The following is a 55329-nucleotide window of genomic DNA, read 5'->3' as shown; positions in this document are numbered from 1 at the left end:
CCAGGGCCGGGACGTGCGCCATGTGGCGGTGCAGGGCGAGCTGCTGGTGGAGGACGGCCTGCCCACCAAAGTGGACATGGACACCGTCTGCGCCGAGGCCGAGGCGGCATCGCGCGCGCTCTGGGGCGCGCAGGGGCGCGACTACTGGCGCTGAGGTTCCTGCGGCGCAGGGCCGCCGTCCAGGAAGTCCGCCACCTTCGACAGCAGCCGCACCTGGCTGCGGTCGATCATGGCGTTCATGGAGGCATTGCTGGCAAAGCGCACGCCGTTGGGTGCCCACAGCGTGGAGGCCAGGTGGTCGTCGTGCCCAACCAGGGGCGGAAACAGCGTGCAGCAGCGCAGGCCCAGCGCTTCGAGGTAGCGGTCGATGGTGTTCTTCATCACGTCCTCGCCCTCGAAGCGGTAGTCGGCCAGGGCCCGCAGCGCCCGCGGTCCGTAGAGGCCGAAGACCATGCCGATCACCGAGTCGAGCCGGATGAGCAGGTCGCTGCCGTAGGGCTGCACGTCCAGCACCCGCGCCTGGGGCGAGAGGTCGGTGAGCAGGCCCGAGAACAGGTCCCAGCGCTCGGGGTGCGCATCCAGCTGTGCCAGCAGCGCGGGCAGGCGGGTGTCGAAGTCCGTCGGCAGCCGGGCGTCGTCCTCCCACACCAGCAGCCTGTCGCGCCCGGCCTGCAGCGTGCGGCGCGCCAGGTCGCGGTAGCTGAGCGCCGTGCCCTTCCAGCCGTCCACATGGCGAAGTCCCGGAAAGAGCACGGCGCCGTGGCGCAGGCTTTCGCGCGCATGGGCGAAGCGCTCCGGCGCCTCGGGCAGGCAGAGCACCACGGCCTCGCCGTCCAGGCGGGTGCCGGCGGTGGCGGCCTCGAAGGCGGCGTCGTCCAGCACGCCACAGCCATGCAGTGCCCGGGCCAGCAGGTGCGGCAGGCCGAAGGGCGTGCGGTCGTCCAGCGCGGCCGGGGCCGCGTCGGCCGGTGGCAGCGGCACATGGAAGATCTGGTGCTGCACCAGCCCGTCGGCCAGCAGCCTGGCAATGCGCGGCTGCACGGCCTCGAACACCGCGAGCGACTCCTGCAGCCGGGCCTGCAGCGGGTCGGCGTCGCCGGCCACGCCTTGCTCGTCCGGCACCTGCCACAGGATGCGCCGGTCGGCCGGAGGCAGCACCGTGAAGGCGCGCGGGTCCAGGACCAGGTACAGGTCGTCGGTGAAATCGGCCGGCATGGCGGCGTGCACCGTGCACTGCAGCGACAGGGCCTCCAGCAGGCCCGCCACGGCCGAGGCGATGTCCTGCCATAGGGCCGGGGCGACGAGCCTCACCGTGCGCACGGCCGCGAGCTGCCCCGAGGCGCGCAACGCCCGCATGCGGGTGCGGTAGTCCTGCACGGGCGCCGGCGCGGCCTGTTCGGTGGGCGGTGGAGGCGACTCCGCTGGCGTGGCGGCCGGCGCAGCGGCAGGAGCGACCGCCGCCGGGGCCGGGACCGCGTGGCGCAGCAGCCGGCGAAGGTCGCGCGCCAGCCGGCGCAGCACACGGCGGGCGAAGGGCTGCCGGGCGGCCGCCAGTGCGGCGGCATGGCGCAGCCCCGCAATCTCTGCGTCCCGTCGGGCCAGTTCCTCGTTCAGACGGGCCACCTCGGCCTGCCGGTCGGTCAGCGCGGCGTGGCGTTCGGCCAGTTCGGCCGCCCGCGCGTCGAGTTCGCGGCGGTGCAGGTCGAGTTGCGCTTCCTGCGCCTGCAGGCGGCTTTGCAGATGCTGCAGGGCCGCGCGCAGGGCCTGGGCGGGCCGTGCTGCCTCCTGCGTATCGCCCGGCCGGTGGGCTTCGTTCCGATCGGCCGAGGAGGTGTTCATGGCCACAGCACCGGCGCTTCCTGGGGGCCTGACCGTTCCGCGACCTCGGCGGGCCGGCCCGGCATCAGGCCGGTGGCGTCGAGCAGGGCGCGCGGCAGGCCGTCCGCCGGCGCGGCGCGGTACGCGCGGGCCCGGCCGCGCAGCTGGGCCAGGTAGGCATCGTCCATGCACAGGCGCTCGATCTCGCGGCGCCAGGCGGGCCCGTCGTCCGGGTCGAGCGCGGGCATCAGGCCGGCCGAGGCTTCCACGATGGCCGGATGGTCCGACAGCACCACCGGCGTGCCCGCCGCCAGGCTCTCGGCCACCGGCAGGCCGAAGCCTTCGGTGAAGGACGGGAAGACGGCGAAGCGGGCATGCCGGTACAGCCACTGCAGATGCTCGTCCCGCGGCGATTCCACCACCCGCACATCGGGCACCAGCCGCCAGTTGCGTTCCACCGCCAGCCGGGCGGCGTCCACGCCCCAGCCCCAGCGGCCGGCGAGCACCAGCATCGGCAGGCGCCCGGCCGGCAGCCGCTGCCGCAACTGCTCCCACACATGCAGCAGCAGGATGTGGTTCTTGCGGATCTCGAGGGTCGAGCAGTACAGGACGAAGGGCCGGTCCAGGTCCAGGCCCGGCGGTGGCGCGCCCGGCCGCGCGGGGCCGGTGTCCAGGCCGGCGGGGGCTGCCACGCGCAGGGGCGGCGCGGCGCGGCCCGCCTCCGCCATCGCGCGTTGTACCTGGCGGGCCGTGTGGCGCGAGACGGCCACCAGTTGGTCCGCCTCGGCGATGACGCCGAGCATGTCGGCCGTGTACTGGCGCGGATCGCGGCCGGCGGTCCACTGCGGCGTCTCCCACACCATCAGGTCGTGCACGGCCAGCACCACGCGCACGCCGCGCGCGCGCAGCGCCTGGAAGATCGGGACGCTCACATAGTCCCAGGGGTTGGAGACGCTCAGCAGCACATCGCCCGGGCCCGGCCCGAAAGGCCCGGCGCCGACGGGGGCGAGGCGCACGTTGGCGCTGGCGCGGCCATGCAGCCAGCGGCCGAGGCGGCTGTCCGCCAGCCGGCGCAGGCGCGCCCTGCCGCCCTGGAAAGCGCCCAGCGCGCGCAGGCTGCGCCCCACCGACTGCGGCACGCGCGGCGGCGGCAATGGCGTGTTGGCCAGTTCGGCGGCAGCCAGCCGGCCGATGCCGTCGGGCGTGTTGGCCAGGAACTCCAGCTCCTGCCCGGTGAGCCGCCGATAGCCGCCGTCGTCGGCTCCGCGACGCACCAGCTGCACGGGCACGGGCTGCGCGGCCAGCAGATCGCCGGTGTGGTGCTCCACCCGCGAGATGCCCACGGGCGAGTGCCAGCCCTTTTCGAGGCTGACGGAGACGTCGAACAGCAGCCCCGGGCCGGGCCGGCCGGCACCGGCCGGGGGCGCATGGGGGCGGGGGCACCAGGCGCCGTCCAGCACGGCCGTGAGCTGGGCCAGCACCCGGGGCGTGGCGAAGTCGCGCCGGGCCCGCTCGCGCCCGGCCTGCCCCAGCCGGTCGGCCAGGGCGGTGTCACGGTGCAGTCGCTCGATGGCGGCGGCCAGGCCCGTCACGTCGCCTTCGTCGACGAGCAGGCCATCGACCTCGTGCCGGATCAGCTGCGCCGGCGCGCCGCAGGCGAAGGCGATGACGGGCCGGCCCAGGGCCCAGGCCTCGATGATCGAGCGGCCGAAGGTCTCCGGTCCGCCATGGGCCGAGACCGAGGTGACGAGCACCGCCCGCGCCCCGCGCAGCAGCGTCGACGGATCGTCCACATGGTCGTGCAGGGCCAGGGTGGGCGCGGCGCCGGCCTCGGCCATCTGTGCCTGCAGTTCGCGGTACAGCTCGGGGATGGGCCGGTGGCCCACCGATGCGATGCGCAGGTCCGGGCAGCGAGGCCCCAGCAGTGCGGCGGCCTGCACCAGCAGGGCATGGCCCTTGAAGGGGTTGACCGTGGCCAGGTGCAGGAAGGGCGCGTCGGCCGCCAGTGCGGTCGCGGGCACCGGCGGAATGTCGACCGGGTTGGGCATGACCAGCGCCCGCATGGGGCCGTGCGGCCAGACATGGCGGGCGAGGTAGTCGGGTTTTTCGAGCACCGCGCGGTCGGGCACCAGCAGCGTGGCCCGGGGCACCTGGGGCAGCAGCTGCGCATGGTCGAACCACAGGAAGTCGTGCACGGCGACGCAGGCGATGACGTCCAGCCCGGGCAGCCAGCCGCCGGCCCGCGCCAGGATGCGCAGCGAGTCCATCGTGTTGCTCAGGATGGCCGAGTGCCGCAGCGCCAGGAAGCGCTGCACAAGCAGCCTGGCGGCGCTGTCGGCGAAGTCTTCGCGGCCGGCGTCCACCGCGTGGATCTCCAGCGCGGGATGCGCCAGGTGCCGCAGCCGCTGCAGGTGCAGCGGGTTGCAGGCGAAGACCGTCACCGGCCGTTCGGCCAGGAGCAAGGGCAGCAGGGTCTCGATGTTGCGCTCGGCACCGCCGTAGCCGGTGGCGACCGAGAGGATGAGCAGGGGCGGTCGGGCCGCGGTCGGGCGGGTGTCGGGCAAGGCGGCTTGCTGCGTCATTCGGGCGCAGGGCAGGAGAGGGAGGAAGGCGACGCGAGGCAGTACTCGGCATGCAGCAGGCGCCCGGCCTCGCGCGCGAGGCGCTCGGCCAGCACCGGATCGTTCAGCAGGGCGGCGCAGTGCCGTGCAAAGCGGTCCGCGCGGTCGGCCACGAGCAGGTGGCGGCCGGGCTCGACCGCCAGCCCGCGGGCGGCATGCGAGGTGGCCACCACGGGCCGTCCGTACTGCCAGGCCTCCAGCACCTTGAGCTTGGTGCCGCCGCCGCCGCGCACCGGGGCGATGACGGCCGTGGCCTGGGCGTAGAGCGGTCGCAGGTCGGCGGGCTCGTGCGCATAGGCGATGCCGTGCGCTGCCAGCTGCTGTCGCAGCGACGCCTCGGCCCGGCCGGCCGCGACGACCTGCACATCGGGCACCCTTCGGCGCAGGCGGGGCAGCACGGCGCGGGCGAACCACAGCAGCGCATCCTCGTTCGGCGGATAGAACAGCGCGCCCACGAAGAGCAGCGTGCGCCCGTCCTTCGGCGGTGGTGGCAGGTCGGGCCCCGGATCGGGCACCAGCCGGTTGGGGCTGGCGCGCACCTCGCGCATGCCCGGCAGGCGGGCCACACGGGCGGCGTCCTCGAAGGCCGAGAGGTGGACGGTGCGGTAGGCGGGCAGCAGTTGCCGCTCCAGCTGGGCATAGCGCCGCGCCTGCAGCAGACCCTGCGCCGCGGCACGCCAGCGCCCGTGGCGCAGGGCCAGGCCGGCCAGGCTGCGGCGCGTGGCCGACTCCCAGTCGTCGCAGTCCATCTCGGCGACGGCGCGCCACGCGGCAGGCAGATGGGCCGCCAGGTCGTGCATGTAGAAGCGGAAGACGAGCACGCGCCCCGGCGCCGGGCCGGGCAGGGCAGCCAGCGCCGCGGCGGCGCCCGCGTCCGGCTCGAACCAGTCCGCCAGCGCGCGCGGCGCCAGGGCGGGGCCGGTGCAGTGCACCACATGCAGCCGGCCGGGCAGCGGCGTGCGCGGCACGGGCGTCTCGGCATGGCGGGTCACCAGCACGATGTCGAGTGCATGCGTGGCCGCCAGCTCGCAGGCCCAGCGCCATCCCCGGCGCATCAGGCCCACGCCCTGCGGGTCGGGCAGCACATGGGTCAGCAGGATGGCCCGGCTGCGCGGGACCTGCGCGTCGCTCACGAGGCCCTCGACCCCCACAGCCGGCGCAACCACTGGCCCAGGGCCGACGGCGCGAGGCCGGGCGGCAGGTGCGGCCGTGCCAGGCGGGCGTAGGTGGTGCGCGCCTGCGCCACGTACTCGGGCGTGAGCTGCGTGTGGTCGAAGTCGGACATGTCGCGCCGGTCCACATCCCACCAGAGGTGCGCCCACAGGTGCAGGCTGGTGGCGTCCGGCGGCAGCGTGCGGTCCTGCTCGAACAGGCCGGCGATGCCGTCGCGCGTCCAGTCGAGCGAGAAGAAGCGGCTTTCCGGCTCGACGCGGATCCATTCCGGGAACTCGCGGCTGAGCCGGTACGGCAGGAAGGTGGAGTGGTTGCTCCAGCTGCCGTCGAAGGCGCCCGGCATGCGCTCGATCCAGGTCCGCACGAAGGGCGAGCCGGGCTCGGCCATGATCAGCGCATTGCACAGCGAGCCCTCGGGCGAGGAGGGCGCGCCCACGTCGACGCGCTCACGGCCCATCACGCAGGATTCGTCGAACAGGGCGGCCGGCGGCGGCGCCACGAACAGGGTGTCCATGTCCGCATAGATGCCGCCCTGCTCATGCAGTACGCGCAGGCGGATGAAGTCGGACACATGCGCGTAGGCGAAGCGCCGGATGTAGTCGTCCTGGTAGTCCAGGTCGATGCGCAGCTCGTGCTCGGGAATCTGCTGCACCTCGATGCGCGGGCGGATGCGCTCCCACAGCGGCCCGTGCGGCTGGTTGTGCAGGTGCACCACCACGCGGTCCGGCCGGTTGACCTGCAGGCACGAGGCCAGGCACAGGTAGTGCAGCAGGTGGAAGGGCTCGGTCTGCGGCCGCAGGCCGAAGACGAAGTGGTAGGTGTTGGGGATGCGCGCGGGGCGCGCCGGCGCGGGAGGCGAAGTGGCGGTCAAGGTGGCTGCGGTCGCGAAAGGGCGGCAGGCGGCCATGCACTCGGGGCGCACCACCCAGCTGCCGCTTGGGGAGCCCCTGAGTCGATTTGTTATGTTTCGTCAAATATACACGACGGTTTTTTGCAATGAGCCCCAGTCCTCCCACGCCCCGCCGGGCGCTGCGCTACATCGGCCTTGGCGATACCAGCGGCTATGCCGTCGCGGCCGCGGCGCTGGTGCGCGCGCTGCGGGACGCGGGCACCGCCATCGCGTGGGAACCCATGCTGCCTGGTGGCGCGCTGGGCCTGGGCTATGCGCCGGCCGCCTCGCCGGAGGCCGGGCCCCAGGACCTCTGGCCCCTGCGCGACGACGCGCGCGAGTGCGACATCGCCATCGTGCACTTCGTGCCCGAGTACTACCCGCACTTCATCGCCCGCGAGCGCGCCCGCGGCACCCGCTGCGTGGTCGGCCACACGGTATGGGAGACCGACCGGCTGCCGCGCCACTGGCCCGCGCTCATCAACCGGCTCGACGCCGTGATCGTGCCGACCGGGTGGAACCGCCAGGTGTTCCGCGACAGTGGCGTGACGATCCCGATCTGGGTGGTGCCGCACCTGCCCCGGCCCGCGCGCGCCGCAACGGCGGCGGACCGGGAGCGGCTCCTCCAGCGCCTGCCGCCGCTGCAGGGCCGGCGCATCTTCTACACGGTGTCGACCTGGCTGGAGCGCAAGTCCATCGGGCCGCTGGTCGAGGCCTTCGCCGAGGCCTTCCGCCATGACGACCCGGTCGCGCTGGTCATCAAGACCACCGCGCACGACCTGGAGCGGGTGCGCCGCGATCCGGGCCACGAGGGCGAAAGCGTGCCGGTGCTGCCCCAGTTCGAGGCCATGGTGGGCCGCGCCGTGCTGCGCCATGGCCGCCTGCCGCCGCCCATCTGCCTGATCACCGACGAACTGCCCGACGCCGAGCTGCATGCCCTGCACGAACTGGGTGACTGCTTCGTCTCGCTGTGCCGGGCCGAAGGCTGGGGCCTGGGCGCCTTCGAGGCGGCGCAGGCCGGGCGGCCGGTGATCATCACCGGCTGGGGCGGGCCCACGGCCTTCCTGCGGCCGGATGCGGCCTATTTCGTCGAGAGCCGGCGGGTGCCCGTGCAGCCCGGCGAGGCCAATGGCAGCTACACCCCCGACCAGCACTGGGCCGAGCCGGACATCGCCGCGGCCGTCGCCGCGCTGCGGGCCGTGGCGGCCGACCCCGCCGAGGCGGCGCGGCGCGGTGCCATGGCGGCCCAGCACATCCGGCACGCCATCGAACCGGCGGCGGTGGCCGACGCGCTGCTGGAAGAGCTGGCCCGCTGCGAAGCGCGGGTCGAACCCGCGCCGGCCCCGGCTCCGGCCGATGCGGCTGCCCCCGTGGAAGCGGCGGCGCCGGCCGTGGTGCCGCCGCCGCCAGCCAGCCTGCCCCGGCGTGCGCTGCGCCGGGCGCGGCGTGTTCTCCGGGGGCTGGTGGCGGGGCGGTGAGACCATCGACCTGCCGCCTTCCGCGCAGCACGATCAGGGCGCTGGCGCTCAGGGCCGCCGCTGCCGGATCAGCGTCAGCAGCGCCTGCGCCGCCGGCGACAGCGACCGGTCCCGCCGCCGCACCAGGTAGACCTGCCGGCTGAGCCCGGGCAAGGGCAGCGGCCGGGTGTGCAGCCCGGCCTGCTGGAAGTGGAACAGCGTCAGCGTCGGCACCACGCTGATGCCCAGGCCCGCGCGCACCATGCCCATCACGGTGGCCAGCTGCTCCACCTCCATCAGCGTGCGCAGCGGCTGCGGATGCAGGGCCGCCTCCAGGTACTGCCGCACGCTGCTCGTGCGCGCCAGGTGGATGAAGGGCCAGTCGCCCAGGTCGGCGGCCGTGAGCTTGCGGCGCCGCACCAGCGGATGGTCGTCGCGGCAGACCAGGTGGAAGTCGTCGCTGCAGAAGGGCTCGGCCTGCAAGAGCGGGGTGTCGGCGCGGATGGCGGCCAGCGCCAGGTCGGCCTGGCCGCCGGCCACGCGCTCGATGCAGGGCTCGGAGAGGACGTCCGCGATCTCCAGCACGATGCCAGGATGGGCCTCGCGGAATTCGGCCAGCACCTGCGGCAGCCAGCCCGCGGCCAGCGAGGGCAGCAGCGCCAGCGAGACGCGCCCGCGCCGCAGCTGGGCGCTGTCGCGCGCGGCATCGAGCGCCGCGTCGATCTCGGCGCGGATGCGCTCGGCCGCCGCCATGAAGTTGCGGCCCTCGTCGGTCAGCGCCACATGGCGCGTGCTGCGGTCGAACAGGCGCAGCCCCAGGCCTTCCTCCAGCGTGCGGATCAGCGCGCTGAAGGCCGGCTGCGACAGGTGGCACTGCTCGGCCGCGCGGGTGAAGTGGCGCTCGGTGGCCAGCGCCAGGAAGGCATCGAGCTGGCGGCTGCTCAGATTCATTGGTGATGCGGATGAATTGATCCTGACAATCTATTTCACAGAATAACGCTCCGCGCCTAGAGTGCCGTCGCAGGAGACACGCATGGCACTGAAGGAACGACTGCTGATCGGCTGCGCCGCCGGCTTCTCGGGCGACCGGGTGGACGCCGCCGCGCCCGTGGTGCGCGAGCTGATCGCCCGCGGCCAGAGCGCCGTGCTGATCTTCGAGACCCTGGCCGAGCGCACCCTGGCGCTGGCCCAGCTCGCCCGTCGCGACGATCCCGATGCCGGCTTCGAGCCGCTGCTGGACGAGCTGCTGAGGCCGGTGCTGGCCGACTGCCTCGCCCACGGCATCCGCATCGTGAGCAACTTCGGTGCGGCCAATCCGCACGGCGCGGCGCGCCGCATCCAGCAACTGGCGCGCGGCCTGGGCCTGCGCGCGCCGCGCATCGCCGTCGTGCATGGCGACGACCTCTCCGGCCCGGAACACCACGACCTGCTGGCCCGGTGCCTGGGCGCCGCCATGCCGGCCGAGCCGCCGGTCAGCGCCAACGCGTACATCGGCGCCGAGGCCATCGCCAACGCCCTGCGCGCCGGTGCCGACATCGTGGTCGCCGGCCGCGTGGCCGACCCGGCGCTGGCCCTGGGCCCGGCGCTGGCGCACCACGGCTGGGCGCTGGACGACTGGGACCGCCTGGCCGGCGCCACGATGGCCGGCCACCTGCTGGAGTGCGGCGCCCAGGTGACCGGCGGCTACTTCGCCGACCCCGGCTACAAGGAGGTGCCGGGCCTGGCCGAACTGGGCTATCCCATCGCCGAGATCGAGGCCGACGGCAGCTGCACCCTCTTCAAGCCCGAAGGCACCGGCGGCCGGCTGGACCTGCGCACGGTCAAGGAGCAGCTCCTCTACGAGCTGCACGACCCCGGCGCCTACCTCACGCCCGATGTGGTGACCGACATCCGCGAGGCCGAGGTGCTGCAGACGGAGCGCGGCGTGCGCCTGCAGGGCGTGCGCGGCCATGCACGCCCGGCCACGCTCAAGGTCAACGTGTGCCATGCCACCGGCTGGTTCGCCGAGGGCGAGATCAGCTACGCGGGCGCCCGCGCGCTGGGCCGGGCCCGCTTGGCCGGCGAGGTGCTGCGCGAGCGCCTGCGCGATGCCGGCGCGCTGCGGGTGGACCTGATCGGCGCCTGCAGCATCTTTGGTGACGACGCGGGTCGCGCCCTGGCGGCGACGCTCGATGCGGCCCCCGCTGCGCCGGACGATGCCCTGCGCGACATCCGCCTGCGCGTGGCTCTGCAGCATCCCGATGCGGCCGTTGCGCGCCGCCTGGTGCGCGAGGTCACGGCGCTGTACTGCTGCGGGCCCGCCGGTGGCGGCGGCGTGCGCACCGGCATGCGGCCCCGCCTGGGCACGCTGTCCTGCCTGGTCCCGCGCGAAGCCGTGAGCACCGGTTACTTCATGGCCGACTGAGGAGGCCGACGATGAACCCCACGCCTTTCCCCTCCGCCCCGCACGCCGATGCCGGCCGGGTCGTGCCCCTCCATCGGCTGGCCCACGGCCGAACCGGCGACAAGGGCAACCGCTCCAACATCAGCGTGATCGCCTGGCATGCGGACCTGTGGCCGCTGCTGGTCGAACAGGTGACGGAAGAAGCCGTTGGCGCGCTGTTCGCCCATCGCCGGCCCAGCCGCGTCACGCGCCACCTGCTGCCCAGGCTGCAGGCGATGAACTTCGTGCTCGACGACGTGCTGGATGGCGGCGTCAACGACGCCCTCAACCTCGACAGCCATGGCAAGGCGCTGTCGTACCTGCTGCTCGACCTGCCGGTGCGGGTGCCTGCCGCGCTGTGCGGGCATCTGGCCGGTCCACCCATCGACTGACGACCTTCCTTCATCCACCCTGACCCGAGGAGACAAGAGACATGAACCGATTCCCGCCTCTGCACCGACGCACCTGGCTCGCCGCCGCCCTGGCCGCCGCCGCCACGCTGCCCGGCCTGGCCCAGGCGCAGTCCCCGGCCTATCCGGCCAAGCCCGTCACCTTCGTCGTGCCCTTTGCGGCCGGCAGCGCCACCGACCAACTGGCGCGGGCGCTGGGCCAGTCCTTCACCGAGCAGACCGGCCAGTCGGTGGTGGTGGACAACCGCGCCGGCGCCAGCGGCATGATCGCGGCGCAGTACGTGGCCAAGGCGCCGGCCGACGGCTACATGGTGCTCATCACCACCAACACCACGCATGCGGCCAACGAGCACCTCTACCGCAAGCTGCCCTATGACCCGGTGAAGGACTTCGCGCCCGTCACCGGCCTGGGCAAGGGCGGGCAGGTGCTGGTGGTCAACGCCAGCGCGCCGTACAAGAACGTCGCCGAGCTGCTGGCCGCCGCGAAGAAGAACCCCGGCAAGATGAGCTTCGGCAGCGGCAGCTCGTCCAGCCGCGTGGCGGGCGAGATGCTCAAGCAGATGGCCCATGTCGACATCCTGCATGTGCCCTACAAGAGCAACCCGCTGGCCATCACCGACCTGCTGGGCGGTCAGATCGACATGATGATCACCGACACCTCCACCGGCGTGCCGCAGATCAAGGCGGGCAAGCTGCGCGCGCTGGGCTATTCCACGCAGAAGCGCAGCACGCAGCTGCCCGATGTGCCCACGCTGGACGAGGCCGGGGTCAAGGGCTACGACATGGGCTACTGGTTCGCCGCCTACGCGCCGGCCGGCACGCCCGCATCGGTGGTCGCCAGGCTCAACGAGGTGCTGGGCAAGGCCACGAAGAGCGCCGCCGCCAAAAGCTTCTTCGATGGCGCCGGCTCCGAGGCCTGGACCACGACGCCCGAGGAGCTGGCCAAGTTCCAGGCCGGCGAGACGCGCAAGTGGGGCCAGGTGATCAAGGCGGCGGGCATCGAGGCCGAATAGCCGCCCGTACCGGTGGTGGGCCGCGCGCGCCGCGTGCCCCCGTTCCGGTCCATTCCCTCCACCCTGCGGGCACGGCCCGCGCCTTCCATTCATCCGTCGACGACCGGAGGAGGGCGTTCGTCCGCGTGGCCCCAGGCCCCTGTTCCTGCACCACAACGATGGAGACAACCATGAGAGAGCTTTGCATCACCCGGCGCCCCGTGCGCCATGCCATGGGTGCCTGCAGCCTGGGCGCGAGCCTGCTGCTGGCAGCGTGCGGCGGTTCCGGCGGCAGCGGCTTCGTGCCCGTCGCGGCGGCACCTGCCCCCGCGCCGGCGCCCAGCCCGGCGCCGGCACCCGCCCCGGCTCAGCCGCAGATGCGCCTGACCATCACCGCCACCGAGGATTTCCCCGGCAGCTACGGCAGCGTCGGCGCCTACGAGAAGCTCACGGGCACGCTGCAGGGCGAGCTGGACCCGAAGGATCCGCACAACGCCGTCATTCAGGACCTGGCCCTCGCCCCGGTCAACGCACGGGGGTTGGTCGACTACAGCGCAGACTTCGTCTTGCTCAAGCCCAAGGACATGACCAAGGCCAACGGCCTGCTGCGCTATGACGCGCCCAACCGCGGCAACATGCTCACGCTGCTCAATCCGACGGCCACGCCCGGCGATGCCGTCTACCTGCAGCGCGGCTATACGGTGCTGTATTCGGCCTGGCAGGGCGACGTGCCCAAGAGCAGCCCGGCCCGCCTCACGGCCACCGTGCCCGTGGCCCGCAACCCGGACGGCAGCAGCATCACCGGCCCCTACCGCACCGAGCTCGTGCCCAGCGCCGCCACGCCGTCCATGACGCTGCCGGGCGGTGTCTTCAACGGCACCATGATCCCCTACGAGCCGGCCAGCCTGGACAACACGCAGCCGGGCTATTCGCTCACCCGCCGGCGCAACGAGACCGACCCGCGCGAGCCCATCTCGCCGTCCCAGTGGAAGTTCGCCACCTGCGACACGGCCACGCCGTTCCCGGGCACGGCCAGCCCCACCAGCGTGTGCCTTGCCGGCGGCTTCGACCCGCAGTACCTGTACGAGCTGGTCTACGTCGCCAAGGACCCGAAGGTCATGGGCGTGGGCCTGGCGGCATTGCGCGACACGGTCAGCTTCTTTCGCAAGCGCAGCACGGACGATTTCGGCCGTGCCAATCCGGTCGCTGGCCGGTTGACGCATGCCATCGGCCAGGGCACCTCGCAGTCGGGCAATGCCATGAAGACCTTCCTGCACCTGGGCTTCAACCAGGCACTGGACGGCAGCAAGGTGTTCGACGGCATCTATGCCCACGTGGCGGCGCGGCAGACGAACATCAACACCCGCTTTGCGGTGCCGGGCGGCGGCGGCGGCCTGCGCACCGACCACACGGCCTTCGGCCAGACCGCCCCCCGCGGTCTGGCGGCCGACTACAGCGACGAGCTGGCCGGCCGCAGCGGCGGCGTCATGCGCCGCTGCAGCGCCACGGGTACCTGCCCCAAGTTCTTCCTGGGCCTGTCGGGCACCGAGTTCTGGCAGTTGCAGGGATCGCCGGTGCTCACCGACACCTATGGTCTTCGCGACCTGGCCCAGCCCGACAACGCCCGCATCTACTACTACGCCAGCACACAGCACGGCGGCGCGGGTGGCACGGCCAGCATCAGCTATGCGCCCACGCGCAACGTGTACCCGGCGGGCACGGTGGTGCACTTCAACGACACCTTCCGCGCGCTCTTCGTGGCGCTGGAAGACTGGGTGATGCGCGGTACCACGCCGCCCGCGAGCCGCGTGCCCCGCATCGACGACGGCACGCTGGTGCGGCCGGCGCAGCTGGCCTTCCCGACGATGCGCGGCCTGAGCTGGAACGTCGGCGCCACGCCGACGGCAATCCCCGACTTCAACTACTTGGCACGCTACAACGACTTCCCGCTGCTGGACTTCGGCCCGCAGTACGTGCCGCAGGACGAGAGCGGCATCGCCACGCTGCAGCCGCCGCGCTATCAGGGCCGCAGCTACGCCATCCTGGTGCCGCAAGTGGATGCGTCCACTGGCCTCACGCGGGCCGGCATCCGCGCGGTGGAGGCGCAGGTACCGCTGGGCACCAGCCTGGAGTTCAACTACGTCGCCATGCCGGGCATCGTCGACCTGTCCAACCTCACGGGCAGCTACATCCCCTTCCACAAGACGCGTGCGGCGCGGCTGGCGGCCGGCGACGGGCGTCCTTCGCTGGAGGAGCTTTATGGCGACCAGGCTGGCTATGTGGCGGCCGTGCGTGCCGCGGCCCAGTCGCTGGTGGGCGAGCGACTGCTGCTGCAAGCCGACGCCGACGCGCTGATCGCCCGCGCCCAGGCAAGCGCCGTGCTGCCCTGACGCCTCGCGTGACTGGCGCGCCGCCTTGCGGGCGCGCCGGCCCCGGGGGCCGTCAGCGCTCCCCAGTCGCCTGAGCCATGCGCCGCAGCCGCGGCGTGACCATGGGCACCGTCAGCATGGTGCTGGCCACCGCCATCAGCAGCAGGGCCGTGAAGGTGGCGTTGGTGATGATGGCCTTGTCCAGCAGCACGTTGGCAAAGATGATCATGATCAGCGCCTTGGTCTGCAGCAGCCAGCCGATCAGCATCCCTTCGCCGCGGGCCCAGCCCAGGATGCGGCCGGCCAGGCCCAGCCCCGCCAGCTTGCCGGCCACCGAGGCCGCGAGCAGCAGGGCGGCCGCCCCGAAGACGGCAAAGCCGCCCACCTGCCAGCTGGTGCGCAGCCCCGTGCTCAGGAAGAACACCGGCATCACCACCAGCAGCACATGGTGGCGCAGCAGGTCCATGTGTTCCTGGTCGAACCAGTCGCCGTCCATCACCACACCGGCGATGAAGGCGCCCACCATGTAGTGCAGGCCGGACCAGTCGGCGCCCAGGCCGCAGGCCGCCAGCCAGATCAGGCCCAGGTACCAACGGTCGCGCTCGGGCACGCGGCGCATCAGGCGCCGGAACAGCACCGATGCCACCGCAAACACCAGCAGGAAGCCCACCTGCCGGCCCACGCGCTCCCAGTCGGTCAGGATCACGGCCAGCACGCCCCAGATGGCGATGTCGTCCAGGCTGGCGTAGCGCAGGATGCGCTGGCCCAGCGGCTGACGAAGGATTTCCAGCTTTTCCATCAGCAGGATCAGGATCGGCAGGGCCGTCACCGCACAGGCCATGCCGATGCCCAGCACGAACTGCCAGTGCTGGGCCTTGGCGCCCATCCAGCCGGGTTGCATCAGCAGCACCAGCGCCGCGGCACTGCCCAGCAGCAGCGGCACGCCCAGCGCCAGGCCGGCGGTCACGCTGCTTTCGCCGCGGTGCGTCCAGGCCTTGCGCAGGTCCAGCTCGATGCCGGCGATCCACACGAAGAGCATCACCGCCCACTGCGCCACGCCGTTGAGCGACTGGATCACCGGCGCGCTGAACACGAACTGGTAGTAGTCGGGAAAGGCCGCGCCCAGCACGCCCGGGCCCAGCAGGATGCCCATGATGATCTGCACCACCACCAGCGGCGCGAAGTAGTCGGTACGTCCCAGCCGCCACAGCAGGTAGGGCAGGGTGAAGACGATCAGCATCGCGATCAGGAAGACTTCGGAGACGGTCATCGGCGCTCGGGGGGGTGAAAGGCCGCGGCAGTGTGACATGGCCGCGCGTCGGCCAAAGGGCGTAGGACGGCCCAACATCGCACCCGCGGCCAGGGTTGCCGCCTTGGCGTTAGCCTTGGTGCATGTCCGCCCTTCCTTTCTCGACCGACGTGCGGGCGGCGCCCCTGCCTTCCAACCCGCCACCGCCGGCGCCGGGGCAGCCACCAGCGTCGCCGCCCATCATCGTGCCGCCGCCGGCCGGCGATCCGCCGCCGCACGAACTGCCCGTCACCGACCCGCCACCCCCGCCGCCCGTGGGCGACCCGCCCCGGCCCGTGGCCGCGCTGGGGCGGGTGCACATGCGCCGACTGCGCGAGGTGTACCGCTCGGCCGGCTGGCCCTGCTGCGATGCCATCGAGGTCGACCTGCTGGCCGCGGGCCTGCTGGAGCGGGTGCGCTCGGCCCTGGGCCACGAGACCGTGCGCCTGAGCGATGCCGGCCTGGCCCGGCTGGCCGGCGCCCTGGCCGGCAACCGCGGCGCGATGTCGGCCCACGAGTCGCTCGTTGAGCAGGTGGCGCGCGAGATGACCCGCGGCGGCCGCATCGCCTGGCGCGGCCTGAGCCTGCGGGCCCGCCTGGCGCCGCTGGAGCCCGACGGCCCGGCCCGCTGGTGCATCGCCCGGCCCGATGTCTTCTCGATCCGCAACACCACCGTCGAGGCCTACGCCCATCCCGTCGTGCACGAGGTCAAGGTCAGCCGCGCCGACCTGCTGGGCGATCTGCGCCGCCCCGACAAGCGCGCCGCCTACCTCGACCTGGGCGGCGAGTGCTGGTACGTGCTGGGCAACGATGCCCGCGGCCGGCCCGTCGGCGGGCCGGAGGACGTGCCCGCCGAATGCGGCGTGATGCTGCTGGAGGGAACGCGGCTCACGGTCGCCCGCGCCGCCGTGCACCGGCCGGTCGAGCGCCTGCCCTTCGGCGTGTGGATGGCGCTGGCCAAGGCCCAGCCCGTGGCCGGCTTCGATGACGAGGCACAGCAGTGGTTGATGGGTGCCGAAATCGAAGCGGATCCCGCTTTCACACGATAGACTGCAAATAATTGTTAATAGAGTGCCGGGGCGTCCTGGCCGGGACCCGGATGGGACCGGCCTCCCAAACGCCCCGCATTCGTCGTCCGAGGATCGCTGCGTCGTGATCGCGTGCGAATGTCCTGGCGCTGTGCCTCCATGATTTCAAGTCTTGAATCTGCGCGGCCCCATCATTGGGAGGCCCTGCGCCGCGACCTTCGGGCGGGCGACTGGACCTTCCCCGAGGCCGGCACCGCCCCCGTCCTGCCGGGTGGCGAACTGTCCTTCGTCGTCCGCCGTGGCAGCGAGATCGCCATCGCTGCCGGCCGTTGGGGCCTGGTCACGCGCGAGACCCTGCGCGCCGGCCTGCCCGCGGCGCTGCGTGCCCGCACGGCCCTGATCCGCGACGACGAGCTGGGCAAGCTGGCCGTGCGAAGCGCCTGGCAGGGTGCCCAGCAGTGCCTGGTGCCCGTGGCGGCCCTGCATGTGCCCGATCACCGCAATCCCGAGGGCGAGCCGTGGCTCACCCGCATCGCGCGCCGGGACGACGGTCCCCTGTACCTGGCCGGCCTGTGGAACAGCTGGGCCGACGAGAACGGCGTGCGCCGCCTGAGCGTGGGCCTGCTCACCGTGGACGCCGCGGGCCATCCGCTGATGGGCAACTATGGCCCGCCGGGCAAGCCGCGTCGCATGCCGGTCGTCCTGCCGCGCGGCCTGGGCCGGGCCTGGCTGCTGGCGCAGGGCGAGGAGCGCGCGGCCTTCCTGCGGCCGCTGCCCGCCGCGCAGTTGAGTGCCATCTGCATGGAGAAGGGGAGCGGCGCGCAGGACGGGCCGGCCGTCCCCGACGCCGCCCTGCCGCCGCCGCCCGAGGTGCGCCGCCAGAGCCTGCTGCTGGTGGACGACGAGCCCAGCAACCTGCAGCTGCTGCGCCTGTCGCTGCAGGCGGACTACCACCTCATCTTCGCCACCGAGGGTGGGCGCGCCATCGAACTGGCCCGCGAGCGCCGGCCCGACTTGATCCTGCTCGACCTGATGATGCCGGGCGTGGATGGCTACGCCGTGTGCGAGGCGCTGAAGGCCGACCCGGGCACCGCGCACATCCCCATCGTCTTCTGCACCGCCGTGCACGACGGCGACGCCGAGGCCAAGGCGCTGCGTCTGGGCGCGGCCGACTACATCACCAAGCCCTTCTATCCGCATGTGGTGGCGGCGCGCGTGCGCACGCACCTGGCGGCGCTGGGCATGCTGGCCGCGCAGCAGTCCAGCCTGCGCCAGTTGCAGCGCCTGTGCGATGCGGCCGCCATGCGGGCCAACGTGAGCACCTCGCACATCCAGCGCATGAGCCAGACCGCGCACGAGATCGCGCTGGAGGCGGGCGCCCGCGCCGACTGGTGCGCCATGCTGCAGAGCTCGGCCCCGCTGCACGACCTGGGCATCGTGGCCGTGCCCGATGCGGTGCTGCGCAAGCCCGGTCCGCTGGATGCGGACGAATGGACCGTGATGCGTGCCCATCCGCTGCTGGGCGCCCAGCTCATCGGCGACGACCCGTCGGACGTACTGGGCATGGCCCGCGACATCGCGCTGTGCCACCACGAGCGCTGGGACGGCACCGGCTATCCGTCGGGCCTGGCGGGCGAGCAGATTCCGCTGGCGGCGCGCATCGTCGCCATTGCCGACAGCTTCGACGCCATGACCTCGCCGCGCCCCTATCGCGAGGCCTTGAGCGAAGAGGCGGCCGTGGCCCAGATCCGCGCCGGTGCCGGCGCCGCCTTCGAGCCGCGGCTGGTCGACGCCTTCCTGCGCGCGCTGCCGCGCATCCTGCGTATGCGCCAGCGCTGGGTGCGCGAGGTGGAAGGCCTGGCCGGCGCGGCGCCGGCGGCGGTCGAGGACGAGGCCGTGGACGAGCGCCGCTGAGGGCGCGAGGGGTGCGGCGCCGGGGGGAAAGGGCGCAACCCCGGTGCTACACTCCCACGCTGTCTTTGCCGGAGCAGGCGAGACAGCCTCCAGGCCCTCCGCGGGCCGCCAGGCGGGTGTAGTTCAATGGCAGAACGGCAGCTTCCCAAGCTTCATACGAGGGTTCGATTCCCTTCACCCGCTCCACTCCCCTCAGGTCTTCTCCATCGCGCCGCCACGATGCGGCAGCCAAGCCGCCGCTTGCATCACGCCGCGGCTTCCGCGAGGTCCAGCTTCCGCTTTTCCGCGATGGACTTGCGGACGGTGCTCCAGATGGTCCAGACGAGCATGAGCGCGGTCACCGCCAGCAGGCTGGCGCTGATGGGCCGTTCGATGAACACCATGGGATCGCCGCGGGACAGCAGCATCGTGCGCCGCAGGTTTTCTTCCAGCATCGGGCCCAGGATGTAGCCCAGCAGGAGAGGTGCGGGCTCGAACTTCAGAACCATCAGCGCGTAGCCCATCACCCCCAGCACGGCCACCATGTAGATGTCGAATTCGTTGCTGTTGACGCTGTAGACGCCCAACGCCACGAACACGAGGATCGCCGGATACATCCACGCGAAGGGAATTCGCAGCAACGCGACCCAGATGCCGATGGTGGGCAGGTTGAGGATCACCAGCATGATGTTGCCGATCGCGAAACTCACCACCAGGCCCCAGAAGAGCGCGGGCTGCTCGCTGATCAGCAAGGGCCCCGGCTGGATGCCGTGAATGATCAGGGCGCCCAGCATCACCGCCATGACGGCGTCGCCGGGAATGCCCAGTGAAAGCGAAGGCACGAACGCGGTCTGCGCCGCGGCGTTGTTCGCCGATTCGGGGGCGCTGATGCCGGCGATGGCGCCCTTGCCGAATTTGCGAGCGTCGCGTGCCACCCGCTTTTCGATGGCATAGGACATGAATGCCGCGATCGAAGGGCCGACCCCGGGAAGCGCACCCAGGGCGGAACCGAGGGCGGAGCCGCGCAGCATGGGCGCGACGCTTTCACGGAACTCGGCGCGCGAGGGAACCATGGACCGCATCGTGACGGGCTCGGGCTTGCGTTCCATGTCGGGGGAATTGATGCATCGCACCACCTCGGCGACGCCGAACAGTCCCATGGCCAGCGCTACAAGGTTGATGCCGTCGGTGAGTTCGATGATGCCGAAGTTGAAGCGCGAGACGCCCGAATTCACGTCCGTCCCCACCATGCCGAGTAGGAGGCCCAGCACCACCATGGCCAGGCCCTTGGCCGCCGATCCGATGCTCATGGAAGAAGCCGCCACCAGCCCGAGCACCATCATGGAAAAGAATTCGGCGGGGCCAAATTTCAATCCGATTTCGGCAATGGCCGGCGAAAAAAGCACCAGCAATACCAGCCCGGTCATGGCGCCCACCAACGAGGCGATGGTCGTGATGAACAAGGCCAGGCCGGCGCGCCCTTTCTGCGCCATGGGATAACCGTCCAGACAGGTCACCGCCGAAGAGGGCGTGCCGGGAAGATTGAGCAGAATGGCCGCCGTCGAGCCCCCGTATTGCGCGCCGTAATAGACGCCCGCCAGCATGATGATGGCGGCGGTCGGTTCAATATGGTAGGTAATGGGCAGCAGGAGCGAAATGGCCGCCAGTGCGCCGATGCCCGGCAGCACGCCGACGACGGTGCCCAGCAATACGCCGAAAAAGCAATACGCCAGCGTCATTGGCTCCATGGCAACCTGGAGCCCGAGAAGAAGATTGTTTGCGAGATCCATGACGCTGCTTCACCAGGGGAACGTGCGAACGTTCATCTGCAGACCGAACACGAAGATCCCCACAGTCAATGCAGACACCGCGGCGGAGATCACCAGTTTCTGTCGCACCGAGGTGCGCGCCGGCACCAGGGCCACCATCGAGGCCGCAAAAGCGGCGACCAGCACGCCTGCGGCCTGCAGGAGTGCGGCGAACAGGACGAGGCAGGCGGTGGCAGTGGCCAGGTTCCGCCATTGCACCTTGATGGGGTTGCCCTGCCGCCACCAGGCCGGCAGCGCCACCAGCAGGCCGAGCACGGCCAGCAGCCAGCCCAGCACGATGGGGAAATACCCCGGGCCCATGCGGGCGGCCGTTCCCATGGTGTAGCGGCTGGCGTACAGGCCAAAAAATACGCCGACGACCGTCAGTGCAATACCGCCGATCAGGTCGTGCGTGTCTCTGTGTTTCATGAATTTCCTTGTCTCCGCCATTGCAACCGCACAATGCCGGCCCCCGCGGGGTGGTCGGGAAATGGTAGGGGGGAAAGCCACGCCACCGCGTGACCGGAGCATTGCGATTCGGTAATGTTGTTGCGGCTTCTGAAAATTAGGTCGGAGGCGCGGAATCGAATAAAAGATGGAACAGCGGAATTTATTCCGCAATTCTGCAGCGCGCTGCGAGGTCTTTTTTTAAAAGGCGGCGGGCTCCGTCCGCGCACTGGATCAGCAACCCGACGTCGTCGGTCGCACACCGACATCGTGCTGCGCAAGCAACTGGGCGACCACGCTGGCGCCCATGTGGTCGTCGGGGTCCAGCAGGCGCAGGTGGTCCAGCCGTTCGGCGGCCTGCGCCGGCTCGTCGCGACGCAGGAGGATGAAGGCCTGGGCCTTGAGTGTGAACAGCCAGAAGCGCGCGGCGCCGGGTTGCAGGAAGTCCGTCATGCCGGGCCGCACCTGCTGCCAGTCGGAGGGCAGGCCGGCGACCTCGGCGGCGGCGTCCAGCCCGCGCTCTGCGGCACGCAGTGCCTGCGCCAGTTCGCCCTGGCTGGCGTGCAGCTTGTAGAGCAGGTAGTACACCGGCAGCGCCTGCGGCGAGGCCAGCACGGCGGTCCACAGCGCCACGGCCGCCTCCTGGCGCGGCTTGCTGCGCGCTTCGTCCACCAGGTGCCGCACGGCCGGCGGCACGTCGCCGCCGAAGAAGGCGTCGGCCTCCTCGCCGGTGAAGAGATTCACCAGACCGCCTCCGCCGCCCGCAGCCGTTCGACAGGCTCGCCCTTTTCGAGGTGGCTGTCGAAGATCTCCTGCACGTCCTCGGGCGTCACGCGGCTGTAGAGCACCGCCTCGGGGTAGACCAGCACGTTCACGCCCTGGTCGCAGGGGCCGATGCAGCCGGAATAGGTGATGGCCACCTTCTCGTAGGCCTGGCGCTTCTGCAATTCGGCCCAGAAGGCCTGCAGCACGGCGGTCGAGCCCTTGGCGCCGCAGGAGCCGCGCGGGTGCTGCGGCGGGCGGTTCTGGGTGCAGACGAAGACATGTCGTTCGGGACGGGCCATGCGGGCCTCCTGGTCGTGGGGGTGGATAAGCGAAGGGCGCGGCCGCGCCGACGCGGCCGCGCGGGCGGTGCTCAGGCAGTCGCGATGTGCGCGATCCAGCGCTGCAACTCGCAGACGTGGCCGGCCTCTTCGCTGGCGAACTCATGGGCCATGCGCACGACCTCGGGGTCGCGGGCGGCGTCGGCCACGCCCTCGTAGAAGGCAGTGCCGGCGCGTTCGCCCTCGAGCGCGATCTCCAGCGCGGCCGGCACGTCGATCAGGCCGTCGATGCCGTGCCAGCTGGCGGCCTCGGGGCTGTCGCCACCCGGCCACTGGAAGTCGGCCGGCGCCAGCACGGGCAGCTCGCGGAAGCCGCCGCGCTCCATGGCCTCGTTCAGGTGCAGGCGCGAGAAGTGCGCCATGCGCTCGAAGAGCTTGCGTACCTCGTCGTTGCCGGCGGTGCGCATCACCTGGGCCAGATCCTCGTAGCGGCGCGCAGCGTCGCGCTCCAGCGTGATGGCGTGGACCAGGAAGGTCTCGATGTCGTCGATCATGAGTGGGCCAGGTCATCCAAATTTAAAAAGGATGCCGTGGCCGCCCCGCGGGTACTCCCACTCCACGTTGGCGTGCTCGCTGCAGATGATCCGGCAGCTGCCGCATTCGAGGCAGCCGTCGGTGATCAGCGTCACCCGCCCATTGCCCTCGGCCTTGTAGCAGGAGGCCGGGCACACGAAGGTGCAGCTCTGCGAGCGGCACTCGTTGGTGCAGACATCACTGTCCTTGATGCGGATGTGCGGGCGGCCCGCATCGACGCGGTAGCGGTTCTGGAAGAGCTTCTCTTCCACATTGACGGCAATGGCGTTCATCGGAAGGCTCTCCAGAGTTTGTAGGCGTCGCCCATCAGGCCGCTCCAGCGGCGGGTCTTGCGGAAGCTGGCGAAGATCTCGCGCTCCTTGGTCTTCTTGTCCACCCCGTCCACGGTGATCATGGTGCGGGCGGCCTGCGCGACAAGATCGGGGTAGGTGGTGAAGAACTGCGGGTTCCTGTGCAGCACGCCGGGCATGTCGCGGTACTTGTGCAGGTCCTTCATCACGAAGGACTCGTCCAGCGCGGTCTTGTAGGCCTTGAGCCGGTCGGCCCGGTAGCCCTGGCCTGCGGCCTTGGCGGCGATCACGGTCTCGGCGGCAAGCCGGCCAGTGGTCATGGCCAGGTTGGAGCCCTCGCGGTGCGCCGCGTTGACGAAGCCGCCCGAGTCGCCCACGATCATCCAGCCGTTGCCGTAGACCTGCGGGATGGCGTGGAACCCGCCCTCGGGAATGAGGTGCGCGCAGTACTCCTTCATCTCGCCGCCCTCGATCAGCGGGGCGATGGCGGGGTGGCGCTTCATCTGCTCCAGCAGCACGTAGGGGCTGGTGCGGCTGGGGTTGGCCTTGAAATCGCCCAGCATGCAGCCCACGCCGATGGTCAGCGACTCCTTGTTGGTGTAGAGGAAGCCGGTGCCCATCATGCCGTCGGTGATGCGGCCGACCATCTCGATGACCACGCCCGACTCCTCGCCGATGTTGAAGCGCTGGCGGATGGTCTCTTCGGGCATGAAGAGGATCTCCTTGACCGCCAGGGCCACGTTGCCGGCCTGGATCTCGCCGTGGAAGCCCGCCTTGCGCGCCAGCGTGGAGTTGACGCCGTCGGCCAGGATCACCACGTCGGCATACACGTCGCCGGCCTCGCGGTCGCACTGCACGCCCACCACCTGGTCGCCGTCCATGATGAGCTGCTGGACGGTGGTCTCGCAGATCAGCAGCGCGCCGGCCTCACGCACCTTCGAGCTGAACCACTTGTCGAACTGCGCACGGATGATGGTGTAGCGGTTGTAGGGCGGCTTGTCGTAGTCGCTGCTGCGCACATGGGTGCCGACGAAGCTGGTGTCGTCCAGCACCCAAAGGCGCTGTTCGATGATGTGGCGCTCCAGCGGCGCGTCCTCGCGGAAGTCGGGAATGATCTGTTCCAGCGCATTGGCGTACAGGATGGCACCCTGCACGTTCTTGCTGCCGGGGTATTCCCCGCGCTCGATCTGCAGCACCTTCAGGCCGGCCTTGGCCAGCGTGTAGGCGGCTGCGTTGCCGGACGGGCCGGCACCGACGACGATGGCGTCGAACTGGGATGGCTTTCTCATGGGGCGTGCTCCTCGGGGTGTCAGGCGACCAGGCGCCGACGCTTGCCCAGGTGCTCGGCGAAGGCGGCCGTGAGCGCGGGCAGCACCTGCAGCGCGTTGCCCACGATGCCGTAGTGCGCAAAGTCGAAGATGGGCGCGTTGGGGTCGGTGTTGATGGCGACGATCACGTCCGAGCTTTCCATGCCCACCCGGTGCTGGATGGCGCCGGAGATGCCCGCCGCGATGTAGAGCTTGGGCCGCACCGTCTTGCCGGTCTGGCCCACCTGGCGGTCGGCCTCCACCCAGCCGGCCTGCACGCAGGGGCGGGTGGCGCCCACCTCGCCGCCGAGCACACGGGCCAGCTCGAACACGAGCTTGAAGTTCTCGGGGTTCTTCAGGCCCTTGCCGCCGCTGACGATGACGTCGGCATAGGGCAGGTTGATCTGGTTGCTGGTCGCATCGGGCAGGAAGTCCAGCAGCTTGGTGACGATGCTGCTTTCCACCATGCCCAGCGTTTCCTGCACCACCTCGCCGCTGCGGCCTTCCTCGGCACGCGGCATGGCCATCACGCGCGGGCGCACGGTGGCCATCTGCGGCCGGTAGGCCAGCGTCATGATCGTGCACAGCAGCGAGCCGCCGAAGGTGGGCCGCGTGGCCGCCAGGGCGCGTGAGGTGGGATCGATGTTCAGCTCGGTGCAGTCCGCCGTCAGGCCGGTCAGCAGCGTGGTGGCCACCGAGCCCGCCAGGTCGCGGCCCATGGAAGTGGCACCCAGCAGCAGGATCTCCGGCTGGTACTTGTTGACCAGGTCCGTCAGGCCTTTGGTGAAGGGCTCGTTGCGGTAGCCCAGCAGCACCGGGTCGTGCACGATGTAGGCCTTGTCGGCGCCGTAGCCGAAGGCCTCGGCGGCGAAGGCTTCCAGCTTCTCGTCGGGACCGCCCAGGATGGCGACGCCCACGCTGCTGCCCAGCTTGTCGGCGAGCTTGCGGGCCTCGCCCAGCAGCTCCCACGAGACGCTGTGCACATGGCCGCGGTCGTGCTCGATGAACACCCAGACGCCCTTGTAGGCCTTCAGGTGCTCGGGCAGCTCCAGGTTGCGCCCGCGCCCGGCGGGGCGCTTGGCGGCAGGCGTGGCGGGGGTGGCGGGGGTGGCGGCGGCGTTCATGCGTCTTCCTTCATCGCGAGGTCGGCTTCCAGTGTGGGATGCCGGGTGAAGATCTTCTGCAGCAGGTTCAGCGAGACGTCGCGCAGGCTGGAGTCCTCCAGCGCCAGCATCTCGGCCTTCTCGCTGCGCGGCGTCGGACCGAAGACCTTGCTGACCACGGTGGGCGAGCCCTTGAGGCCGATCTTGTCGAGGTCCTCGATGCCGGCCTGCTCCTTGTTCCACTTGCGCACCGGGTAGCCGGCGGCATGGATCATGGCCGGCAGCGAGGCGAAGCGCAGCTCGTTGGTGTTCTCCAGCATGGTGATCAGGCAGGGCAGGGCGGTGCGCAGCTGCTGCACGCCGCCTTCGGCCCGGCGCTCGACGGTGATGGTGCGGCCGTCCAGGTCGGTCTCGACGATGCGCGAGACGTAGGTCAGCAGCTGCAGCCCCATCCGCTTGGCGATGCCGGGCCCTACCTGGGCCGTGTCGCCGTCGATGGTCTGCTTGCCGGTGAAGACGATGTCCACCGCCTGCTCGCGGCCGATCTGCCGGATGCCGGCCGCCAGCGCGTACGAGGTGGCCAGCGTGTCGGCACCGGCGAAGGCGCGGTCGGTGACCAGCACCGCGTCGTCGGCACCGTAGCTGATGCACTTGCGCAGTGCCTCCTCGGCCTGCGGCGGGCCCATGCACAGCACGGTGACCTTGCCGCCGAACCGGTCCTTGAGTCGCAGCGCCTCTTCGAGCGAGAACAGGTCGTAGGGGTTGACGATGGCCGGCACCCCCTGGCGCATGATGGTGTTGGTCACCGGATGGACGCGGATCTGCGCCGAGTCCGGCACCTGCTTGATGCAGACGACGATGTGCATGTCGGGTCTCCGCGCCTCAGGCCGCCGCCCGCATGGGCAGCGTGCGCTTGAGGCTTTCGAGCGTGACGTGCTGCTTGCCGTCCACGTCCTGGAAGACCTTGAACACCTTTTCCTGCGCAGGCGTGGAGCTGACGAAGTCGCCATACGCGCGCTGCAGCAGGCCGCGGTAGGCGGTGAACATCTGCAGCTCGTCGGACGGGTCCAGCGACTGTTCCTGCCGGATGTACTGGAAGAAGCGCTTGAGGATGTGCAGCCGGCTCACGTTGACGACCTTCTGTTCGAAGGGCACGCCGAAGAACTGCAGGAAGTCCTCGGCCGACGAGAGGGCCTTGAGTTGCTGGAGGAAGTTTTCCATGGCTGCTTATGCCTCGCAGGCGGGTTGGGATTGGGGGGCGGCACACACGGCGTCGCAGTCGTTGCAGGCGGCGTCGTCGGTGCCGAGGCCGCGCTCGCGTTCGAGCTGGGCCACGCGGTCGAGCAGGCAGGCGATGGCCTTGCCCACCGGGTCGGGGATGAGGTGATGGTCCAGGTCGAAGCCGTGGCGCGGCCGGCGTCCGCGCGCCACCACGCGGCCGGGGATGCCCACCACCGTGGCATCCGCGGGCACCGGCTCGATGACCACCGAGTTGGCCGCGATGCGCGCCCGGTCGCCGATGGCGATGGGGCCGAGCACCTTGGCGCCAGCACCCACGATCACGCCGCTGCCTATGGTGGGATGCCGCTTGCCGGGCGAGCCGCTGGTGCCGCCCAGCGTGACGCCGTGATAGAGCGTGACGTCGTCGCCGATCTCGGCCGTCTCGCCGATCACGACGCCGCAGCCATGGTCGATGAAGAAGCGCTGGCCGATGCGCGCGCCGGGATGGATGTCCACCTGCGTGAACCAGCGCGCCGCGAAGGAGATCCAGCGCGGCAGGTAGCGCCAGCCGCGGCGCCACAGCGCATGCGCGATGCGGTGCAGGGCGATGGCCTGCACGCCGGGGTAGATGGTCCACACCTCCAACAAGCTGCGGGCAGCCGGGTCACGCTGCAGCACGCAGCGCACGTCGCCGCGCAGCAGCGCGAACCACGAGGCCGGCGCTGCCGTGGGCGGAGGGTCGGCCGGCACAGCGGCGGCGGGCAGGGCGTCGGCGCGGGGTGGCATGGCGGGCTCCGGGCTGTCTTGCGTCATGCGGCCAGGGCGGCAGCCGCGGGCGACTGCGCCGCGCGCAGGAAGGCGTGCAGCTCGTCCTGCGTGGGCGCGCGCTTGGCCTGCACCGCATGGTGGCGGATGCGTGCCAGCAGGCGGCGCGTCAGCCCGTCGTCGTCCAGGGCCACACCCAGCGCGCGGTAGGCGTGGCGCACGGCCTGCGAGCCCGAATGCTTGCCCAGCACCGTGCGCCGTTCGCGGCCCACCTCGGCGGGGTCGAAGGCCTCGTAGGTGGCCGCGTTCTTCAGCAGCCCGTCCACATGGATGCCGGACTCGTGGGTGAACACGGCCTCGCCCACGATGCTCTTGTTGAAGGCCACGCGCCGGCCCGAGGCCTGCTCCACCAGCTGCGAAATGCCGACGAGCTGGCGTGTGTCCACGCCGGTCTCGCCCTGCTGCAGGTGGCGGGCGGCCATCACCACCTCTTCGAGCGCGGCATTGCCTGCCCGCTCGCCCAGTCCGTTGACGGTGGTGCTGGCGTGGGTGGCACCGGCGCGCAGCGCGGCCAGGGTGTTGGCCGTGGCCAGGCCCAGGTCGTTGTGGGCATGGATCTCGATCTCCATCGCATCGCCCACCGCCGCGCGCAGGTGGGCGATGGCCGCGTGCGTGGAGAAGGGGTCGAGCACGCCCAGCGTGTCGGCATAGCGCACGCGGCGCGCGCCGTGGTCGCGGGCCTGGCTGGCGGCGGCAGCCAGGAAGGCGGGGTCGGCGCGCGAGGCGTCCTCGGCACCGAAGGAGATGCTGCGGCCCGTGCGCGCGGCCGCGCCGATGATGCGGCCGATCTCCTGCAGCACCCAGGCGCGCGAGCGGCCCAGCTTGTGCTGTAGCTGGATGTCCGACACCGAGATCGACAGGTGCACGATGTCGGCGTCGCAGCGCAGCGCGGCGGCGAGGTCGGCCTCGGTCAGGCGGCCCCACACCATCAGGGTGGCGGGGCGGGCCTGCGCCGCGATGGCGTTGATGCAGGCGATCTCGTCCTCGCCCATGATGGGAATGCCGATCTCCATCTCCGGCACGCCGGCCGCGGCCAGGGCGTGGGCGATGGCGCACTTCTCCTGCACCGTGAAGGCGACGCCGGCCGTCTGTTCGCCGTCGCGCAGGGTGGTGTCGTTGATGACGGGGGGATGTGGCATGTCGTGGGTCCTTGCGGGTGTCTTCGCAAAGCGCGTGCCACGCGGAGATAGTCTGCACAGTGCGGTTTTGTCGCGATGGCTGCGACGACGAGGACTCTTTGCCTGTCGAGAATGTGCTGTTTCGGACAGGAAGCGGGTCCGTTCATGCCTTGCCAGTTTTCCATGGCGCCGCGCGCCATCCGCATGGCATGAAGCCGGTGCGGCGCCAGGTTCGAATGGCCGCGGAGCAGGCCATGCCATGGCACCCGAGGAACTGGCTCTGCCAGGCCTCGGGCTGCGCCACCCTCCAAGCCGAAGGCGCAAGAGAGGGAGGGGCTGAGGGCCGCGGCTCCGAGCCTGCGAGTGCAGGCTTGGACGTGCCCGAAGAGCAGCCGCCTCTGGCGGCCGCCCGGAGCCGCGAAGCGGCATGGGGGTGCCTTTTCACTTCAGCGCCGCGCGCGCATCGCATGCAACCGGTGCGGCGCCAGGATCGAATGGCCGCGGAGCAGGCCATACCAGGGCACCCGAGGAACTGGCTTTGCCAGGCCTCGGGGTGCGCCCCCCTCCAAGCCGAAGGCGCCAGAGAGGGGGAGCCGCGAAGCGGCATGGGGGGTGCTTCTCTACTTCTCCCGCGCGTGGTTGCGCGTATGCCGTGGCAGCTCGATGGTCACGTCTGCATCCCGCAGCTTCACGCAGCAGGCCAGGCGCGACTGGGCCTCGACGCCCCAGGCGTTGTCGAGCTGGTCGTTCTCTTCGTCGTCCGGCGGCGCCAGCGACGCAGCGCCTTCGCGCACATAGACGTGGCAGGTGGCGCAGGCCGCCACCATCTCGCAGGCATGCTCGATGGCGATGCCGGCCGACAGCAGGCCTTCGCACAGCGAGGCGCCGCGCTTGAGTTCGAGGATCCGGCCCTCGGGGCACAGATCGGGATGGGGCAGGACGCGAACCTGGGGCATGGCAGAAGGCCTTGGTGGGATCAGGCCAGCGTGTCCAGCGCACGGCCCGCCAGCGCGCGCTGGATCGACGCGTTCATGCGCTGGGCCGCAAAGGATTCGGTCGCGGCCGACAGGGCTGTGGATGCGGCCTTGAGCTCGGCCACGGCGGCCTGCGTCTCCAGCGCATCGGCCACCGTGAACATGGCCTGCCGGATCGCCGCCAGCTCGGCCGGCGACAGCAGCGCCGCATCCTGCGCCAGGGCCGATTCCGTCGCGTCGAGCAGGCGGCGTGCATCCACCTGCGCCTCGCGCAGCATGCGCAGCTGCATGTCGGCCTGCGAGGCGCCGATGGCCTCCTGCAGCATGCCGGCGATCTGCGCGTCGGCCAGGCCGTAGGTGGGCTTGACCTCCACATGCGCCTCGACGCCCGTGGTCAGTTCGCGCGCGCTCACCGACAGCAGGCCGTCGGCATCGATCTGGAAGGTGACGCGGATGCGTGCCGCGCCCGCGGCCGCCGGCGGAATGCCGTGCAGCGTGAAGCGCGCCAGCGAGCGGCAGTCGGCCACCGATTCGCGCTCGCCCTGCAGCACGTGCACGGCCATCGCGGTCTGGCCGTCCTTGAAGGTGGTGAACTCCTGTGCCCGCGCAGACGGCAGGGTGGTGTTGCGGGGAATGACCTTTTCCACCAGCCCGCCCATGGTCTCCAGGCCCAGCGACAGCGGGCACACGTCCAGCAGCAGCCATTCATCGCCGCGGCCGTTGCCCGCCAGCGCGTCGGCCTGCAGGGCGGCGCCCAGGGCCACGACCTGGTCGGGGTCGATGCTGCACAGCGGCTCATGGCCGAAGTGCTGGCGCACGGCCTCGCGCACCAGCGGCATGCGGGTGGAGCCGCCGACCAGCACCACGCCGCTGAGCTCCTGCGCGCCGAGCCGTGCATCGCGCAGGGCGCGCCGGCACGCCGTCAGCGTGCGGGCGATGAGCGGCTGGCCCAGTTCGGCGAGGTGTGCATGCGTGAGCCGGGCCTGCCAGCGGCGGCCATCCTGCACGGCCAGGACCATGTCGGTCTCGGGTGTGTCGCTCAGCGCCTCCTTGGCGCGGCGCGCTTCTGCCAGCAATGCGCGCTGCGCGGCGGGCGGCAGCGCCGAGAGGCCGCCGAGCCCGTGCTCGCCGCAGAACCACTCGGCAATGGCGCGGTCGAAGTCGTCCCCGCCCAGGGCAGAGTCGCCGCCGGTGGCCAGCACCTCGAACACGCCGCGCGACAAGTGCAGCACCGAGATGTCGAAGGTGCCGCCGCCCAGGTCGTAGATGGCGAAGGTGCCTTCGCTGCCCTCGTCCAGTCCGTAGGCGATGGCGGCGGCCGTGGGCTCGTTCAGCAGACGCAGCACATGGAGGCCGGCCAGCCGGGCGGCGTCCTTGGTGGCCTGACGCTGGGCGTCGTCGAAGTACGCGGGCACGGTGATCACCACGCCGGCCAGCGGGCCGCCCAGCGTGAACTCGGCCCGCTCGCGCAGGGCCGTGAGGATCTCGGCCGACACCTGCACCGGCGAGCGTTCGCCGGCCACGGTCGCCAGGCCCACCATGCCCGGGCCGTCGACGAAGTCGTAGGGCAGCCCGGCGGCCTCGGGCAGGTCGGCCAGCCGCCGCCCCATGAAGCGCTTGACCGACACGATGGTGTTGCGCGGATCCTCGGCCTGCTGATCCCGCGCCTCGTGCCCCAGCGCCAGTCCGCCCCCGGGCAGGTAGCGCACCACCGAAGGCAACAGCAGCCGCCCCTCGTCGTCGGGCAGGCAGCGCGCCTGCGCGCTCTGCACCGTGGCGATCAGCGAATGGGTGGTGCCCAGATCGATGCCCGCCGCCAGCCGATGCTGGTGCGGCGCGGCGCTCTGGCCGGGTTCGGAAATCTGAAGGAGGGCCATGTCAATGTCTTCGGATGCTGCGCGCCACCAACGGCGCATGAAACTGCCTCACCGCCACAGATCAAAAGGCCGCGGAGCAGGCCACGCGGGAGCACCCGCGGAACTGGCTTTGCCAGGCCGCTGGGTGCGCCCCCCCTCCAAGCCGAAGGCGCCAGAGAGGGGGGGAGCCGCGAAGCGGCATGGGGGGGAGCCCCTCTAGACCGCGAAGCTCTCGCCGCAACCGCAATTGGCCTTGGCGTTCGGGTTGTTGAACTTGAAGCCCTCGTTCAGGCCTTCGCGCACGAAGTCCAGCTCGGTGCCGTCCAGCATGGCCAGGCTGCGTGCGTCGATGACCACGTTCACGCCCTCGCTCTCGAAGCACTGGTCGTCCTCGTTGAGCCGGTCGACGAACTCCAGGGCATAGGCATAGCCCGAGCAGCCGCTGGTCTTGACGGCCAGGCGCAGGCCGATGCCGCCACCGCGCTTGACCAGGGAGCGGGCCACATGCCGTGCGGCGGAGGGGGTCAGGGAGACGGTCATCGCCGGGGCCTCCCGCTCAGACGGAGAAGGACGAGCCGCAGCCGCAGGTGCTCTGGGCGTTGGGGTTGTGGATCACGAAGCGCGAGCCTTCCAGCCCTTCCTCGTAGTCCACCTGGGCGCCCAGCAGGTACTGCTGGCTCATCGCGTCCACCACCAGGGCCACACCCTCGGTGACCACGGTGGTGTCGTCCTCGGCCACCTGGTCGTCGAAGGCGAAGCCGTACTGGAAGCCCGAGCAGCCGCCGCCCGTGACGTACAGGCGCAGCTTCAGGGCGGGATTGCCTTCTTCTTCGATCAGCGAGGCCACCTTGGCGGCGGCGCGGGACGTGAATTCGAGCAGGGCGGGCATGGCGATCGGTTCGATCGCAGGATTGAGGGCGATGGCTTCGGACATCGGGTGCTCCTTGGAGATGGGCGGAAAGAGGGAGGAATCAGTGGCTGCCGGTGCTGGCGCAGGCGGGCTGCTCGGCCAGCACCTGGGCCTCGGCCGTGGCGGCCTGGCGTGTGGCCTGGCGGGCGCGGAAGTCGGCCACGGCGGCCTTGATGGCGTCCTCGGCCAGGATCGAGCAGTGGATCTTGACCGGCGGCAGCGCCAGCTCTTCGGCGATCTGCGCGTTCTTGATGGCCAGCGCCTCGTCCAGCGTGCGGCCGCGCACCCACTCGGTCACCAGCGAACTGGAGGCGATGGCCGAGCCGCAGCCGTAGGTCTTGAACTTGGCGTCCTCGATCACGCCCTCGGCATTCACGCGGATCTGCAGGCGCATCACGTCGCCGCAGGCCGGCGCGCCCACCATGCCGGTGCCGACGTTCTCGTCGCCCGCCTCGAAGGCGCCGACGTTGCGGGGGTTCTCGTAGTGGTCGATGACCTTGTCGCTGTATGCCATGAAGCCTTGCTCCGTGTCGAAGGTTGGAAGAAGAGGGATCGGGGCCGGCCGCTGCTCAGTGCTCGGCCCACTGGATGGAATCGAGATCCACGCCGGCCTGCACCAGGTCCCACAGCGGGCTCATGGCGCGCAGGCGTTGCACCACCTCGCGCACCTGGGCGATGGTGGCGTCGATGTCGGCCTCGGTGGTGAAGCGGCCGATGGAGAAGCGCACCGAGCTGTGGGCCAGCTCGTCGCTGCGGCCCATGGCGCGCAGGACGTAGCTGGGCTCCAGGCTGGCGGAGGTGCAGGCCGAGCCCGAGGACACGGCCACGCCCTTGATGCCCATCAGCAGCGATTCGCCTTCGACGTAGTTGAAGCTCACGTTGAGGTAGCCGGGCGCGCGCCGCTCGGCGTGGCCGTTGAGCGCCACGGCCTCCAGCGTGCGCAGCCCGTTCCACAGCCGCTCGCGCAGGCGCAGGATGCGGGCGTTGTCGGCCGCCATCTGCTCGCGCGCCAGCCAGAAGGCCTCGCCCATGCCCACGATCTGGTGCACCGGCAGGGTGCCCGAGCGCATGCCGCGCTCGTGGCCGCCGCCGTGCATCTGGGCGTCGAGCCGCACGCGCGGCTTGCGGCGCACGTACAGCGCGCCGATGCCCTTGGGGCCATAGAGCTTGTGGGCCGACAGCGACATCAGGTCCACCGGCCATTGGCCCAGGTCGATGGCGATCTTGCCGGCCGCCTGCGCCGCATCGACGTGGAAGAACACGCCGCGCTCGCGGCACAGCGTGCCGAGCGCGGTGATGTCCTGCACCACGCCGGTCTCGTTGTTGACGGCCATGACCGAGGCCAGCACCGTGTCGGGCCGCAGCGCGGCGGCAAAGCGTTCGGGGTCGACCAGGCCGTCGGCATCGACCGGTAGCACCGTCACTTCATAACCCTCGCGCTCCAGCTCGCGCATGCTGTCGAGCACGGCCTTGTGCTCGGTGGCCACGGTCACCAGGTGGCGGCCCTTGCCGGCGTAGAAGTGGGCGACGCCCTTGATGGCGAGGTTGTTGGACTCGGTGGCGCCGGAGGTCCACACGATCTCGCGCGGGTCGGCATTGACCAGGGCGCACACCTGTTCGCGGGCCAGCTCCACCGCCTCCTCGGCGGCCCAGCCGTAGGCGTGCGAGCGGCTGGCGGGGTTGCCGTAGATCTCGCTGAGGTAGGGCAGCATGCGCGTGGCCACGCGTCGGTCCACCGGCGTGGTGGCGGCGTAGTCCAGGTAGATGGGGCGCGCGGGGCGGGCGGTGGCTGTGTCGCGGGGCAGGTCGGACATGGCGGGCTCCTGGTGGGCTAGACGCCACTGCTTCTGCAACATCGGTGCCACACCCGAATCGCTCGAAAGCCCACTCCCGATGGGGTCCGCGCGCGTTTTTTTGTTGGATTTGTGAGCGGGATCAAGGTATGCCGCGGTGGGGCATGTCCTGTTTGTCGCGAATGTCCGGCCGGCGCCGCGACGGTGCATTCGGGGCTGTCACAGCGTTGACGAATAGGTATGTTTCTTGCGAAGAAGCCGACAAAGCCGACGTGCCTGCACCGGCCTGTGCCGGGGGCACCCGGCGGGTGGTGCGGGCGGCGGAAAGCGAGGTTCCCCATGATGGTGATTGCACGTTCCAAGGAAGCCCAGACTCGCCGCGAGCTGGATGCGGTCTACGAGGTCAGCAAGACGCTGTCGGCCTCGCTCGACGTGGGCAAGACGTTCCGCGAGGCGCTCAACTACCTGCTGCACGCCTTCGACTGGCGCCGCGCCTTCGTGGTGCTCGGTGAGTCGGGCGGGCCGCTGCGGGGGCTGTGCTCGGCCGGGCTGTCGCAGGAGGAGCGGCAGCGCCTGGTGTTCCGCGTGGGCGAGGGCATCGTGGGTCGCGTGTTCGCCAGCGGGGTGCCGGCCATCGTGCCCGACGTGCATGCGGAGCCGCTGTTCCTCAACCGCACGGGCGGCGGCGACGGGCTCGACAGCATCGCCATGCTGGCCATGCCCATCCGCGCCGACCGCCGCACGCTGGGCGTGGTGGCCATGCAGTGCGTCAACAACGGGGGCACACGCGTGTTCGCCGAAGACCTGCAGCTGCTGCGTATGGTGGCCACGCTGATGGGCCAGGCGCTGCTTCTGCAGCGCAGTGTGGCCGCCGGCCACGACAGCATGCAGGACGAGGTGCGTCGCATCCAGAAGGCGCTCAAGCCGCAGCACCGCATCGACCATGTGGTGGGCGTGTCGGCGCCGATCCAGTCGGTGTTCGAACAGGTGCACCAGGTGGCGCCCGCTCGCACCACGGTGCTGCTGCGCGGCGAGAGCGGCACGGGCAAGGAGGTGATCGCGCGTGCCATCCACAGCCTGTCGCCCCGGAGCGAGGCGCCCTTCGTCTGCGTCAACTGTGCGGCGCTGACCGAGTCGCTGCTGGAGAGCGAGCTCTTCGGCCACGAGAAGGGCTCCTTCACCGGCGCCCAGGGCCAGCGCAAGGGCCGCTTCGAGATGGCGCATGGCGGCACGCTCTTCCTCGACGAGATCGGCGACATCTCGGCCTCGTTCCAGGCCAAGCTGCTGCGGGTGCTGCAGGAGCGGCAGTTCGAGCGGGTGGGCGGCGGCACGCCGGTGAAGGTGGACGTGCGGCTGATCCTGGCGACCAACCGAAACCTGGAGCGCATGGTGCAGGCCGGCGAGTTCCGCGCCGACCTGTACTACCGCATCAACGTGGTGAGCATCCAGCTGCCGCCGCTGCGCGAGCGGCGCGAGGACATCCCCGCGATGGCGCAGCATTTCCTGGACCGATTCAACCGCGAGAACGGCCGGCGCATGCGCTTCGACCCGGGTGCCATGCGGGTGCTGAGCAGTTGCTACTGGCCGGGCAATGTGCGCGAGCTGGAGAACTGCGTGGAGCGCACGGCGACGATGACCCATGCCGAGGTGATCAGCGACCTGGCCTTCCCCTGCCAGGGCAACCGCTGCCTGACGCAGGTGCTGCACCACATCGAGCGCGAGGACGCGGTGCGGCCTGGGCGGCCGGTGGACATTCCGATCACCGAGGTCCCGGGCCTGCCGCCGAAGCCGGCGCTGCCGCCGCAGCCGGTGCTGCCGGCCGAGCCGGCGGCGGCTGCTGCGCCCTCGGCCCCGATGCCGGCTGAGGCCGCGGCGGCGGGGCCGTCGGGGCTCAGCGACAAGCCCGAGGGCGAGCATGCGCGCCTGATCTGGGCCATGGAGCATTGCGGATGGGTCCAGGCCAAGGCGGCGCGGCTGCTCAAGATCACGCCGCGCCAGATGGGCTATGCGCTGCGCAAGCATGGGATCGAGGTGAGGAAGTTCTGAGCGGCTCGGGCCGTGGCGCAACGTCTTGCACTGGTGCGGACTCTCGACTCTGACGCGTGAGGCTTGTTGGTAGCGGCCGTAGTGGTGGTGCTGGCCGTGGGCCGTGGACGAAGCGCCCGGCCTGGGGTGTGCGGCCTGGGCGCCCAGCGGCCGCGTCCCTCGCTGAACGCTCGGGCAACCTGCGGTGCTCGCCGGATGAGCGCATGGCGTAACTCGCTACGCGCTTACGCGCTCCGCTCAAACAAACGCCATGAGTCAGTCACAACCGGCCCGCGGGGGCCGCGGGCCTCGCTCATCCGGCTGCGCTCCTCGGCGCGTCCACAGGGCGCCCAGGCCGCACACCCCAGGCCGGGCTTATGGGGAGGTGACCGTCACGCCCGCTCTTGGCAGTCACCCGCGTTCGTCGCTGGCTCCTCAGCTCAAGGCCGCAGAAGCCAGAACAGCGGCATCAGCAATGGCATAGCGAACGCACGGGCCCGGCCGCGCCACAGGCAGACGCACACGCACAGAGTCGTATGCAGGTGCAGGTGCAGGTGCAGGTGCGGGGGTAGGGGTAGGGGGTAGAGGTGGGCGTGGGGGCGGTGGCGCAGTGCGCGACTGCGGTCGCTGACCCGCGAGCAGTGTTGTGTGGCGGCCATGTCTCTCGAGCGGGCGGTAATGGGCGAAGGTCATGCCAAACCCCAAGCCTGGCTGGCCCCGGCGCCCAGGGCGGCCCCTCAGGCTGCGCCGAGGAGCGCAGCCGGATGAGCGAGGCCCGCGGCCCCCGCGGGCCGGTTGTGACTGACTCATGGCGTTTGTTTGAGCGGAGCGCGTAAGCGCGTAGCGAGTTACGCCATGCGCTCATCCGGCGAGCACCGCAGGTTGCCCGAGCGTTCAGCGAGGGACGCAGCATGTGGGGCCGCCCTGGGCGCCGGGGTCAGCCAGGCGCTCATCCAGCGTCAACGGTAAAGGCCGCGACCCAAGCCAGCCAGACGCTCGTCAGGCGTCAACGGTCGAACCACACACGCAAGCAACCAACACCCCTTTGTCGCAACGCCAACACACCCAACGCGACACACATCGAGCCCTGTCGCAACCCCGCCAGACAAACGCTTCAAAACCAACGCGAAACCGCGTGAAACCCAACGCTGGAGCGCCACAACCGCGTGGCATGTTTTTGGCAGTAGAGACCCCGTACGCGGCCAAGTCGGGCCGCCATCCCGCGAGGTCCATCCATGCAGCAAGCCAGCCCAGCCAGCACCATGCCCGCCACCACCTACGTCGGCATCGGGCAGATCAAGCCACTCGGCGCCAAGTTCGAACTGCCCGATGCGGGCGGGGGCTGCGGCACCCACGGGGGCGAAGGAAAGGCCAGCTGCGGCTCTTCGGGCGGGCCGGACGACATGCCCGCCGAGATCTGGGACAAGGTCAAGAACCATCCCTGCTACTCGGAAGAGGCCCATCACCACTACGCCCGCATGCATGTGGCCGTGGCGCCCGCCTGCAACATCCAGTGCAACTACTGCAATCGCAAGTACGACTGCAGCAACGAGAGCCGCCCCGGCGTCGTCAGCCAGAAGCTCACGCCCGACCAGGCCGTCAAGAAGGTGCTGGCCGTCGCCAGCGAGATCCCGCAGATGACCGTGCTGGGCATCGCCGGCCCCGGCGACAGCCTGGCCAACCCGGCCAAGACCTTCGACACCATGCGCATGCTCCACGAGCAGGCGCCCGACATCAAGCTGTGCCTGTCCACCAACGGCCTGGCCCTGCCCGAGCAGGTGGACGAGATCGTCAAGTACAACATCGACCACGTCACCATCACCATCAACATGGTGGACCCGGCGGTGGGCGAGAAGATCTACCCCTGGATCTTCTGGAAGCACAAGCGCGTCACCGGCTACGAGGCCGCGAAGATCCTGCACGAGCAGCAGATGAAGGGCCTGGAGATGCTCACCGCCCGCGGCGTGCTCACCAAGATCAACTCGGTGCTCATCCCCGGCATCAACGACGAGCACCTGATCGAGGTCAACCGCGAGGTGAAGAAGCGCGGTGCCTTCCTGCACAACATCATGCCGCTGATCTCCGAGCCCGAGCACGGCACCGTGTTCGGCCTCACCGGCCAGCGTGGTCCCACGGCCCAGGAACTCAAGGCCGTGCAGGACGCCTGCGCCGGCGGCGCCAACCTCATGCGCCACTGCCGCCAGTGCCGTGCCGACGCGGTGGGCCTGCTGGGCGAGGACCGCAGCGAGGAATTCACCCTCGACAAGATCGAGGAGATGGAGGTCGTGTACGACCTCGACCGCCGCCGCGCCTACCAGGAGAAGGTGGAAACCGAGCGCCAGGCCCAGCACGATGCCAAGCAGGAAGCCCTCGCCGAGGCCGCCAACCTGGGCGTGGCCGACGACCTGAAGGTGCTCGTGGCCGTGGCCACCAAGGGTGGCGGTCGCGTCAACGAGCACTTCGGCCATGTGACCGAGTTCCAGATCTTCGAGGTCAGCCGCAGCGAGGCCCTGTTCGTCGGCCACCGCCGGGTGGACCTGTACTGCCAGGGCGGCTTCGGCGACGACGAGCAGCTGCCGTCGGTGGTGCGCGCCATCAACGACTGCCATGCCGTGCTGGTCGCCAAGATCGGCGCCTGCCCCAAGGACGAGCTGTCGTCCGCCGGCATCGAGCCGGTGGACCAGTACGTCGGCGAGTTCATCGAGAAGGCGGCGCTGGCCTGGTTCAACGGCTACCGCGCCCGCATCGCCAGCGGCGCGCTGGTGCACCAGGACCGCGGCGACGCCGCCATCCGCCAGGGTGCCTACACCGCGGCGCAGGCCGCCTGAGCGAGGCGCCGCACGCCGCTTCATCCACCCCCCCAACTAGCTAGCAATCCACGAGGAAAGCCATGTCGCTGAAGATCATCGCCTCCACCTGCACCGGCTGCTCCGCCTGCGAGCCCGAATGCCCCAACGTCGCCATCCGCGAGAAGGGCGGCATCTTCGTCATCGACCCCAAGAAGTGCACCGAGTGCGAGGGCCACTACGACGAGCCGCAGTGCATCGCCGTGTGCCCCGTGGACGGCTGCATAACGAAAGCCTAAACCCCCCCAGGCTGCGCGCTTCGCGCTCCGCCCACCCCCCCAGGGGGGCACATCCAGCGGCCCGGCAAAGCCGGTTCCGCGGACGTTCCCGCATGGCCTGCTCCGCGGCCGTTCGATGCGGGTCGTGCGCGTGGTGCGGGTGCCGCGGGTAGTGCGCGTAGTGCCGGCGATGCGGGTGCTGCGGGTAGTGCGGGTAACGCGCTTGCCGCGGTCTTGCCGGCGCATCGGCGCGACCTATGCGTTGCGCGCCCGCCCACGTCGCCTGTCCTTTTTTCTTCATCCACCACAGAGACCTTTGACCATGGTTCCCAGCCTCACCCTCACGCCCGCCGCCGAGAAGTTCGTGCGGCGCATCCTGCGCTTTTCGGGCCTGCCGGCCACGGCGGGCTTCCGGCTGGTCGTCAGCGCCGGCGGATGCTCGGGCTTCAACTCGGAGTTCAGCGCCGAGGCCGCGCCCCAGCCGGGCGAGTCGGTGCTGGAGGTGGGGGAGGGCCTGCGCCTGTTCCTGCCCGCCGAAAGCCGGCTGCTGCTCGACGGCGTGACCATGGATTTCGTGGACACGCCCACCAAGTCGGGTCTGGCCTTCATCGACCCCAAGCAGGCGCCCTGCGCCTGCAGCAGCAGTGGCGATGCCGCCGCCACGCCGCCCGGCGTGGCCCGCATCGACGTGGGTTCCATCGGCCGCGGCCGCCCGGTCACGCTGACGCACTGAGCATGACCCGAGGCAGCGGAGCAGCGGAGCAGCGGCGATGAATGCCATGGGCCTGGGCTTCGACGATGGCGGGATGGCCGCCTTTGCCGATTCGGCACTGGGCCATGGCCTGCCGGCCGAGCCTGCTGCGCTCATCGCCAGCGCCGGCCTGCTGCGCCATCGGCCGGAGCAGGCACTGCCGCTGCTGGAGCGCGCCCGCGCGCTGGCACCGCGCCATCCGGTCCCGCTGATCGCGCTCTACCGCTTCCATTTCTACGGCCACGACCTGGAGCGCGCCAAGGCGGCGGGCGAAGACGCGCTCGCCGTCGCCCGCACCGCCCTCGGCCCCGACTTCGGCGACCGGCCACCCACCGACGACGAGGCGCGCCACGACGCCGCGGTGCGCTTCTACCTCTTCACCCTCAAGGGCCTGGCCTACCTCAACCTGCGGCTGGGCGAGCTGGAAGAGGCCCGGCTGATGCTGGGCGAGCTGCGCCGGCTCGACCCGCGCGACCGCGTCGGCGGGGCCCTGCTGGCCCATGTGCTGCAGCGGCACGAGGCGCTGGCCGCGGGCCTGATCGACCCTGCCGAAGGGCCCGGCGCCTATCCCGCCTACGGCTGGGGGCCGGAGGCACGTCCGTGACCAACGCCGCCAGCCCGGCCGCGCGCGCACCTGCCGGCGACATCGCGCCGCTGTACTGGCGCGGCGGCCCCGTCGACTGCGGCCGTTGCCCTCACCAGGCCCTGCGCGGCCGGCCCGAGCCGCACGGCTGCGAGCCCGGCCACGCGTGCATGCAGGATGCCTATGCGCGCCGCATCGACCGCTTCTTCCGCTGGCATCCGGGACTGGCTGATGGCGAACTGGCCCATCCCTATTTCGAGGTGCGCGCCATCGCGGCCCGCCATGCCAGCCTGTTCCGGCTGACGGCGCTGATCGGTGACCCCGACGAGACCGTGCGGCTGCAGGTGGCCCTGCGCCTGCCGCAGGGCCAGCTGATCCGGCTGATGCACGACCCGCACCGCGAGGTGCGCATCCGCGTCGCGCAGCGGCTCGAAGGCAACGCCCTGGCCGCCATGCGCCACGACCCCGACTACGGCGTGCGCGAGCTGGTCGCCCGCCGGGTGCCGCTGGCACTGCTGGCCACCCTCGCGCACGACGCCGACCGCAGCGTGCGCATGCGGGTCGCCCAGCGGCTGGAGATGCCGGCCCTGCTGACCCTGGCCAGCGATGCCGAGCCCGAAGTGCGCCGCATCGTGGCCGAGCGCCTGCCCGCGCCGCTGCTGGCGCGGCTGGTGGACGACGAGGACTGGCGCGTGCGATGGGAGGTGGCCCGGCGCGCCGCACCCGAGGCGGTGCGCCGCCTGCTGGACGACGCGGACCCCGAGGTGCGCCGCGCCGCTGCCGAGCGACTGGCGGGACCGCCCGCCCAGGGAGTTGCCCATGGCTGACATCAACCGCGACGACGAGCTCATCGAGGTCGCCTTTCCGCCCCGCTTCAACTACGGCGAGCGCGTCATCGCCCGCAGCGTGATCCGCAACGACGGCACCTACAACGGCAAGGACATCGGTGAAGTGCTGGTCAACAAGGGCGACATCGGCTACGTGACCAGCATCAACACCTTCCTGCAGCAGTTCTACATCTACGCGGTGGACTTCGTGGACACGGGCCACCGCGTGGGCATGCGCGCCAAGGAGCTGTGCACGCTGGACCACCTGCCCGAGGACGTGCTGGCCCGCCTGGGCGTGGATGCCCAGACCCTGCACGCGCTCGGCCGCCCGCAGCAGCCCACAGGCCACACCGACCCCTCGTCCCTTCCGGAGAACGCCCCATGAACACGCTTCCCGCCGACGTCGCCGCCTTCGCCGAACCCCGCGCGCCCGAATACGGCTGGGGCCTGCGCGTGGTGGCGCTGGACGACCTGCTCAACGACGGCAGCCATCCCGAGCTGGACGAGGGCGCCGTGCTGGCGCCGCAGGGCGCGGTGGGCGAGATCGTCAACATCGGCCATTCCACCGAGACCAACGAGCCCATCTACCTGGTCGAGTTCGGCCGTCGCGTGGTCGGCTGCTTCGAGGAAGAGATCGCGCCCGCGCCGGCCGGCCTGCTGCCGGAGGACGACGGCCCCTCCGAAGCCGCCTCCACCGAGGCAACCCCGCAGCCCTGAGCCCATCCATGGCCTGCAGCCTGCCCATGCCCGAGAGCCCGACACCGCCCCGTGGCGGGGTGGCCGACTTTCTCCTGCACCGACTGGAGCGGGCGCTGCGCGAGCGGGTGCGCTACCGCTACGTGCGCCCGAGCGTGCTACGCGACGGACTGGGCTACCGAATCGAGAGCCCCTGCTGCTCGCGCAACGTGGATGCAAACGGCGGCGTGATCGACATCGCCCGGCTGCAGCCCGCAGCGGATGCGGCCGGCCTGGCCCTCGCGCACAAGGGCCAGGCCCTGTGGCAGCTGCAGGCCCGCGACCATGCCGCCGGCCGCTGGGCCGAGCCCGGCCCGGCCGCGCCGCTGCCGGAACTGCTGGCGCAGCTGTGCGCCGACACCGAACGGGTGTACTGGCCATGACGATTTACCTGGACCACAACGCCACCACCGCGCCCGCACCCGAGGTGCTGTCCGCCATGTGGCCCGTGTACGAGCGGCTCTGGGCCAATGCTTCGTCGCAGCATGCGCCGGGGCAGGACGCACGGCGTGCGCTGGCCGCCGCCCGCGCCACGGTGGCGCGGGTGTTGCGCAGCAAGCCGGCCGAGGTGATCTTCACCAGCGGCGCCACGGAGGCCAACCACCTGGCCGTGCGCGGCCTGCTGGCCGCAGCGCCCGTCGGGCGCACGCGGGTGCTGTTCAGCGCCATCGAGCATGCCGGTCATCTGCGGCTGGCCCGGGCCCTGGCCGAGGCCGGCGTGCCGGTCGAACTGCTGCCCGTTCTGCCCGACGGCCGCCTCGACCTGCAGGCCGCCGCCGAACGCATCGGCCCCGACGTGGCGCTGGTGTCTCTGATGGCCGCCAACAACGAGACCGGTCTGCTCATGCCCGTGGCCGAGGTGGCCGCGCTGGCCGGCGCTGCAGGCGCGCGGCTGCATGTGGACGCCACCCAGTTCGTCGGCAAGCTGCCCTTCGGCTTCGATGCCTGCGGTGCCGACGCCGTCTCCTTCTCGGCCCACAAGTTCCACGGCCCCAAGGGCGTGGGCGCGCTGCTGCTGCGCCAGGGTGCGCCGTTCGCGCCGCAGACCCTCGGCAGCCAGGAGCGCGGCCGGCGCGGCGGCACCGAGAACCTGCCCGGCATCGTGGGCCTGGCCGCCGCCCTGGAGCGGCTGGGCGACGACGCGGCGATCCAGGCCGAGGCCGAGCGCCAGGCCGCGCTGCGCGACACGCTGGAGGCCGGCCTGATGGCCGCGCTGCCGGACGCCGTGCACGTGTGGGGCCGCGGCCTGCCGCGCCTGCCGGGCACCAGCTATTTGCGCGTGGGCCGCCTGTCGGCCGAGGTGCTGCTGCAGCGCCTGGAGCGCCTGGGCATCGCCGCCTCCTCCGGCGCGGCCTGCTCCTCCGGCGGCAGCGAACCCTCGCATGTGCTGCGCGCCATGGGCGTGCCGGCCGACGAGGCCCTGGCCGCCGTGCGCCTGTCGCTGGGCCAGGGCAGCCAGACGCCCGACGTCCACGCCCTGCTCGCCGGCCTGCCGCGCCTGCTGCGCCCCCTGCTGCAGGAAGCGCAGGCCGCCCAGGCCTGACACCGAATCCCGTCCCTCACCGAACCTGGAAGCTCACCGATGAAAGTCATGATCCGCAAAGACAGCAAGGGCCTGCTCTCGGCCTATGTCCCCAAGAAGGATCTGGAAGAACCCATCGTGTCGATGGTTCAGCCCGGCCTATGGGGCGGCCTGGTCACGCTGGGCAACGGCTGGCAGCTGGACCTGCCGGCCATGCCCGAGGGCACCACGCTGCCGGTGACGGTGGAAGCCCGCCGCATCGCCGCGGACGAGTGAGGCGGCCATGGCCCTCACCAGCGAACAACTGCGCACAGCCTGCGAGGTGGTGGGCGCAGCGCCGACGGTGCGCGACGCCGCGGCGCTCTGGCGCGCCCGCCATCCGGAGGTGCGTGCCATCGTGGTCGATGCGCTGGACATGCGCGATGAGACGCCGGCCCTGCAGCTGGGCGCGCGCAATGTCTACCTGGCCGCCAGCCAGGGCCATTGCTGGCATGTCACCGCCCGGCCCGAGGAGGCCACGGTGCTGATCCTCACGCAAAGCTGAACCTCGCAGGAGCACCGCCATGGACATGGAAGCCATCGGCCTGGCCGAACCCGACTGCGGCCCGCGCGAGATCGAGCTGGTCAACGCCGTGCTCGAGGCCGCCCGCTGGGGCGACGGTCCCATGCTCGCCTCCTTCGAGCAGGCCTTTGCCGGCTGGGCCGGCCGCGACCACGCGGTGGGCGTGGCCAGCGGCACGCTGGGGCTGTGGATGGTGCTGCGGGCGCAGGGCATCGGCCCCGGCGACGAGGTGGTGTGCGCCGCCCACACCTGGCACCAGATCGCCCAGGCCATCACGCTCGCCGGGGCCACGCCCGTCTTCGCCGACATCGACTACTGGAGCGGCTGCCTCAGCCCCGAGAAGGCGGCGGCGCGCATCGGCCCGAAGACCCGCGCGCTGCTGGCCGGCAACACCAACGGCCATCCCGCCGCCTGGGGGCCGCTGCGCGAGCTGGCCACGGCGCACGGCATCGCCCTGATCGAGGACAGCACCGAGGCCCTGGGCTCGCGCTACCGCGGCCAGGCGGTGGGCAGCTTCGGCGACGTGGCGGTGTTCGACTTCTCCGCACCCTCGGCCCTGTGCACGGGCGAGGGCGCCATGCTGGTCACCGACGACGAGCGCCTGGCGCACGAGCTGCGCTACCTGCGCCAGCGCCGGCTGTCCGACCGGGGTTCGGTGTCGGTGGGCTCGCGCGTGCCGCTGCAGGCCGGCATGAGCGAGCTCACGGCGGCGCTGGGCCTGGCGCAGCTGGCGGGCCTGGACGACCGGCTGGCCGTGCGCAAGCAGGTGGAGGCCTGGTACCACGAGCAGATGCAGAGCTTCGAGGGCATCAAGCCGCCCTACCTGGGCGAGGACGTGGACGAGGTGCACTGGATGCTCTACGTGGTGCACCTGGGCAAGCGCTTCACCGCCAGCGCCCGCACCCAGATGATCGAGGACCTGGCGGCCTGCGGCATCGAAACCGCGGCCTACAGCCATCCGCTGCACCAGCAGTTCTTCTACATGAACGCGGGCGACGCCATCGGCCGCAAGCGCGGTGTGCTGCCCGACACCGACCGCATCGGCGACCGCGCTCTGGCGCTGCCCCTGCACACGCAGCTGGACGCGGACCAGGTCAAGTACATCGTCAAGACGCTCAAGGACACGGCCACCAACGTGGGTGCCGGAGCGGCGATCTATCTCTGAAGAGGACACCCATGACCGACCTGATCCAAGACCTCGCCCGCCGCCTCGACGCCGGTGGGCTGATTCCCTACATGGGCCCCGGCATGCTCGCCCTGTGCAACGACGCGAAGGTGCCCGGCACATCGCTCGCCTTGGCCGAGATCATGACCGCCAAGGTCAGCGTGCCGCACAAGATCCGCAAGCGGCTCACGCAGGCGGCGCAGTTCATCGAGAACTTCAAGCACCGCAAGTCGCTGGTGTCGATCATGGACGAGGCCTTCGCCGCCACGCCGCAGCCCTCGGCCCTGCATGCGGCGCTGGCCGCCAGCGGTGCGCCCCTGTGGATCGACACCTGGTACGACGACACCTTCGGCCGCGCGCTGACCATGGCCCGGCCCGAGGGCGGCTGGGTGCGCATTCAGGGCCTGTCGCAGTCCGAACATTTCGGCCAGTGGACGGGCGTCTATGCCGACGATGGCGAGCACCTGGCCGAGCTGCCCGCCGAGCCTGTCCGCGTGCTCTACCAGCCCATCGGCAGCCGCCGGCCGGCCAGCAACTACCTGGTCTCGGACAGCGACTACGTCGAGGTGCTGACCGAGATCGACATCCAGACGCCCATCCCCGCCATCGTGCAGCAGCAGCGCGCGGGGCGCGGCTTCCTGTTCGTGGGCTGCCGCTTCGACGACCAGCTCACGCGCAGCTTCGCGCGGCAGATCATGAAGCGCTCCGGCGACCGGCACTGGGCCGTGCTGCCCGAGCCGCCCACCCGCATGGAGGCGCGCTTCCTGGAAGAGCAGGGCATCGAGCGCATCGCCATGCCCTTGCCGGACTTCGCCGATGCGCTGGTGCAGGCCCTGGCGCCTGCGGCACTGGCGGCCTGAGAAGGTGTGAACGAACCCGTCATGCCCGCTCGTCCTGCCAAAACACGCCCACTCTGCGTTGCAAATGCTCGCCATAGCCCGAGCTATGGCTGCGCTTTGCGCCTTGATTGGCCGCGTTTTCGCAGTCCGCTCGGCCACGCCGGATTCATTCACACCTTCTGAGCGTCCAGCCATCCCTTTTTCACCACCACCACCACCACGAGACCCGCCATGAGCGACACCGTCACCACCACCGTTCCCCTCACCGTCATGCCCAGCGGCAAGACCTTCGACGCCGAGACTGGCATCACGCTGCTGGAGGCCCTGCGCCGCGCCGGCGTGCTCACGCACGAATGCGACGGTGGCGCCAAGTGCAGCGACGCCTGCCACCTCTTCGTGCTCGAAGGCCGCAAGAGCCTGTCGAAGACCACGCGCGAGGAGAACGAGCGCCTGGACGCCATCGTCGGCGTCGGCGCCAAGTCGCGCCTGGCCTGCCGCGCCGTGCTGGGCGACCAGCCGGTGACGGTGGAAGTGCTCAGCTTCGTCTGAGTCCCGCCCCTGGGCGTCTGTCATCCCTGACTGCCATGCACGCCAGGACTTCCGAGGCTGGCGCTGCCGGCCCTCTCTTCTGCGACGTCGCCATCGTCGGCGCCGGCCTGGCCGGGCTGGCGCTGGCGCGCCGCCTGCACCTGGCCGGCCGCCAGGTCCGCGTGCTGGAGGCACGCGAGCGCATCGGCGGCCGGTTGCTCACGCGCGTCAGCACCGCCACCAGCCAGCCGCTGGACCTGGGCGCCGCGTGGTTCTGGCCCGCCACCGAGCCCGGCGTCGTGGCGCTGCTGGCCGAGTTGGGCCTGGCCAGCGTGCCCCAGCACGACCCGGGCGACGCGCTCTGGCTGGACGATCCCGAGCGCGCCCCCGAACGGCACGATGCCGCCCCCGGCCAGGTGCACCAGGGCGCGCGCCGCATCGAGGGCGGCAGCGCGCGGCTGGCGCAGACGCTGGCCGACGCCCTGCCGCCGCAGGCCCTGTGCCTGACGGCCGCGGTGTGCGAAGTGCACCGGGCGGAAGGCGGCGGCGTGCTGCTGCAACTGGCCGATGGCCAGCGCCTGCACGTCGCGCAGCTGGTGCTGGCCCTGCCGCCGAGGCTGGCCGCCGAGCGCATCCGCTTCGTGCCGGCCCTGCCGGATGCGCTGGCGGATGCCCTGGCGGCCGTGCCCACCTGGATGGCTGCGCAGGCCAAGGCGGCGAGCGCCTTCGGCCGGCCCTTCTGGCGCGAGGCCGGCCATTCCGGCAATGCCTTCGTGCGCCATCCGCAGGCCGTGCTGGGCGAGGTGTTCGACGCGGGCACCGGGCCGCAGGGCACGCTGGCCGGCTTCGTGGCACTGGATGCGCAGCAGCGCCAGGACTTCCGCCGCGGCCTGCCGCTGCTGGTGCACAGCCAGCTCGGCCAGCTCTACGGCGCCGAGGCGCAGGACGGCGAGCTTCACCTGCAGGACTGGGCCGAAGAGCCCTGGACCTGTGCGCAGGCCGACCGCGCCGGCCCCGCCGAGCCGCCGCGGGCCGACGCGCGGCTGCGCCAGCCCTGGTGGGGTAGTCGGCTGTTCTTCGCCGGCACCGAGACCGCCCTGCACGGCGCCGGCCACATGGAAGGCGCGCTGGATAGTGCGCAACGCGTTTCGCACCAGCTGCTGCAGCCGGATGGCACCGTCTTCGCCGCGGCGGTGGACGCGCCGGCCGCCGTCGCCGCCTTCTGCCAGGCCGTGCAGGGCCTGCGCGCCCAGGGCCCCGATCACTACCGCCGCCATCTGGTGCGGATGCTGTCCGGCACGGCCGAGGGCGCGGAGCTGCAGGGCGGCCTGAGCGCCCGCGCGCTGCGCGCGAGTGCCGAACAGTGCTACGGCGAGGCGCTGGCCTGCCTCGACGCGCTGCTGCCCGTGCTGGCGGCCGAGGCCGGGGTGCCGGCGCAGGGGCGGCATCCGCTCACACCGCCGCTGCTGGCCGCCTTCTCGGGCTGGAGCCAGTCGCTGGTCGACGAGGCGCTGGGCTTCAACGCGCGCTCCTGCGCGCTGTCCAACCTGCCGCACGAGCACCGGCCCGACGACGAGGACCGGCGTGCCATCGCCCGCGCGCTGGCCGCGGCCTGGCAGGCCTTTGCGCTGGAGCTCAACGCGCGCCTGTGCGCCGCCGCCGAGGCCGCGGGGGAGTGCCTGGCATGAATGCCTCGCCGGGGCCTTCCAGCGCCGTGCCCGAAGAGGGCGTACAGGCGGCGGGCGGCGGCATCGAGACCGGCGCCCTGCTGGGCATCGTGGAGCAGGCCGGCACCGGCATCGCCACGCTCGTCGAGGGCCTCACCCGCGACGAGCTGCTGCGCTCTCGCCTGACCCGACAGGAGGTACAGCGCCTGCTGGGCCAGATGGCGGCGGCGCTGGGCACCCTGGCCCCGGGCGTGCGCGCCCGCATGCCCGAGCTGGACTGGGACGGCTGGCAGTCGCTCGCGCAGCGCCTGGCCCTTCCGCCCGGGCCGGCGCTGGACGAGGCCCTGGCCTTCGGCTGCGAGGCCGTGCTGCCGGCCACGCTGCTGTGGCTGCGCGTGTACCGGCAGGGGCAGCCCGAGCTGTTCCAGATGGTGCCCTGACGCGACCCCGGCGGCAGGCCCGCGCGCGCCGCGAAGCGGCCCGGGACGCTACCCGTAAGTCCGTCGCATCCAGTCGTCCGCAATCACCTGTTCCGTCCTGCCCTGGGCCATGACGCGGCCGTCGCGCAGCAGCAGCGTCCGCCCGGCGATGGCGCGCGCATGCGCCGGGTGGTGGGTGCACAGCACGACGGCACGGCCCTGCGCGGCCAGACCGCGCAGGATCTGCAGCAGCCGCTGCTGCTGGCCCGGGTCCAGGCCGCTGTCGGGTTCGTCGCACAGCAGCAGGCGGGCGCCCTGCACCAGCGCCCGGGCGATCAGCACCCGCTGGCGCTGTCCGCCCGACAGGCGGGTGTAGGGCCGTTGCGCCAGATCGGCCAGGCCCAGTTCCGCGAGCACCGGGCCGATGCGCCCGCGCGCCCGGGCCGCACCCGGCGTGCCGGCATGCGGCAGCACGCCTAGGGCGGCCACGTCATGCACGGTATAGGGAAAGGGCGGCTCGTGCTGCTGCGGCACGTAGGCCACGCGGCGCGCGAGCTCGCGGCGCGTCCATTGCGCCAGCGGCCGGCCTTCCAGCTGCAGCATGCCGGCCTGCAGCGGCAGCAGGCCCAGCAGCAGGCGCAGCAGCGTGCTCTTGCCGGCGCCGTTGGGACCCATCAGAGCCAGCACCTCGCCGGTCGCCACCTGCAGGTCCACGCCGCGCAGCACCTCGCGGCGCGGGCCCCACAGGCCCTCGCGCCGGGACCAGCGCAGGCCGCTGGCCTGCAGCAGCGGGCCGGCGCTCCCACGGCCCTCGGCATCCGCATCCCGGGCCTCGGCATCCGCGTCGCGGCCGTCGGCAGGCGCGCTCGGGGGCGGTCGGGTGCTCATCCGTTCCAACCCCGGCGGGCCCGGCCCAGTACGGCCAGGAAGAGCGGAATGCCCAGCAGCTGCGTGACGATGCCGATCGGCACCTCGGCGCGCAGGCTGCTGCGCGCCAGGCTGTCGCAGCCCACCAGGAAGACAGCGCCCAGGCAGGCCGAGGCCGGCAGCAGTCGGGCGTTGGTCGGGCCGGCCAGCAGGCGCGCCGCATGCGGCACCACCAGGCCCACCCAGCCGATCATGCCGGCCAGCGCCACGGTGAGTGCCGACAGCAGCGTGGCCAGCGCGATCACCGCCAGCCGCAGCGCAGGGGCCGGCAGGCCCAGGCTGCGCGCCTCGTCGTCGCCCATGGCCAGGGCGTCCAGCCAGGGGCCGGCCAGGCACAGCAGCAGCGCGCACGGCAGCAGCAGGGGCGCGGCCAGGGCCAGCTCGCCCAGGCCGGCGTGACCCAGGCTGCCCATCAGCCAGTAGACGATGCCCGGCAGCTGGTTGTAGGGATCGGCCAGCACCTTGGCCAGCGAGAGCAGGGCGGTGAACAGGGCGCCGCTGACGATGCCGCCCAGCACCAGCATCAGCACCGTGGCCCCGCCGAAGGCCTGGGCGATGGCCACGCCCAGGCCCACCGCCAGCAGCCCGCCGCCGAAGGCCAGGCCCTGCACCACCGGCCAGGGCCAGCCGGCCACCAGGCCCAGGGCGGCGCCGGCGCTGGCGCCCGCCATCACGCCCAGCAGGTCGGGCGAGACCAGCGGGTTGCGGAACACGCTCTGGTAGGCCGCGCCCGACAGGCCCAGCGCCCCGCCCACCGCCAGCGCCGCCAGCACGCGCGGCAGGCGGATGTCGATCAGCAGCCGGTGCAGCAACTGCGCCTGCATGTCCGGCAGCTGCACCAGGCCCAGGGCCGCGCCCAGGCCCCGCAGCACGTCCGCGAGCGGTAGCGGGTAGCGCCCGCTGCCCAGCGCGAACAGGGCGGCGGCCAGGGCCAGCGCGGCACAGGCCGCGGGCGCGCCGGCTTCAGGCCATGCAGGGCGACGGGCCGCCGCGCCCTCGGGTGCCTGCGGGTCGCACACGGCGTCCTCATGGGTCCAGCCGGTGAACATGGCAGCACGCGGCTATGGCCTGGATGGCGCCGCCATGCCGCCATGGTGCATGTGGGGCGGCGCCTCGGCCGGCGCGGACGACGAGGCCGCCATGAGCGCACGCACCTGCTGCGCATCGAGCGGGATGCCGAAGAAGAGCCGGTAGAAGGCCGGCACCGCCTGCTGCGCGTCGAAGGCGAAGCGCTGCGGATAGAACAGGCCTGCCAGCCACTGGATGCCCAGCGCGCGCGTGGCCGAGGGCGGGCGGTCGATCCAGTTGAAGGGCAGGCGCGGCACCAGGTGCACGCGGCCCTCGCGCACCGCGCGCAGTCCGCGCCAGCGCGCGTCCTCCTGCAGGCGGGCCATGAAGGCCGGCTCCTGCACCACGATCACGTCGGGGTCGTACTGCATCACCTGCTCCAGGCTCACCCGTTCCAGGCCCTGGACGGAGGACTGCAGGCAGCGGTGCACGTTGACGCCGCCGGCCAGGGCGATGGCTTCGGCGTGGAAGGACTGGTCGCATTCGGTGGCCAGGCCGTCAGTCTGCTCGGCGTAGTACACCCGCACGCGGTGCGCGGGCGGCACGCCGGCCACCGCGCCCTGCACGCGGGCCAGGGCGTCGCGGATGTAGTCGCCCAGCAGGCGGGCGCGCTCGTCCAGGCCCAGCGCCCGACCGGCCAGGGCATAGGCGCGCGGCCAGTCGGTCAGCTGCTCCAGCCGCAGCATCAGCACCGGGGCGCCGGTGCGGCGGCCCAGGGCCAGCGTCTCCTCGTCGTTGGAGAGGCTGAAGTGCCAGCCCAGGACCAGGTCGGGCTTGAGGACGATCAGGGCCTCGGGGTCGGCGAGCAGGCCGTGCCCGGCCACGCCGCCGAGCACGGGCAGCGCGGCGAATCCGGGGGGCGCATAGGCCGCCGCCCCGGGCGGCAGCGCGAAGTTGAGGCCGATGGCGCGCTCGGGCGCCAGGCTGGCCAGCAGCACCATGAAGGGCGGCGCGCTGCCGTAGACGCGCTGCGCGGGCGCGGGCAGGTCCAGGCGATGGCCCAGGTCGTCCACCAGCTCGACGGCGCGTGCAGCGCCGGCCAGCGTGGACAGGCCCAGCAGGGCGATGGCGGCGGCGCCGCGAAGGCGCCGGGAGAGGTCGATGCGGGGCATGGAACGGTCCTTCGCCAGGGTCTCACCACAGCCGGTGCAGGTCCACCGACGCCAACTGGCGCACGAAGCGCGGGCCGGTGTGGGTGTCGTGCAGGCTCAGCAGCGCGAAGGGGGCGGTGTGGGCGTCCAGCGGCGCGCGGGCGCAGTCGAAGGCCAGGTACACGCCCTCGCCGACCTGCGTGTGGAACAGCTCGCCCCACGAGAACAGGGCCCGGTAGCCGTCCGCGCTTTCGGCCACCACGGCCGTGCGCTTGAAGTCGGTGCGCTCGCCGAAGGCGGGCTCGGCATGCTCGATCAGCCGGCGCAGCGGCACGCCGCGCATGGGCCGCGGACCGCCGTGCGCGCCGTCGAGCGTGCAACGGACGACGAAGCCCGGCACGTCCTCGGCGCCCATGGCCTCCAGGGCCTGGGCATCCAGGGCCACGGACCGGCGGACCCAGCCGCCGATGTGGACCTGTGGCCGTGGCGGCGGCGCGGGGCGCCGCAGGCCATGTCCGCACATCGGGCCGGGGCCCGGCCAGGCGGGGGATGAGGGCTGGGGGTTCATGGTGCACTCCTGGTGGGGATGGCAGGGAAAGCGGTGAAAGCGTCGAAAGCGGGATGACGCGCGCCCGGGCACGGGTCAGTCGGCGTAGTACACGGCCAGGCTCTTGATGTTCTGCTGCAGCCGCTCGCCGACGTCGATCCAGGCATTGCATTGCCAGACCGTGCTGGCACAGGTGGCGGGCATGGGATACCAGCGGCCGAAGGGGATGAAGGGCTGGGCGTCCTCGGTGGAGACCAGCGCCACGGACATGTAGTTGACCTTGTCGCCGTTGGCGTCCATGGCGCTGGTGTAGGTCGTGGGGTCGGTGCCGTTGGTCTTGGTGCAGTTGTCCAGGCTGACCCAGCAATTCATCATCATGTTGTTGCCGGAGCCCGCACGCAGGTCGTCGGTGACCAGCAGCACGCCCTGGTGGCGGCTGCGGTTCGCACTGCCGGGGCTGCCGCCGCCGGTACCCACCACGGAGTTGTAGAGCTCGCCGCACGAGAACAGCGCCGGCTGGTTGTTGGCACTGGTCAGCACCACGAAGCAGCGGTTCTTCTGCGCCGGCAGTTCCAGGCCGGCCGCGTCCAGCACGTCGGTCAGCCGCACGCCCTGGCCCCACAGGTAGACCGTGTGGCGCGGGCCGTAGGTGTGGAAGTAGTAGGTGGGCAGGCTGGCGGCGTCCTTGTCGCCCACCATGGTGACGGCGTAGTAGCCCTGGCTGGAACTGGTGGACAGGGCCGGCGATGTAACGGCGATGGGCCGCTTCACCCGCCCGCTCACCTGGAAGGCGATGGCGTCGGGCGTCACCGCCGCGGCCGAGGCGGGGGAAGACAGCGTGTAGCTGGTGGCCGCGTACTCTTTTCGCACGCCGATCGTCTGCAGGCGTGCCACCTTGCGCAGCGCCGGGTCGGTGTCGTTGGCGGCGAGCACTGCCATGCGGCCTTCGGCATCGGGCAGGGTGGCGCCGTTCTTGAGGTAGGCCACCACGGTGGCGTTGCCGTTGGTGGTGCGGATCAGCTCGGTGAAGCTGAACACGGCCTTGTCGCCGCCTGCGCCACTGGCGATCACCGCGGTGGTGACGCCGAAGGCGCCGGTGTTGTAGTCGGCCGGTCGGAACCGGGTGGCGCGCACCACCACGTCCGCCAGGCGGAAGCCGGTGTAGCTGTCGGGGCCCACCTTCACCGTGACCGGGCTTTCCGCCACCGGGAAGGTGGTGGCATCGGCCATCAGCGCCTTGAGCGTGTCCACCGTGATGCCGGTGCGGGCGACGAAGTAGGGCGTCGTGCCCGAGGGGCTGTTGGCGGGGTTGGTCGGATCCTGCGCGGTGCTGGGGTCTGCCGGCATCAGGCTCTGGCTGCCCGCGGCCTGCACGTCGAAGCTCATCGCGGGTGTGACCGGCGGCGTGGCTGCGGGAGACGACGGGGTACTGGTGCTCGCCGGCGTGCTGCTGGTGGCGGAAGTCGTGGAGGTGGTGGATGCGGGCGTGCTGGCCGCAACGAAGGCCGCGCCGTCCCCGCCGCCCCCGCCGCAGGCCGTGGCCAGGACGAGGCTGCCGAGCAGCAGGGAGGGAAGGCGCAGGGCGAAGGGTCGGTGGTGCATGGCGGTGGGGCGGGTGGGAAAGCGGAGGGAAGGGAGGGACGCGTCAGCGCACGGCCGTGTTGTTGCCGTCGGCCAGCACGTCCAGGAAGGCCAGCAGGTCGGCCAGCTCGGTGTCGGTCAGCACGACCGGCGTGCGCATCTCGGGCGCCAGCCGGGCCAGCATGTCGGCATACAGGGCCGGCGCGTTCTGGCTGTCCTGGCAGGGCACCGCATTGCCGGCCACGGACGGAGTAGCCGGGCAGCGGAAGGCATTGGCCGCGCCCGCGGCATCCAGGTGATGGCGCACGACCTGCTCCAGCGTGGCGTACACGCCGTCGTGCATGTAGGGGAAGGTGTTCTTCACCTCCCACAGCGAAGGCGTGAGGAAGGCGTAGCGGTCGGCGTCCAGGCCGGTCGTCTCGTAGCGGCCCAGGTCGCGTGGCGGCGTCTGCGCGGCGCCGCTGCCGAAACCCGGGCCCTGCTGGGGCACGGCCAGGTTGTGGAACTGCTGGTCGCTCAGCAGCGGCCCGGTGTGGCAGCCCGCGCAGCGGGCCTGGCCGAAGAAGAGCAGGCCGCCGCGCTTGGCCGCCTCGGGCAGGTCGCCGGTGCCCGCGGCGTAGGCGATCAGGCGGTTGCTGCTTCCCAGCTCGTACCAGCGCTGGGCCTGGAAGGCCGACAGCGCGTTGGCCGCCTGGGCGATGCCCATGTCCGCGGGCGCCATGCCGGGGTAGGCCGCCGCCAGCTGGGCGGCAAAGCCGGCGTTGGCGCGCAGCCGCTGCATCAGCGCGTCCCACACGGGCTGGGGGTTGTGCTCCACCGCGTCGTCGCTGACCAGGTCGGCCAGCGCGTTGCCATCCGCGGGGTCGTAGGCACCGAGCATCTCGGTGCGCGAGATCAGCGGAAAGAGCGCCTGCGCGGCCGTCACGTCGCGCAGCCCCGCGGGCAGGCGGTTGCCCGCGGGTGTGTCGAAGCCGCCGTCGGCCCGCACGGCCACCCGGCCGTCCCAGAACAGGAAGCGTCGGTTGCCCTGCCCATGGTTGACCAGGGCCGGCGTGTTGCGATGGATCACCGGTGTGCCGCTGCGCGTGGGCGGGCTGCCCGTGCCGTCGACCCCGATGCCCAGTGCCAGGCCGTCCACGCCGGCATTGCCGGTGGCGTGGCAGCTGGCGCAGGCGACCTTCTGGTTGCCCGACAGCAGGGTGCTGGAGAAGAGGTTCTGGCCCAGGGCGAACAGGGCGGCGTCCACCACGGGCCGGGCCGGGGCGACGATGCCGTTGGCCGAGAGCTGGGCGCGCAGCGCGGCGTCCAGATCGACGGCGGCCACGGGCTGATCGGAGACCGCAGTCGTCGTCGTGTCGGCGGCGGTTGCGGACGATGTGCCGGCGTCTGCCGTCGTGCCGCTGGCGGCTGCCGGCAGTGCCAGCCCGCCACCACCCCCACCACCACCGCCGCCACAGGCAGAGCACAGCAGGGCCAGAAGGCTACTCAGAAGGGCGATGCGCAGACGCGAAGCAGGCATGGAAGGGAGCAATTCAATATGTCGTCGAGTACATAGCGTTTGCAACCCGTGTGCCATCCCGTCAGGTGCCGTGAAGGGCGGATTCCAGGCGGTTTGCGTGCCGCGAAGCCGACAGAACGGACAGCGCCGGTCGGCTTTGCGACAGAACCGGAGCGCGCGCCCCGGCCGCCGGCCGGTGTTCGTGCGTGCAGCGACTTCGCAGGGGCGCGGCATGCGCCTTGCAGTCCACGGCGGCATCGCCTGTCCGCGCCTGCCCGACC

The 55329-nt window shown here is 71.6% G+C and carries 55 protein-coding genes and 1 tRNA gene (1 of these 56 cut by a window edge); 26 read left to right on the top strand and 30 right to left on the bottom strand.

Annotated elements, in window-relative coordinates; all coding sequences use genetic code 11:
* Positions 1–154, top strand: partial view of an amidohydrolase family protein gene (locus tag KBC94_RS08880; RefSeq protein WP_294368855.1) — the 3' end only. Its footprint begins 1196 nt before the window's first position; only the last 154 of its 1350 coding nucleotides appear in the window; its start codon lies off the left edge, out of view; it ends in the stop codon at positions 152–154.
* Here the strand turns inward: KBC94_RS08880 and KBC94_RS08875 are convergent.
* The 4 genes from KBC94_RS08875 to KBC94_RS08860 are packed head-to-tail and all read right to left on the bottom strand — an operon-like array spanning position 142 to position 6483.
* Entirely contained in the window at positions 142–1839 is a 1698-nt protein-coding gene (locus KBC94_RS08875; protein ID WP_294368853.1) for a hypothetical protein, read from the bottom strand. The genes KBC94_RS08880 and KBC94_RS08875 overlap by 13 nt on opposite strands.
* Positions 1836–4400: a glycosyltransferase gene (locus tag KBC94_RS08870; protein WP_294368851.1), complete on the bottom strand. Its 2565-nt coding sequence runs from the start codon at positions 4398–4400 to the stop codon at positions 1836–1838. The genes KBC94_RS08875 and KBC94_RS08870 overlap by 4 nt, the downstream gene beginning before the upstream one ends.
* Positions 4397–5572 (bottom strand): glycosyltransferase family 4 protein, encoded by a 1176-nt coding sequence (locus KBC94_RS08865; protein WP_294368847.1) that lies wholly within the window; start codon positions 5570–5572, stop codon positions 4397–4399. The genes KBC94_RS08870 and KBC94_RS08865 overlap by 4 nt, the downstream gene beginning before the upstream one ends.
* The gene (locus KBC94_RS08860; RefSeq protein ID WP_294368846.1) at positions 5569–6483 is read right to left on the bottom strand and encodes a glycosyltransferase; all 915 of its coding nucleotides are present in this window, start codon (positions 6481–6483) and stop codon (positions 5569–5571) included. The genes KBC94_RS08865 and KBC94_RS08860 overlap by 4 nt, the downstream gene beginning before the upstream one ends.
* Before the next feature lie 125 nt (positions 6484–6608).
* Between KBC94_RS08860 and KBC94_RS08855 the strand changes: the two genes are divergently transcribed.
* Positions 6609–7979 (top strand): hypothetical protein, encoded by a 1371-nt coding sequence (locus KBC94_RS08855; RefSeq protein ID WP_294368844.1) that lies wholly within the window; start codon positions 6609–6611, stop codon positions 7977–7979.
* A gap of 48 nt (positions 7980–8027) precedes the next feature.
* Here the strand turns inward: KBC94_RS08855 and KBC94_RS08850 are convergent, their stop codons facing one another.
* Positions 8028–8909 carry a LysR family transcriptional regulator gene (locus KBC94_RS08850; RefSeq protein ID WP_234192587.1) on the bottom strand — a complete coding sequence of 294 codons (882 nt, stop codon included), beginning with the start codon at positions 8907–8909 and terminating at the stop codon, positions 8028–8030.
* Between the two features lie 82 nt (positions 8910–8991).
* On the opposite strand from KBC94_RS08850, the gene KBC94_RS08845 reads away from it, so the two are divergent.
* The 4 genes from KBC94_RS08845 (at position 8992) to KBC94_RS08830 (ending at position 14172) form a co-directional block, all read left to right on the top strand.
* A complete protein-coding gene (locus KBC94_RS08845) occupies positions 8992–10362 on the top strand; it encodes an acyclic terpene utilization AtuA family protein (RefSeq protein WP_294368837.1) in 1371 nt (456 codons plus the stop codon).
* 11 nt (positions 10363–10373) lie between these two features.
* Positions 10374–10772, top strand: a complete 399-nt coding sequence (locus KBC94_RS08840; RefSeq protein WP_294368835.1) for a hypothetical protein — start codon at positions 10374–10376, stop codon at positions 10770–10772.
* A 41-nt stretch (positions 10773–10813) separates the two neighbouring features.
* On the top strand, positions 10814–11803 hold the full coding sequence (locus KBC94_RS08835) for a tripartite tricarboxylate transporter substrate binding protein (protein ID WP_294368832.1): 990 nt from the start codon (positions 10814–10816) through the stop codon (positions 11801–11803).
* Between the two features lie 170 nt (positions 11804–11973).
* Positions 11974–14172: an alpha/beta hydrolase domain-containing protein gene (locus tag KBC94_RS08830; protein ID WP_294368830.1), complete on the top strand. Its 2199-nt coding sequence runs from the start codon at positions 11974–11976 to the stop codon at positions 14170–14172.
* Between the two features lie 52 nt (positions 14173–14224).
* Here the strand turns inward: KBC94_RS08830 and KBC94_RS08825 are convergent, their stop codons facing one another.
* Positions 14225–15421, bottom strand: coding sequence for a cation:proton antiporter (locus KBC94_RS08825; RefSeq protein ID WP_294368827.1), 1197 nt, complete (start codon positions 15419–15421; stop codon positions 14225–14227).
* A gap of 122 nt (positions 15422–15543) precedes the next feature.
* On the opposite strand from KBC94_RS08825, the gene KBC94_RS08820 reads away from it, so the two are divergent.
* The 3 genes from KBC94_RS08820 to KBC94_RS08805 all read left to right on the top strand — a co-directional run bounded on the left by KBC94_RS08820 (position 15544) and on the right by KBC94_RS08805 (position 18567).
* A complete protein-coding gene (locus KBC94_RS08820) occupies positions 15544–16488 on the top strand; it encodes a hypothetical protein (protein ID WP_294368824.1) in 945 nt (314 codons plus the stop codon).
* A 138-nt stretch (positions 16489–16626) separates the two neighbouring features.
* A complete protein-coding gene (locus KBC94_RS28855; protein WP_366934667.1) occupies positions 16627–18381 on the top strand; it encodes an HD domain-containing phosphohydrolase in 1755 nt (584 codons plus the stop codon).
* 112 nt (positions 18382–18493) lie between these two features.
* A tRNA-Gly gene (locus KBC94_RS08805) sits at positions 18494–18567 on the top strand.
* Between the two features lie 59 nt (positions 18568–18626).
* Here KBC94_RS08805 and KBC94_RS08800 read toward each other — a convergent pair.
* From KBC94_RS08800 to KBC94_RS08715, 18 genes are all read right to left on the bottom strand, one after another.
* A complete protein-coding gene (locus tag KBC94_RS08800; RefSeq protein WP_294368821.1) occupies positions 18627–20150 on the bottom strand; it encodes a tripartite tricarboxylate transporter permease in 1524 nt (507 codons plus the stop codon).
* A 9-nt stretch (positions 20151–20159) separates the two neighbouring features.
* Positions 20160–20597 (bottom strand): tripartite tricarboxylate transporter TctB family protein, encoded by a 438-nt coding sequence (locus KBC94_RS08795; protein ID WP_294368817.1) that lies wholly within the window; start codon positions 20595–20597, stop codon positions 20160–20162.
* 252 nt (positions 20598–20849) lie between these two features.
* Entirely contained in the window at positions 20850–21359 is a 510-nt protein-coding gene (locus KBC94_RS08790; protein WP_294368815.1) for a hypothetical protein, read from the bottom strand.
* The gene (locus KBC94_RS08785) at positions 21356–21679 is read right to left on the bottom strand and encodes a (2Fe-2S) ferredoxin domain-containing protein (RefSeq protein ID WP_294368812.1); all 324 of its coding nucleotides are present in this window, start codon (positions 21677–21679) and stop codon (positions 21356–21358) included. Before KBC94_RS08785 ends, KBC94_RS08790 begins: the two co-directional genes overlap by 4 nt.
* A 71-nt stretch (positions 21680–21750) precedes the next feature.
* A complete protein-coding gene (locus tag KBC94_RS08780) occupies positions 21751–22212 on the bottom strand; it encodes a ferritin family protein (protein ID WP_294368810.1) in 462 nt (153 codons plus the stop codon).
* A gap of 12 nt (positions 22213–22224) precedes the next feature.
* Positions 22225–22524, bottom strand: coding sequence for a ferredoxin family protein (locus KBC94_RS08775; protein ID WP_294368807.1), 300 nt, complete (start codon positions 22522–22524; stop codon positions 22225–22227).
* Positions 22521–23831, bottom strand: a complete 1311-nt coding sequence (locus tag KBC94_RS08770) for an FAD-dependent monooxygenase (protein ID WP_294368804.1) — start codon at positions 23829–23831, stop codon at positions 22521–22523. Before KBC94_RS08770 ends, KBC94_RS08775 begins: the two co-directional genes overlap by 4 nt.
* 20 nt (positions 23832–23851) lie before the next feature.
* Entirely contained in the window at positions 23852–24973 is a 1122-nt protein-coding gene (locus tag KBC94_RS08765; RefSeq protein WP_294368801.1) for an electron transfer flavoprotein subunit alpha/FixB family protein, read from the bottom strand.
* On the bottom strand, positions 24970–25818 hold the full coding sequence (locus KBC94_RS08760; RefSeq protein WP_114803495.1) for an electron transfer flavoprotein subunit beta/FixA family protein: 849 nt from the start codon (positions 25816–25818) through the stop codon (positions 24970–24972). Before KBC94_RS08760 ends, KBC94_RS08765 begins: the two co-directional genes overlap by 4 nt.
* Positions 25819–25834: 16 nt before the next feature.
* A complete protein-coding gene (gene nifW / locus KBC94_RS08755) occupies positions 25835–26173 on the bottom strand; it encodes a nitrogenase stabilizing/protective protein NifW (protein WP_114803496.1) in 339 nt (112 codons plus the stop codon).
* A gap of 6 nt (positions 26174–26179) precedes the next feature.
* Positions 26180–26959 (bottom strand): serine O-acetyltransferase, encoded by a 780-nt coding sequence (gene cysE / locus KBC94_RS08750; protein ID WP_294368790.1) that lies wholly within the window; start codon positions 26957–26959, stop codon positions 26180–26182.
* 23 nt (positions 26960–26982) lie between these two features.
* A complete protein-coding gene (gene nifV, locus KBC94_RS08745) occupies positions 26983–28137 on the bottom strand; it encodes a homocitrate synthase (protein ID WP_294368788.1) in 1155 nt (384 codons plus the stop codon).
* Positions 28138–28736: 599 nt separating this feature from the next.
* Positions 28737–29072 (bottom strand): ISC system 2Fe-2S type ferredoxin, encoded by a 336-nt coding sequence (gene fdx / locus KBC94_RS08740; protein ID WP_294368785.1) that lies wholly within the window; start codon positions 29070–29072, stop codon positions 28737–28739.
* A 20-nt stretch (positions 29073–29092) separates the two neighbouring features.
* Positions 29093–30967 (bottom strand): Fe-S protein assembly chaperone HscA, encoded by a 1875-nt coding sequence (gene hscA, locus KBC94_RS08735; RefSeq protein ID WP_294368783.1) that lies wholly within the window; start codon positions 30965–30967, stop codon positions 29093–29095.
* Positions 30968–31162: 195 nt separating this feature from the next.
* Positions 31163–31486 carry an iron-sulfur cluster assembly protein IscA gene (iscA, locus tag KBC94_RS08730; protein WP_294368780.1) on the bottom strand — a complete coding sequence of 108 codons (324 nt, stop codon included), beginning with the start codon at positions 31484–31486 and terminating at the stop codon, positions 31163–31165.
* A gap of 16 nt (positions 31487–31502) precedes the next feature.
* Positions 31503–31835, bottom strand: coding sequence for an iron-sulfur cluster insertion protein ErpA (erpA, locus tag KBC94_RS08725; RefSeq protein ID WP_354319985.1), 333 nt, complete (start codon positions 31833–31835; stop codon positions 31503–31505).
* 82 nt (positions 31836–31917) lie between these two features.
* Entirely contained in the window at positions 31918–32370 is a 453-nt protein-coding gene (gene iscU / locus KBC94_RS08720) for a Fe-S cluster assembly scaffold IscU (RefSeq protein WP_294368776.1), read from the bottom strand.
* Positions 32371–32425: 55 nt separating this feature from the next.
* The gene (locus tag KBC94_RS08715; protein ID WP_294368773.1) at positions 32426–33670 is read right to left on the bottom strand and encodes an IscS subfamily cysteine desulfurase; all 1245 of its coding nucleotides are present in this window, start codon (positions 33668–33670) and stop codon (positions 32426–32428) included.
* Between the two features lie 318 nt (positions 33671–33988).
* Here KBC94_RS08715 and nifA point away from each other — a divergent pair, with 318 nt between their 5' ends.
* From nifA to KBC94_RS08630, 17 genes are all read left to right on the top strand, one after another.
* A complete protein-coding gene (gene nifA, locus KBC94_RS08710; protein ID WP_294368770.1) occupies positions 33989–35695 on the top strand; it encodes a nif-specific transcriptional activator NifA in 1707 nt (568 codons plus the stop codon).
* A 1214-nt stretch (positions 35696–36909) separates the two neighbouring features.
* Positions 36910–38502, top strand: a complete 1593-nt coding sequence (nifB, locus tag KBC94_RS08705) for a nitrogenase cofactor biosynthesis protein NifB (protein WP_294368767.1) — start codon at positions 36910–36912, stop codon at positions 38500–38502.
* A gap of 62 nt (positions 38503–38564) precedes the next feature.
* Positions 38565–38759 (top strand): 4Fe-4S binding protein, encoded by a 195-nt coding sequence (locus KBC94_RS08700; RefSeq protein WP_294368764.1) that lies wholly within the window; start codon positions 38565–38567, stop codon positions 38757–38759.
* Between the two features lie 301 nt (positions 38760–39060).
* Complete coding sequence (locus KBC94_RS08695; protein WP_294368762.1) at positions 39061–39471, top strand: iron-sulfur cluster assembly accessory protein; 411 nt, start codon at positions 39061–39063, stop codon at positions 39469–39471.
* A 37-nt stretch (positions 39472–39508) separates the two neighbouring features.
* Positions 39509–40093 carry a hypothetical protein gene (locus KBC94_RS08690; RefSeq protein ID WP_294368760.1) on the top strand — a complete coding sequence of 195 codons (585 nt, stop codon included), beginning with the start codon at positions 39509–39511 and terminating at the stop codon, positions 40091–40093.
* Positions 40090–40899, top strand: coding sequence for a 4Fe4S-binding leucine-rich repeat protein (locus KBC94_RS08685; RefSeq protein ID WP_294368757.1), 810 nt, complete (start codon positions 40090–40092; stop codon positions 40897–40899). Before KBC94_RS08690 ends, KBC94_RS08685 begins: the two co-directional genes overlap by 4 nt.
* Positions 40892–41284, top strand: coding sequence for a nitrogen fixation protein NifZ (locus KBC94_RS08680; RefSeq protein ID WP_294368755.1), 393 nt, complete (start codon positions 40892–40894; stop codon positions 41282–41284). The genes KBC94_RS08685 and KBC94_RS08680 overlap by 8 nt, the downstream gene beginning before the upstream one ends.
* A complete protein-coding gene (locus KBC94_RS08675; protein ID WP_294368753.1) occupies positions 41281–41616 on the top strand; it encodes a nitrogen fixation protein NifZ in 336 nt (111 codons plus the stop codon). Before KBC94_RS08680 ends, KBC94_RS08675 begins: the two co-directional genes overlap by 4 nt.
* 8 nt (positions 41617–41624) lie before the next feature.
* Positions 41625–42017 carry a hypothetical protein gene (locus KBC94_RS08670; RefSeq protein ID WP_294368752.1) on the top strand — a complete coding sequence of 131 codons (393 nt, stop codon included), beginning with the start codon at positions 41625–41627 and terminating at the stop codon, positions 42015–42017.
* Complete coding sequence (locus tag KBC94_RS08665; protein ID WP_294368749.1) at positions 42014–43177, top strand: cysteine desulfurase family protein; 1164 nt, start codon at positions 42014–42016, stop codon at positions 43175–43177. Before KBC94_RS08670 ends, KBC94_RS08665 begins: the two co-directional genes overlap by 4 nt.
* A gap of 39 nt (positions 43178–43216) precedes the next feature.
* The gene (gene nifT / locus KBC94_RS08660; protein WP_294368747.1) at positions 43217–43432 is read left to right on the top strand and encodes a putative nitrogen fixation protein NifT; all 216 of its coding nucleotides are present in this window, start codon (positions 43217–43219) and stop codon (positions 43430–43432) included.
* A gap of 7 nt (positions 43433–43439) precedes the next feature.
* Complete coding sequence (locus KBC94_RS08655; RefSeq protein ID WP_294368743.1) at positions 43440–43700, top strand: hypothetical protein; 261 nt, start codon at positions 43440–43442, stop codon at positions 43698–43700.
* A 19-nt stretch (positions 43701–43719) separates the two neighbouring features.
* Entirely contained in the window at positions 43720–44883 is a 1164-nt protein-coding gene (locus tag KBC94_RS08650) for a DegT/DnrJ/EryC1/StrS aminotransferase family protein (RefSeq protein ID WP_017760004.1), read from the top strand.
* 11 nt (positions 44884–44894) lie between these two features.
* Complete coding sequence (locus tag KBC94_RS08645; RefSeq protein WP_294368741.1) at positions 44895–45743, top strand: SIR2 family protein; 849 nt, start codon at positions 44895–44897, stop codon at positions 45741–45743.
* A 210-nt stretch (positions 45744–45953) separates the two neighbouring features.
* Positions 45954–46271, top strand: coding sequence for a 2Fe-2S iron-sulfur cluster-binding protein (locus KBC94_RS08640; protein ID WP_294368738.1), 318 nt, complete (start codon positions 45954–45956; stop codon positions 46269–46271).
* A 35-nt stretch (positions 46272–46306) separates the two neighbouring features.
* Positions 46307–47938, top strand: coding sequence for an FAD-dependent oxidoreductase (locus KBC94_RS08635; RefSeq protein WP_294368735.1), 1632 nt, complete (start codon positions 46307–46309; stop codon positions 47936–47938).
* A complete protein-coding gene (locus KBC94_RS08630) occupies positions 47935–48357 on the top strand; it encodes a hypothetical protein (RefSeq protein WP_294368733.1) in 423 nt (140 codons plus the stop codon). Before KBC94_RS08635 ends, KBC94_RS08630 begins: the two co-directional genes overlap by 4 nt.
* Before the next feature lie 48 nt (positions 48358–48405).
* Here the strand turns inward: KBC94_RS08630 and KBC94_RS08625 are convergent, their stop codons facing one another.
* From KBC94_RS08625 to KBC94_RS08600, 6 genes are all read right to left on the bottom strand, one after another.
* On the bottom strand, positions 48406–49224 hold the full coding sequence (locus KBC94_RS08625; protein WP_294368730.1) for an ABC transporter ATP-binding protein: 819 nt from the start codon (positions 49222–49224) through the stop codon (positions 48406–48408).
* Positions 49221–50312: an iron ABC transporter permease gene (locus KBC94_RS08620; RefSeq protein WP_294368725.1), complete on the bottom strand. Its 1092-nt coding sequence runs from the start codon at positions 50310–50312 to the stop codon at positions 49221–49223. Before KBC94_RS08620 ends, KBC94_RS08625 begins: the two co-directional genes overlap by 4 nt.
* Positions 50313–50324: 12 nt before the next feature.
* Positions 50325–51443, bottom strand: coding sequence for an ABC transporter substrate-binding protein (locus tag KBC94_RS08615; protein WP_294368723.1), 1119 nt, complete (start codon positions 51441–51443; stop codon positions 50325–50327).
* A gap of 22 nt (positions 51444–51465) precedes the next feature.
* Complete coding sequence (locus KBC94_RS08610; RefSeq protein ID WP_294368721.1) at positions 51466–51990, bottom strand: hypothetical protein; 525 nt, start codon at positions 51988–51990, stop codon at positions 51466–51468.
* Between the two features lie 75 nt (positions 51991–52065).
* Positions 52066–53571, bottom strand: coding sequence for a hypothetical protein (locus KBC94_RS08605; RefSeq protein WP_294368716.1), 1506 nt, complete (start codon positions 53569–53571; stop codon positions 52066–52068).
* 43 nt (positions 53572–53614) lie between these two features.
* Positions 53615–55069 carry a cytochrome c peroxidase gene (locus KBC94_RS08600; RefSeq protein ID WP_294368713.1) on the bottom strand — a complete coding sequence of 485 codons (1455 nt, stop codon included), beginning with the start codon at positions 55067–55069 and terminating at the stop codon, positions 53615–53617.
* Positions 55070–55329: the final 260 nt, after the last annotated feature.

Source organism: Pseudacidovorax sp. (genome assembly GCF_017991995.1).
Lineage (GTDB): Bacteria > Pseudomonadota > Gammaproteobacteria > Burkholderiales > Burkholderiaceae_C > Xenophilus.
Note: the sequence above shows the minus strand (reverse complement) of the source record. Positions and strands in the feature narration are given on the sequence as shown.

Coding starts and splice junctions, on each gene's coding strand:
- KBC94_RS08620 (WP_294368725.1), bottom strand. CDS start 50,312: ATGTTCACCGGCTGGACCCATGAGGACGCCGTGTGCGACCCGCAGGCA.
- KBC94_RS28855 (WP_366934667.1), top strand. CDS start 16,627: ATGATTTCAAGTCTTGAATCTGCGCGGCCCCATCATTGGGAGGCCCTG.
- KBC94_RS08795 (WP_294368817.1), bottom strand. CDS start 20,597: ATGAAACACAGAGACACGCACGACCTGATCGGCGGTATTGCACTGACG.
- nifW (WP_114803496.1), bottom strand. CDS start 26,173: ATGGAAAACTTCCTCCAGCAACTCAAGGCCCTCTCGTCGGCCGAGGAC.
- KBC94_RS08665 (WP_294368749.1), top strand. CDS start 42,014: ATGACGATTTACCTGGACCACAACGCCACCACCGCGCCCGCACCCGAG.
- KBC94_RS08775 (WP_294368807.1), bottom strand. CDS start 22,524: ATGAACGCCATTGCCGTCAATGTGGAAGAGAAGCTCTTCCAGAACCGC.
- KBC94_RS08825 (WP_294368827.1), bottom strand. CDS start 15,421: ATGACCGTCTCCGAAGTCTTCCTGATCGCGATGCTGATCGTCTTCACC.
- nifA (WP_294368770.1), top strand. CDS start 33,989: ATGATGGTGATTGCACGTTCCAAGGAAGCCCAGACTCGCCGCGAGCTG.
- hscA (WP_294368783.1), bottom strand. CDS start 30,967: ATGGCCCTCCTTCAGATTTCCGAACCCGGCCAGAGCGCCGCGCCGCAC.
- iscU (WP_294368776.1), bottom strand. CDS start 32,370: ATGGCATACAGCGACAAGGTCATCGACCACTACGAGAACCCCCGCAAC.
- KBC94_RS08670 (WP_294368752.1), top strand. CDS start 41,625: ATGGCCTGCAGCCTGCCCATGCCCGAGAGCCCGACACCGCCCCGTGGC.
- KBC94_RS08780 (WP_294368810.1), bottom strand. CDS start 22,212: ATGATCGACGACATCGAGACCTTCCTGGTCCACGCCATCACGCTGGAG.
- KBC94_RS08645 (WP_294368741.1), top strand. CDS start 44,895: ATGACCGACCTGATCCAAGACCTCGCCCGCCGCCTCGACGCCGGTGGG.
- erpA (WP_354319985.1), bottom strand. CDS start 31,835: ATGCCCGCCCTGCTCGAATTCACGTCCCGCGCCGCCGCCAAGGTGGCC.
- nifT (WP_294368747.1), top strand. CDS start 43,217: ATGAAAGTCATGATCCGCAAAGACAGCAAGGGCCTGCTCTCGGCCTAT.
- KBC94_RS08625 (WP_294368730.1), bottom strand. CDS start 49,224: ATGAGCACCCGACCGCCCCCGAGCGCGCCTGCCGACGGCCGCGACGCG.
- KBC94_RS08785 (WP_294368812.1), bottom strand. CDS start 21,679: ATGGCCCGTCCCGAACGACATGTCTTCGTCTGCACCCAGAACCGCCCG.
- fdx (WP_294368785.1), bottom strand. CDS start 29,072: ATGCCCCAGGTTCGCGTCCTGCCCCATCCCGATCTGTGCCCCGAGGGC.
- KBC94_RS08630 (WP_294368733.1), top strand. CDS start 47,935: ATGAATGCCTCGCCGGGGCCTTCCAGCGCCGTGCCCGAAGAGGGCGTA.
- KBC94_RS08675 (WP_294368753.1), top strand. CDS start 41,281: ATGAACACGCTTCCCGCCGACGTCGCCGCCTTCGCCGAACCCCGCGCG.
- KBC94_RS08835 (WP_294368832.1), top strand. CDS start 10,814: ATGAACCGATTCCCGCCTCTGCACCGACGCACCTGGCTCGCCGCCGCC.
- KBC94_RS08820 (WP_294368824.1), top strand. CDS start 15,544: ATGTCCGCCCTTCCTTTCTCGACCGACGTGCGGGCGGCGCCCCTGCCT.
- KBC94_RS08600 (WP_294368713.1), bottom strand. CDS start 55,069: ATGCCTGCTTCGCGTCTGCGCATCGCCCTTCTGAGTAGCCTTCTGGCC.
- KBC94_RS08610 (WP_294368721.1), bottom strand. CDS start 51,990: ATGAACCCCCAGCCCTCATCCCCCGCCTGGCCGGGCCCCGGCCCGATG.
- KBC94_RS08640 (WP_294368738.1), top strand. CDS start 45,954: ATGAGCGACACCGTCACCACCACCGTTCCCCTCACCGTCATGCCCAGC.
- KBC94_RS08760 (WP_114803495.1), bottom strand. CDS start 25,818: ATGCACATCGTCGTCTGCATCAAGCAGGTGCCGGACTCGGCGCAGATC.
- KBC94_RS08715 (WP_294368773.1), bottom strand. CDS start 33,670: ATGTCCGACCTGCCCCGCGACACAGCCACCGCCCGCCCCGCGCGCCCC.
- KBC94_RS08615 (WP_294368723.1), bottom strand. CDS start 51,443: ATGCCCCGCATCGACCTCTCCCGGCGCCTTCGCGGCGCCGCCGCCATC.
- KBC94_RS08695 (WP_294368762.1), top strand. CDS start 39,061: ATGGTTCCCAGCCTCACCCTCACGCCCGCCGCCGAGAAGTTCGTGCGG.
- KBC94_RS08635 (WP_294368735.1), top strand. CDS start 46,307: ATGCACGCCAGGACTTCCGAGGCTGGCGCTGCCGGCCCTCTCTTCTGC.
- nifV (WP_294368788.1), bottom strand. CDS start 28,137: ATGCCACATCCCCCCGTCATCAACGACACCACCCTGCGCGACGGCGAA.
- KBC94_RS08850 (WP_234192587.1), bottom strand. CDS start 8,909: ATGAATCTGAGCAGCCGCCAGCTCGATGCCTTCCTGGCGCTGGCCACC.
- KBC94_RS08840 (WP_294368835.1), top strand. CDS start 10,374: ATGAACCCCACGCCTTTCCCCTCCGCCCCGCACGCCGATGCCGGCCGG.
- KBC94_RS08770 (WP_294368804.1), bottom strand. CDS start 23,831: ATGAGAAAGCCATCCCAGTTCGACGCCATCGTCGTCGGTGCCGGCCCG.
- KBC94_RS08845 (WP_294368837.1), top strand. CDS start 8,992: ATGGCACTGAAGGAACGACTGCTGATCGGCTGCGCCGCCGGCTTCTCG.
- KBC94_RS08655 (WP_294368743.1), top strand. CDS start 43,440: ATGGCCCTCACCAGCGAACAACTGCGCACAGCCTGCGAGGTGGTGGGC.
- KBC94_RS08875 (WP_294368853.1), bottom strand. CDS start 1,839: ATGAACACCTCCTCGGCCGATCGGAACGAAGCCCACCGGCCGGGCGAT.
- KBC94_RS08680 (WP_294368755.1), top strand. CDS start 40,892: ATGGCTGACATCAACCGCGACGACGAGCTCATCGAGGTCGCCTTTCCG.
- KBC94_RS08855 (WP_294368844.1), top strand. CDS start 6,609: ATGAGCCCCAGTCCTCCCACGCCCCGCCGGGCGCTGCGCTACATCGGC.
- KBC94_RS08605 (WP_294368716.1), bottom strand. CDS start 53,571: ATGCACCACCGACCCTTCGCCCTGCGCCTTCCCTCCCTGCTGCTCGGC.
- KBC94_RS08765 (WP_294368801.1), bottom strand. CDS start 24,973: ATGAACGCCGCCGCCACCCCCGCCACCCCCGCCACGCCTGCCGCCAAG.
- KBC94_RS08700 (WP_294368764.1), top strand. CDS start 38,565: ATGTCGCTGAAGATCATCGCCTCCACCTGCACCGGCTGCTCCGCCTGC.
- KBC94_RS08690 (WP_294368760.1), top strand. CDS start 39,509: ATGAATGCCATGGGCCTGGGCTTCGACGATGGCGGGATGGCCGCCTTT.
- KBC94_RS08800 (WP_294368821.1), bottom strand. CDS start 20,150: ATGGATCTCGCAAACAATCTTCTTCTCGGGCTCCAGGTTGCCATGGAG.
- iscA (WP_294368780.1), bottom strand. CDS start 31,486: ATGACCGTCTCCCTGACCCCCTCCGCCGCACGGCATGTGGCCCGCTCC.
- cysE (WP_294368790.1), bottom strand. CDS start 26,959: ATGCCACCCCGCGCCGACGCCCTGCCCGCCGCCGCTGTGCCGGCCGAC.
- KBC94_RS08650 (WP_017760004.1), top strand. CDS start 43,720: ATGGACATGGAAGCCATCGGCCTGGCCGAACCCGACTGCGGCCCGCGC.
- nifB (WP_294368767.1), top strand. CDS start 36,910: ATGCAGCAAGCCAGCCCAGCCAGCACCATGCCCGCCACCACCTACGTC.
- KBC94_RS08870 (WP_294368851.1), bottom strand. CDS start 4,400: ATGACGCAGCAAGCCGCCTTGCCCGACACCCGCCCGACCGCGGCCCGA.
- KBC94_RS08830 (WP_294368830.1), top strand. CDS start 11,974: ATGAGAGAGCTTTGCATCACCCGGCGCCCCGTGCGCCATGCCATGGGT.